Genomic DNA, 55,619 nt, shown 5'->3' on the forward strand with positions numbered 1-55,619 from the left:
GAAGTCCAGCCGTACGTGGGTGGTTCCCTCCGGCAGGGCCGGCAGGTCCTTGCACCGCCCGTCCGCGTCGGTCACGGAGCCGCCGAGTGCCGTCCAGTCCGTGTCCCGGCCCGGGCGGGCGGAGAGACGGACGGCGACGCCCTCGGCGGGGCGGCCGGCGCTGGTGTCCAGGATGTGCGTGGACACGGAGGCGGTGGTGTCGGTGCTCATGTGCGTCAGTCCTCTTCGGCGTCGACGAGACGGGCCAGACGGATGCGGTTGATCTTCCCCAGTTCGGTGCGGACGATCTCGCGCTCCCGCTCCGGCGCGTTGCCGAGGCGTTCCCTGACCGCGTCGCGCATCTGCTCGGCGGTCCGGCCAGTGGCGCAGATGAGGAACACATGGCCGAACTTCTCCTGGTAGGCCAGGTTCAGTTCGAGCATCTCGGCCTTGAGTCCGTCCGGGGCGCCGGCCATGCCGCGCTGCTCCCGGGCCGAGGCCGGGTCGCCCGGCCTGGGGCGGCCGATCGGGGGGTGCCCGGCCATCGCCTCCTCCAGGTCGGCCGTGGTCAGCTCCGCCATGGCGGCGTCGCCGGCGGCGTACAGGTCGTCGGCGGTGGCGTAGGGCCGGGCGGCGAGCAGCCGCCGTGCCCAGGCGGTGGAGGCGCAGGCCTCGAGGAGCCGGGCGAGCGCCGCGTGCTCCTCCAGGGCGTTGAACCGGGCCAGGCCCGGGGGCGTGGAAGTCGACGTCACGGGAGCCTCCGTGGCCGCGAGCGGCCGTGTGCTGCGAACGGGCGTGCCGACAGTGAACGCCGTCACGCACCTCACGTCAACAGTTTGTTGAAAACTCGGGTGGAGGAAAGGGGAGCACCCACCCGGGCGACGGACCGGGCGAGGGTCAGGTGCCCTTCTCGCGGTTGAGGTAGTTGTAGACCGTGAAGCGGCTGACTCCGAGCGCGCTCGCGACGGTCTCCACGCCGTGCCGTACGGCGAAGGCGCCGCGCGCCTCCAGGCTGCGTACGATCTCCTGCTTCGCCCTGCGGTCCAGATCCGCGAGCGGCATGCCCTTGCGGCGCTCCAGGGCCGCGAGGATGTGGTCGAGGGAGTCCGCGAGCTGCGGCAGGCGTACGGCGACGGCGGCGGAGCCCGCCCAGGAGAGCACCACGTCGTCGGTCCCGGCCTCGTCTGGCGGTACCATCTCGCCGCCCATGGCGTCGACCAGCGGCTTCACCGCCGCGATGAAGGCATCCTCACCGGTACCGCTCACCGGTCGTCCTCCTCGACCACGTTGACCTGGAGCGAGACTCGGGTGGCGCCGGCGGCGAGACTGCGGCGCAGCAGCGCGTCGACGGCGGTGAGCACCGCGTCGGCGCCCCCCTCGGCGGTGTTGCCGAACGGTCCGACGTCCACGGCGTCCAGGTCCGCCCCCTCGACGACCTCCCGGGCCACCACGGCGTGCGCGGGTGCCTGGTCGAGGTCGAAGGGTTCGGTCGTGAACTCCACTCTCAATCGCACTGTGCCCCCATGGCATCGGCGCTGCCGGTGTGCCCCGGTCGCTGCGAGACGACCCTAACGGACTCCCCCGCCGCTTTCAGCAGGGATGCGGGGGGGGGACCGCGACGCCGGGGTCAGCCCCGGACCGGGTAGGGGATCCGGCGCGCGTCGGCCAGGTGGGCGGCGAGCTGTTCGCGGGTCTGGTGGGCGTGGGCCCGCCAGGCGGGCTGGCCCGGGCCACTGCGCCAGGACTCGCTCAGGGGACTGTTGTCGACGGTGTCGAACCCGAACGTGTCGTACAGGCGCGTGACGAGCTCCACCGCCTCGGGGTGGTCGCTGGAGACGGACAGGGCGTGCCGGCCGGGGGTGCCGGGAGGGCTCGCGGAGAGGAACAGGCGCGGGGCCTGGATGTGGGTGAACGCCTTGGCGATCTTCGCGTCGGGCAGCTGTTCCTGCCGCAGCTCGTGCACGGTCTTCTCGCCCGAGTCGACGGCCGGGAAGTGACCGTCGCGCCAGGGCATGTAGTTGTTGGTGTCGAGCACGATCTTGCCGGCGAGCTGCTCGGCGGGCATGTCGTTGACCGGTCTCAGGGGGACGGCGATGATCACGAAGTCGCCCGCCGCGGCGGCCTCGGCGGCGGTCGCGGCACGGGCCGCGGGGCCCAGTTCGGTGACGAGGTGCTTCAGCGTCTCCGGTCCGCGGGAGTTGGCGATGACGACGTGGTGGTTGTGGGCGACGGCCGCGCGGGCCAGCTGACTGCCCACCTCGCCCGCTCCGATGATGCCGATGGTGGTCACGGCCGGCTCCTGGGGGTCGCGATGATGCCGGCGGCCGCGAGCTTCGCCTCGTCCTCGCTGCCGGGGACGGCCGTGTAGGCGACGACCTTCAGGTCGGTGTCACCGTCGGTCAGGACGTCGCAGTCCACGTGCACCTCCCCGATGTCGGGGTGCCGGATGGTCTTGCGGTCCTCGGCGTGCCGGCCCACGGCCCCGTCGGCCCAGAACGCGGCGAACCGGGGATTGCCGGCGACCCGGGCGGCCACCAGCTCCGTGACGCGCGGGTCGTCGGGGAAGCGGGCCGCGGCCCGGCGCAGGTCGGCCACGAGGGCCCGGTCGGCGGCCTCGGCGTTGACCGGGATCACCGGCCAGCTCGTCAGCCGCCCGCGGTCGGTGGCGACGGGGAAGCGCAACCGCACCAGGTTGCGCTCCTCGACGCCGATCCGCGTGGGGTCGCCGAACAGCGCCGCCCATCTGGTGTTCCACCAGACCAGCTGCCAGTCGGCGGCGAAGACCGCGACCGGAGTCGCGTCCAGCAGGGTCAGCAGCCTGCCCATGCTCGGCGGGATGTCGTGGACGACCTGTTGATCCCGTGGCGGGTGGAACCCGGCGAGCCGGTGCAGGTGGTCCTCCTCGTCCTGGGAGAGGCGCAGTGCGCGGGCCAGCGAGGCGACGACCTGCTCGGAGGGCCGGACGGCCCGCCCCTGTTCGAGGCGCACGAGGTAGTCGACGGAGACGCCGGCCAGTTCGGCCAGCTCCTCCCGCCGCAGCCCCGGCGACCGGCGCGCCCGGTCCGCCGGCAGCCCGACGGTCTCCGGCGCGAGCCGGTCCCGCCAGGCCCGCAGCGTGGTGCCCAGCTGGTTGTCGACGCCATGTCCCTTGTTCACACCTGCATCGTAGGCAGCCCCGCGCTCGCCGCGGGGTCCGCCGGGTGGTACTGCTGGTCCTACCGAAATCCGTTCCCTGGCTGGTCACGGCGGACTCGGCGAGGGTGTGGGGCATGTCCAAGACCACGTTCATCACCGGCGCCAACAAGGGCCTCGGTTTCGAGACCGCCCGCCGCCTCACCGAGCTCGGCCACACCGTCCTCCTCGGAGCCCGCGACGAGGGCCGCGGCCGTCGCGCGGCGGCCGGGATCGGTGCGCGCTTCGTGCGGATCGACGTCACCGACGACGCCTCGGTCGCGGCCGCGGCCGCCGATGTCGCGGGCGTCGAGGGCCGGATCGACGTCCTGATCAACAACGCCGGCATCGCCGGGAACGTCGGGCCCGTGGAGGAACTGACCGGGGCGGAGACCGCGCGGGTGCTCGACACCAACGTCGCGGGCATCGTCCGGGTCACCGCGGCCTTCCTCCCGCTGCTGCGCGCCTCCGACGCCCCGGCCGTCGTCAACGTCACCAGCGGCCTGGGCTCCGTCGCCCTCACCCACGACCCCGAGCGGGTCGAGTCGCAGGTGATCGTGCCCGCCTACGCCGCCTCCAAGGCCGCCGTCACGCTGCTGACCACGCAGTACGCGAAGGCGTTCGGCGGCATACGGTTCAACGCCGTCGACCCCGGTTACACCGCCACCGATCTCAACGGCGGCACCGGCACCCAGACCGTGACGGAGGGCACCGACGCCATCGTCACGCTGGCCACCGAGGACCCCGGCGCCGGGACCGCCCGGATCATCGACCGCTACGGCCCCCTCGCCTGGTAGGGGCGCGCGAACGACGGCCAGGAGGAGTCGGCGACCTGCTGGACGCCGCGTTCGCCGCCTTCTCCGCTCCCTCGGCCCGGTCGGCGGCCGGTCAGGGGCGGGGGCAGGTGGTCTCGCCCGGTTCCTGGTAGGTGCGGTACAGCGGGGATCTGTCGTGGCGTTCCTCCGGGAAGGTCACCACGGGGACCGGCTTGCAGACCGGCCACAGGCCCGTCGAGCGTTCCGTCCCAGTGGCCTCCCGGGCGCCGAGACTCTCGTCGGCGAAGGTGAAGACACCGCTCGCGCCCGGTACGCAGCCGGCGGCGCAGTGTTCGAGGGGGCTGCCGCGGCGCAGTTCGTCGTAGACGTCGTTGTGGGTCACGGCGTCGATGTCGCTGTCCCGGGCGGCCGCCACGGCGGTGCCGACGGCGGTGAGCGCGTCGTGGTACATCACCGCGTAGCCGTCGTTGAGGGCGTCGGGGTCCTCCTCGGTGAAGATGCCCTCGTAGGAGTCGGTGAAGCGGGCGAAGGCCTTCGGGACCTGTGCGTCGCCGTCGGCGGCGGCGCGCCAGCGCGGTGCGTCCACGGCCGTGGCGGCGACGATCTCGATGCTGTTGCGTTCGGCGATCAGGCGCATCCGGGCGGTCTCGGTGACGGGGTCGCGGCCGGTGCTGACGCGCAGGATGCGCAGCGGTTCGTCGTCCGGGCCGCGGTCGCAGGATCTGGTGGTGTCGATGGTCTCCAGGAAGGGCGGCAGGTCGGCGTCGCGGCCGGCCAGGAACACGGTGCGGGCGTCGACCGCGCACATCGCGGAGACCGCCCGCCGGAAGATCTGCGAGGTGCCGTGGGACGGGCCCTTGATGCCCTGGTAGGTCTCGGTCCGCCGGGCCACCTCGTCGGGGGTGATGCCGTAGCCCGCGCCGAACTCCTGGCGGAAGACGTGGCGCAGATTGGCGACGTAGTTGTCGTCCCGGTCGTCGGCGATCATGAACGTGTTCTTCCGGTCCACCTTGTTGGCGCTCACGTAGCGCTTCAGCGCGTCGACGAACTGGTTGGTGGAGGGCGAGACCTTGAACAGGTAGGGGTGCTCCATGTCGCGGGAGCTGAGCACGGCGCTGACGGCGGGGATCCGCGCGGGGCCGAGGCCCTCGCGTACGGCGGCGAGCGTGGCGTCGTCGCTGTTGGGGAAGCCGATGGCGGCGACGACCGGGGCGTTCCCGCCACGCCGCGCGGCCAGTGCGTCGGTCACGGGCTGCCAGTGGCTCAGGTCCTCGCCCACGTTGGCGAAGAGCAGCTGGACGGCGGTGTCGCCGGTGCCGGGGCCGTGGTTGTGGGCGTGCTGGGCGACGTAGGCGCCCTGGAGGGAGTGCCGGATCAGCTCCTTCGTCATGGCCGCGCCGGGGTCGCGCGCGGTGTACGGCATGACGACGGCGACGCTCACCACCGGTTTGCCGGAGTGGCGCGCGTCCCGGTTCTCGGACGCGATCCGGCCGAGCACGTCCTCGAGACCGGGCGCGAAGGGATATGCCTCCGCCGTGACGCCGACGCACTCCCGCCCCGGTCCGGTGCGCCGCAGTTGCCGGTCGTCGGTGCAGTAGTCGCGGTGCTGCCGGTAGCTGTCCAGGCCCCACCAGGTCCCGGCGGTGAGCAGGGCGGCGACGAGCGTCCACAGGGCCACCACGTCGATCAGGCCGAGCACCCGGAAGCGCAGCCGCCGCGGCAGCCAGCTCCAGGTCCGCCGGTCCGCGCGCCTCACCGTGCCGCTCCCGCGCCCGGCCGGTCGGCCCGCCAGCGCCGGTCCAGGGGCCAGTCCTCGCCGCTGCGGACCGAGCGGGGCCAGCGGACGGCGGCCTGGGCGAGCACCGCCCGGCCGGTGAGGTGCTGGGCGGACAGGAAGGACAGGTCCTGCCCGATCCGGTCGACCAGCGACCGGTCCGCCTCGGCCAGCTCGTCCGCCGCGTACCACAGGGCGTGCAGCAGCCGGTTGACGGCCTGCTTCTCCAGGCCCGCGCCCGGGTCGGCGCGCAGCTGGATCAGGTCCCGGCTGCCCCGGGCGATCTCCTGGCACTGCTCGAACCAGGCGTCCCCCGGCGGGCGGGGCGCGTGGGCGACGGTGCGCAGGATGTGCAGCCAGTCGAAGGCGTCGCCGTCCGGGCGGAGGAACTCCGCGTGCAGCCGGTCGACCACCTCCTGGGTCTCCCCCGCGGCCAGCCGGTGCCACAGGAAGCGGGAGTGTTCGTCGCGGGCGGCGCGGCCGGTACGCCCCTCGGCGCGCTGCCGGTGGTGCTCGGCGAGCAGGGCGTGCGCACCGGACCAGTCGACGCCCCGGCCGCCGCGTCCGCTGCGCATCTGGTGCACCAGCAGGGCACGCAGGAAGCGGTCGGTGATGAAGGGCCGGCTGCCCGGTCCGCGTGACCAGCGTTCGCGTTCCAGCAGGGCGGCGGCGCCGTCAGCCGCGGGCAGTCCGTCGATCCGGCGGGGCACCCACCGCTCGGCGAGCCGCTCGGCGGCCTCCCGGTCCCAGGCCAGGGAGAACAGGCACAGCTCGTCGTGGTTCTCGCTGCCGACGAGGGTGTCGAGCAGCCGCCAGACGACGGACTCGCCCGCGCCGCCGGGGTGGACCAGGTCGAGGAGTTCCTCGGCGGCCACCCACTCCTCGGTGCGGGCCCGGTCGACCACCGCCTCGCACAGCCGGCGGGCGCCCATGGGGTGGCCCCGGGTGAGGTCGTGCAGGGCGGTCGCGATGTAGGGGTCGAAGGAGGCGTGGTCGTCGCGCCGGAGCATCCGCTCCAGGTGCTCGCACTCCAGCGGCGGCAGCGGCAGGAACAGCACGCCGGCGGAGGGGGCGGCCGAGGCGCGGGTCCAGCCGGAGTCGGTGCCGATGTCGGGCAGGGAGCGCCGGGCCGCCTCCGGGTAGGGGGCGTCCTCGTCGTCGGGGCCGTCGCCGCGGGGGTCCTCCGGGGTGTCGTCGCCGTGCAGTTCGGTGGCGATGACCACCATCCGGTCGCGGGCCGTGCCGGTGGCGGCACGCTGGTCCAGGAGCAGTTCGAGGATGTCGCGTCCGGCGTCGGTGTGGGCGTTGTCGAGCAGCACCAGCGGGCGCGGGGTCCGGTTGGCGCGGCGGAGGGGCCCGTAGCGCACGTCCTCGAGGAAGGCGGCGGCGAGCATGCGTTCCACCCCGCGCCGGAAGCCGCGGCCCTGGTGGAACTCCTGGCACAGGCGGGCCACGAACGGTGCGCGCTCGGCCGCCGGCACCGGCCGGGGCTGCCCAGAGGCGCCCGGCGGCAGGCCGCGCAGCCGGTTGTCGGCCTCGCTGCGGTAGGTCTCGTACCAGGCGGTCACCCGCCGGGCGGCGAGCGGGCCGCGCAGTTGGCCGAGGAAGGAGCGCACGGCCGCCTCGGGGAAGCGGGCGGGGTCGGGCGAGCCGCCGTCGGGGGGCGCGGGCAGCGCGGTGCGGAAGAGCGCGTCCCACGTCGGGCGGGGGCGTGCGTCCTCCGGGACGCCCATCAGGGTGGCGGCGTGCCGGTCGGCCACCCTCAGTTCGCCGTCGTTGCCGGGGCGGCGGGCGGAGACCACGGCGAGGAGTCCGGCGGTGGTGCGCGGGAAGCGCAGCCGTCCGAAGCCGGCGACGGGGCGGGAGAGCTGGGCGACGAGTGCGACAAGCATCTCCACCGCGTGGGAGTTGTTGGCCGTCTCGGGTCCGACGCCGGCCCGCTCCTGGAGTGCGGCGCAGTTGATCCGGGCGAACGGCACCCGCGGTCCCGGCCAGGGGCCGGTGTCGGGGGCGTAGGCCTGGCGGAGGTCGTCCAGCATGGCGCTCTTGCCGGTGCCGTGGCGGCCGCTGAGCAGCACCACGGGCAGGTCGTCGGCGAACTCGTGGTGCGGGACCCGGCGGTGGTGGTCGCGGCTGAGGCCGACCAGCCGCGGCACCAGGCGGCGCAGCACGGGCTGGCGCGCGTACACCTCGGGGATCTGGTTCTCGCCCGTGGGGACGGGGGCGCGACGGCCGGTCATCCGAGCCTCAGCATGGAGGTGATGACGTCCGAGATGACGCCGGACGCCATGTCCCTGCCCAGGTTGCCCACGGACCGGGATCCGGCCTGGGCGAGGTCGCGGCTGTGCCGCAGGAAGCGCTCCACGGTACTCGCGTCGGGTGGGGCGCCGCCGCGCGAGGCCTCGGTGAGCGCGGCGGCGAGTTCGCGCACCTGCCGCACCTCGCTGTCGCCCTCCGGCAGGTCGGGGCGGGAGGCCTGCACCAGTGCGGCCAGCTGCTCGAAGGAGAGGAACACCCCGGCGCGTTCGCCCATGACGCCGACGTGCACGGGGGCGGGCAGGTCCAGGTGGTCCCTGGCGTACTCGAGGTCCTCCAGGGCGAGTTGGCGTCCGCAGTAGTAGGCCTCCCGGGCCCACAGGAAGTCCTCCGCGCCGAAGCCGGCGTCCTGGTGCTGCCCGGCCCGGTCCCACCAGGCGAACAGGGCGGCCTTGGCGTAGCGGCGCCGGGTCTCGCGGTCGGCGTACGCCTCGTCCCAGACGTGGGTCTCGGCGAGCCCGGTGGGAGTGGGGCTGACCAGGGGCGGCACGGCGCCGGAGTCGTTGTGGACGGCGATCCAGCCGAGCGCGGCGAGGCGGTCCACGACGTCCTCGACCAGTTCCAGGGTGCAGCGCTCGTGGTGGGCGTAGGCGGAGGCGGCCACCCGGCGCCCCTCGGTCCCGCCGGCCTCCTCGCGCAGCCACAGCAGGAACCTCGCCGACGCGGCACCGGTCTCGTCGTACACCGGCGAGAGCCCGTTCGTCGGCACCCCCCTGGATCTGATCATCGCTGTCCCCCAACTCCCGTGACCAGCCATGGGCGTTCGCCTTCCCAGATCGGCGATGTCAAACACGTCGGATATGAGGTCGGGTCGTACTCCTCTTGACAGCCGCTCCCCGCCACGGGCAATCTTCCAGTAAGCAGAAATCAACTTCCGATATACGAAACAATCGCCTCGTCAGCAGCAGCCAGCAGGAAGGAGCGCGACCCCGATGGGATTCGCAGAGCAGCGCTTCACCGTCAACCTGTCGATCCTCTTCACGGAACTCCCGCTCCTGGAGCGCCCCGCGGCCGCCGCCGCGGCCGGCTTCACCGCCGTCGAGCTGTGGTGGCCCTGGACCGGCTCCCCCGCCCCCGAGCGCTCCGAGCTGGACGCGCTGGGCAAGGCGGTCCGGAACGCGGGCGTGCGGCTCACGGGGCTCAACTTCTACGCCGGACGGCTGCCCGGCCCCGACCGCGGCGCCCTGTCCGTCCCCGGCGAGGAGTCGGAGCGGTTCCGCGCCAACGTCGACGTGGCCGCCGCCTTTGCCGAGTCCCTCGGCTGCACGGCCCTCAACGCGCTGTACGGCAACCGGGCCGAGGGCGTGGATCCGGCCGAGCAGGACGCGCTCGCGCTGGACAACCTCGCCCTCGCGGCCCGCGCCGCCGACCGGATCGGCGCGGTCCTGCTGATCGAGGCGCTCAACAAGCCGGAGTCGCCGCTGTACCCGCTGGTGTCGGCGCCGGCCGCGGTGGGCGTCGTGGACAAGGTGAACGCGGCCACCGGGCTGGACAACGCCCGGTTCCTGATGGACCTGTACCACCTGGCGATGAACGGCGAGGACCTGCCCGCGGTGATCGACCGGTACGCCGGGAGGACCGGCCACGTACAGATCGCCGACAGCCCCGGCCGCGGCGCGCCCGGCACCGGCGCGCTGCCCCTGGAGGACCTGCTGGACCGGCTGCGCAAGGCCGGTTACGAGGGCAGGGTCGGCCTGGAGTACAAGCCCGGCGACCGTCCGAGCGCCGAGGCCTTCGCCTGGCTGCCCCGCGAGGCCCGCTGACCCCACCCCCTTCTCTGAGCGAGAGGCACCCTCATGAGCACCCTTCCCCCCTCTTCCCGCCCGGCCCGCCCGGCGGTCGCCTGGATCGGCCTCGGCATCATGGGCTCCCCCATGTCCGAGAACCTGATCAAGGCGGGCTACGAGGTCACCGGCTTCACCCTGGAGCAGGAGAAGCTGGACCGGCTGACCGCCGCCGGCGGCACCGCGGCCGGTTCGGTCGCCGAGGCGGTGCGGGACGCCGATGTGATCATCACGATGGTTCCCGCCTCTCCGCAGGTCGAGGCGATCGCCTACGGCCCGGAGGGCATCCTGGAGAACGCGCGCTCCGGCGCCCTGCTGATCGACATGTCCTCGATCACCCCGCAGACCTCCGTCGACCTGGCCGCGGCGGCGAAGGACAAGGGCATCCGGGTCCTCGACGCCCCGGTGTCCGGCGGCGAGGCCGGCGCCGTCGAGGCGGTGCTGTCCATCATGGTCGGCGGCGAGCGCACCGACTTCGACGCCGCCAGGCCCCTGTTCGAGGCGCTGGGCACGACGATCGTGCTGTGCGGGCCGCACGGCTCCGGGCAGACCGTGAAGGCCGCCAACCAGCTGATCGTCGCCGTGAACATCCAGGCGTGCGCCGAGGCCGTGGTCTTCCTGGAGAAGTCGGGCGTGGACCTGACGGCGGCGCTCGAGGTCCTGGGCGGCGGGCTGGCCGGCTCGACCGTGCTGAACCGCAAGAAGGACAACTTCCTGAACCGGGACTTCGAGCCGGGCTTCCGCATCGACCTGCACCACAAGGACATGGGCATCGTCACGGACGCCGCCCGCTCGGTCGGCGCGGTGCTGCCCGTCGGCGCCGTGGTCGCCCAGCTGGTGGCCGGCCTGCGCGCCCAGGGCGACGGCGGCCTGGACCACTCCGCGCTGCTGCGGGCGGTCGAGCGGCTGTCCGGCGCCCGGGTCTGATCCGCCCCCTTCGGTCCTCCGGACGGCGCCGTCGCCGACACCTGTTCTGTCGCGCCCAGGGCGACGGCGCCGCCCGGAACTCCTCGCGCCCCGCGCGAGGACCGAGCACGACGACTCGCGCGCGGCCCCCGACGGGAGGTCGGGGCCGTGCGCGCAGCCCGCGGCGTCGCCGTACGGCCCGATGAGGGGTGGCCGTGCGGGCGCGGCGGGCGGGGCGAGGGCGCCGCGGCGGCCTGCGAGCCAGTGCGGTGGTGAAGGCGGCGGGACTCCTTCTTCGACCTGAGGGGAGGGGCTCCGCCACCGTCGTGGCCGCCGCGGTCCCCCGGCCGGAAGGCCGGGCCCCTCCCTCTCCGGCGCCCGGATGCGGACGGTCCCGCATCCGGGCGCTCTCCCGTGCGCGGGGTGCGGATCGGCCCGGCGCGCAGCAGCCTGGGGGCATGGCATCCCACGGAGCATCCGCACATCGTGGGTCCACTCCCCCGCCCATGGGGTCCCCCACGCCCTTCAGGCAGCGGGGGAGGCTCCCGGCGGGTCACCTCGGACGACGAGACGCTGGGCCTCGCCACGCACGTCGACGACGTGAGCGAGATCCTGCGGCCGTGGGCGCGGCCGCTACGGCAACGTCCGTAGGCGGGCTACGGCACCCTCAAATGAACCTCTGAACCTCGCCTCCCGGGGCTTCGGCGGGCCCCGCGCGCGGAACCATCCCCGCACACGGGGCCCGCCGGCACGGGGGCGGCGGGCCCCCTGTCCGAGGGGGTCCTGTCATGACCGACACCGCGCGTGTCCGGGAAGCGCCGCACGAGCTCGCCCTGCTGGCCGGGGGGCCGCGCGCCGCCGTCATCGTGGCCGTCGTCGCCCTGCACCTGCGCGGCGCCGTCGAACCCGGCGCCTCGCACACGGTGGTGGCGGTCGGCAACGCGGCGGGGCGCGCGCTGCCGCCGCTGCCGGATCAGGAGGACGACGTCCCGGCGGAGCTGAGGGTGCCGTACCTGGAGAGCGCGGTGTACCGGAGACTGCACAAGCCTTGCCACGTACGGGAGTTGCTGCGCGACCCGGACGTCCGGTGGGCGGTCGAGACGCTGCTGAACGGGCTGGCGGAGACGGGCATGGTGAGTCCGCCGGCACTGGGTACGACGCGGGCGGCGCGCCGTCGGCTCCAGGTGCTGAGCACCGCGTATCCCGTCCCGGCGCGCGGGGACGGCCTCTCCGAGGAGGAGAAGCTGCTGGCCGTCGCCCTGCACGGCCAGGCGGCCCTCCGCGTCGTCGTCCCCCGCTTCGCCCTCCGCGCGGGCTTCACGGAACGCGTCCGCCTCCGCCGCAAGCGCGCCCTGCGCCGCTTCTCCGGCACCTCCTACGCCTCCGGCAGCTCCGGCGGCTCCGGCGGCGTCTACACGGGCCCCCAGTACTGCGGCGGCGCGTTCGGCTGCGCGGGCGGCGACGGGTCCGGGGGTGGCGGTGGCTGCGGCGGCGGCTCGAACTGAGCGAACGGCGTGAGGGGCGGGCCGTCGTCCGGACGGGCCGCCCCTCCGAGGTGTGCGGGGTGGGTCAGGCCTTCAGGGGCCGCACCGCGGTGGGGGCGTGGGCCGGTTCGGTGGCGAGGGGTTCGAACTCGGCCACGTCGCTTATGTCGTTGGTGGTCGACATGGCGATGTCGGTGACGCGTTCCAGGATCGCCTCCACGATCACCGGGACGCGGTGCTCCGCCGCGAGTTTCTTCGCCTGCTCGAAGGCCGTGCCCAGTTCGTTCGGATCGGTGACGCGGATCGCCTTGCAGCCCAGGCCCTCGGCGACCTTGACGTGGTCGACGCCGTAGACGCCCAGTTCGGGCGTGTTGATGTTCTCGAACTCCAGGTTGACCTGGAAGTCGATGTCGAAGGCGCGCTGCGCCTGGCGGATCAGGCCCAGGTAGGCGTTGTTGACCAGGACGTGGACGTACGGGATGCGGTGCTGTGCGCCCACGGCCAGTTCCTCGATCATGAACTGGAAGTCGTAGTCGCCGGAGAGGGCGACGACCTGCGCCTCGGGGTCGGCCTTGGCCACACCCAGCGCGGCGGGGACGGTCCAGCCCAGCGGGCCCGCCTGGCCGCAGTTGATCCAGTGCCGCGGCCGGTACACGTGCAGCATCTGCGCGCCGGCGATCTGGGAGAGGCCGATGGTGGAGACGTACCGGGTCTCGGGTCCGAAGGCCTTGTTCATCTCCTCGTACACCCGCTGCGGCTTGATGGGGATGTCGTCGAAGTGCGTACGGCGCTGGAGCGTGGCGCGCTTGTCCTGCGCGGCGGCGGCCCACGCGGAGCGGTCCGGCAGCCGGTCCGCCGCCCGCATCTCCTCGGCGACCTCGACGAACAGCTCCAGCGCGGCGCGCGCGTCGGAGGCGATGCCGTAGTCGGGGGCGAAGATCCTGCCGATCTGGGTGGGCTCGATGTCGACGTGCACGAAGGTGCGGCCGGCCGTGTAGACGTCGAGCCTGCCGGTGTGGCGGTTGGCCCAGCGGTTGCCGATGCCGAGGACGAAGTCGGACTCCAGGAAGGTCGCGTTGCCGTAGCGGTGCGAGGTCTGCAGGCCGACCATGCCGGCGTTGAGCTCGTGGTCGTCCGGGATGACGCCCCAGCCCATGAGGGTCGGCACGACCGGGGTGCCGGTCAGCTCGGCGAACCGGACGAGCAGGTCGGACGCGTCCGCGTTGATGACACCGCCGCCGGCGACGATCAGGGGGCGCTGCGCGGCGTTGAGCAGCGACAGCGCCTTCTCGATCTGGGCGCGGGAGGCGGCGGGCCGGTGGACCGGGAGCGGCTCGTAGGTGTCCGGGTCGAACTCGATCTCCGTCAGCTGCACGTCGATCGGCAGGTCGATCAGGACCGGTCCGGGACGGCCGGAGCGCATGAGGTGGAAGGCCTTCTGGAAGACGCCGGGGACCTGCGCGGCCTCCAGGACGGTCACCGCCATCTTGGTGACCGGCTTGGCGATGGAGGCGATGTCGACGGCCTGGAAGTCCTCCTTGTGGATCACCGCGGTCGGCGCCTGGCCGGTGATGCACAGGATCGGGATCGAGTCGCCGATGGCGGAGTACAGGCCGGTGATCATGTCGGTGCCGGCCGGTCCCGATGTGCCGACGCAGACGCCGATGTTGCCGGGGTGGGTGCGGGTGCAGCCCTCGGCCATGTGCGAGGCACCCTCGACATGGCGGGCGAGGGTGTGGGTGATCCCGCCGGATGCCTTCAGGGCCGCGTAGAAGGGGTTGATCGCCGCGCCGGGGACGCCGAACGCGTCGGTGACGCCCTCACGCTTGAGGATCTCAACTGCCGCGCGGGCAGCGGTCATTCGAGCCATCGAGTACTCCTGCTCCGACTGTCGGATCCGCACTCCCGTCGCGCCCCGCGGTGAGCTTCTCCGGTTTGATTCCGCATAATGGAATTGAACTTCTACTAAGTGGAATGAATGTAGGCCGGGTCGCCGAACCGCGTCAAGAGACGTCAAGAGAAGGGCAAGTGCCGGACACGGGCGCACCGGTGGTGGACGATGGTCGGCGCCTCGAGAACCCGGGAGAGGGGCCATGACCCAGAGCGTGCCGGTGCGCTGTCCCGCCTGTCGGCGCTCGCACCGCTTCACGGCACCGTCGTACCCCTGCGCCTGCGGCGCGCCCGTCTCCCCGCCGCTGGACCTGGACGGGGTGCCCGGCACCGTCGACCACCGTGCCTGGCGGGAGGAGTGGGTGACGCTGCGCTGCCGCGGCTGCGGCTCGCACGGGGAGTGGCCCCGGCCCGAACTGGGCTGCCCGTGCGGGACGGTGCTGCGCATCCCGGTCGCCGGGCAGGAGGCCGCCGTCCCGGCCGGCCGGCCCGCGCGCCCCGCCTTCCGCCCGGTACCCATCCGCACCGCGCGGGACGTGGTCACGGCGGCCGTGCTCCATCTGCGCCGGCTCGGCCACGCGGACATCCGGCGCGCCGACCAGCGGCCGCCGTCCGGCATCGGGCTGGCCGGGCGGGGCGTACTGGCGCACGTCGACCCGTCGGCGGGGCCGGTCACCGCGCGGGACGTGGAGTGCCTGTGGCTGACGGCGATGACCGAGTCCGCAAACTGTCTGTACTTCTCGCTGGGCGGATTCACCGAGGAGGCCCGGCTGCGCGCCGACACCCTGGGCGTGCCGCTGTTCCTGCTCGACCTCACCGGGACCCCGCAGCCCCTGAACGGCCCCGCGGACGGGCTGGACGCCGACGGGTCCTGAAATCCCGGAGACGCGCGCACCGGGGACGTCCGATACTTCTCGGATGCGCATCCGTCCCGCCGCCCCCGGCGACCTGCCCGTCCTCCAGGACATCGAACGGGCGGCCGGCACTTTGTTCCGCGACATCGGCATGCCGGACATCGCCGACGACGAACCGCCCGCCCTGGACGAGCTGGAGCGCTACCGGCGGGCGGGCCGCTGCTGGGTCGCGGCCGGTGCGGGGGACGCCGAGCGGCCCGTCGCGTACCTGATCGCCGAGCCGGTGGACGGCGCGCTCCACGTGGAGCAGATATCCGTCCACCCGGACGCGGCCCGCCGCGGCGTGGGCCGGGCGCTGCTCGCGTACGCCGCGGACCGGGCCCGCGCGGCGGGACTGACCGCGCTGACCCTGACCACCTTCGCCGGCGTCCCGTGGAACGCCCCGTACTACACCCGCCTCGGCTTCCGGGCGCTGACCGAGCCCGAACTCACCCCGGGCCTGCGCCGGATCCGCGCCGAGGAGTCCGCGCACGGCCTCGACCGGTGGCCGCGCGTGTGCATGCGCGCGGAGCTGCCGCTCGCCGGCGGGGCGACCGCCCGGCCGTCCGCGTGACGGTCCTGCGGGCCGGACCTCCCCGGCGGGACCGGGGTGGTCACCTCCGGGACCGCCCGCCTTCCGGCTGCCCCTCTACCCCGTCGCGTACCGCTCCCGCAGTTCCACCTTGCGTACCTTCCCGGAGACCGTCATCGGGAAGGTGTCGAGGAGCTGGAGGCGGCTGGGGATCTTGTAGTGGGCCAGCCGGCCGTCGCAGTAGGCGCGCAGTTCCTCCAAGGTGAGCGGGTCGGCCGGGTCGCGCGGGATGACACACGCGAGCACCTCCTCGCCGTAGCGCTCGTGCGCACCCCGACGACCTGGACGTCCGCGATCTTCGGGTGGGCGTAGAGGAACTCCTCGATCTCGCACGGGTAGATGTTCTCCCCGCCCCTGATGATCATGTCCTTGATGCGGCCGACGATCTCCACGTATCCGTCGTCCCGCATGACCGCGAGGTCCCCGGTGTGCATCCAGCGCGCCGCGTCGACGGCCTCCGCGGTCTTCCCGGGCTCGTTCCAGTAGCCGAGCATCACGCTGTAGCCCCGGGTGCACAGTTCGCCGGAGGTGCCGCGCGGCACGGTGACTCCGGTGGCCGGGACGGCGCCGATGCGGGCGGTGGCGTACTGCACGAGGACCCTCCCCCACTGCCTTGAAGGCGTGGGAGGTACCCCCAGGGGCAGTTGACCGCCCAGATGCCCACCCGGTCGCCCCTCGCGATGCCCTTCGCCAGCAGTCCGCGCGCCACCTCCTCGACGGCGGCGCCGAACTCGGCGCAGGTCCAGCGCCGTCCGGAGGGCACGTCCACCAGCGCCTCACGTCCGGGCCAGGCGGCGATCGCGCGGTCCAGGTTGGCGCCGATGGTGTCGCCCAGCAGGGGCGTCGCGGAGGTGCCGTGCGTGTACGACGGGGCCGCGGTCACCGGAAGTCCTCCTCGCGGTACTCGGCGGCTGAGCCGGCCGCTGTGGCCTCGCGCAGCTCGATGCGGCGGATCTTGCCGGACACGGTCTTGGGCAGCTCGCCGAACTCCAGCCGGCGGATCCGCTTGTACGGAGCGAGCGCCTCGCGGGCGTACTCGAAGAGCACCTTCGCGGTCTCCGGGTTGCCGAGCATCACCAGCACCCGGTCCTCGGCGGCCACCCCGTGCCGCCGCAGCCAGGCGGCCACCCGGTCGGAGCGGCGGGCCAGTTCGGCGAAGGACATCCGGGTCTCCCGGCCGTCCTCCTCGACCAGGTGCAGGGCGGTGCGGTCGTTGTCGTCGGCGATCACGTCGAACCAGTCGAGCGCCCAGTTGAACCGCTCGGGCCGGGGCCAGTCGAAGTCCCGGTGGGCGGTGGCGTAGTCCTCGCGGTGTTCCAGCAGGAAGTCCCGGGCCCTGCGGAACTGCTCCGTCCCCGTCGTCATGCGTCCTCCTCGGTGCCGGACCTTGCCGGGCGGCTCCACGTCATCGTGTAATCCGTGATGCAGGTCTCACTACCCCCCAACGGGGGTGTGCGGCCGCACGGGAGCCTTGGCGGAGGGGCGAACAGGTGACAGCTGACCCGATGAGGGCGAACGAGACGGCGGAGATCGGCGGGGCCCTGGTCCGGCTGCGGCGCGCGACCGGCCTGCCCGTCGCCTTCGGCGGGCTGGTGGAGCCCGGCCGCCGGCAGGTGCGCATCACCGAGCTGAGCGGCACCGCGACGCCCGCGCTGAGCGCGCTCGCGGTGACGCCGGGCAACGGCCTGGGCGGCAAGGCGGTGGCGCTCGCCCGGCCGTGCGCGGTGACGGACTACTCCCTCTCGCGGCAGATCAGCCACGAGTACGACGTCCAGGTCGCCGCCGAGGGCCTGCGCTCCGTGGTCGCCGTCCCCGTGGTCGTACGGCGACGGGTGCGGGCGGTGCTCTACGGCGCCCTGCGCGCCGCCCAGCCCCTGGGCGAGCGCACGCTCGACGAGGCGGTGCGGACCGCGCGGGACGTGGAGCAGGCCCTGGTGGTCCGGGAGGAGGCGGCGGACCTGCTGGCGGCGGCCCGTCCGCGGCCGGAGCCGGAGCGGGGCCACGGGGCGGCCCGGGAGCAGGTGCGCGAGGCGCACGCGGCGCTGCGGGCGCTCGCCCCGCGCATCGCGGACCCCGCGCTGCGGGCCGAGCTGCTCGCGGCGTGCGCGCCGCTCACCGGGGAGAACGCCGCGTCCCGGGCGGTACAGCTCGCTCCGCGCGAGGTGGACGTGCTCGCCTGTGTGGCGGCCGGGGCGACCAACGGCGCGGCCGCCATGGGGGTCCTCCCACGCCTTTCGGGCAGTGGGGGAGGCTGGGGGTGACGGCGGAGACGGTCAAGGCGTATTTGCGGTCGGCGATGCGCAAGCTGGGGGTGCGGACGCGGGCAGGCGGTCGTCGAGGCCCGCCGGGCGGGGTGGTTGCCGTAGTTTTGTGAGGGTTTTCCCACGCCGGGCATTACCACCAGTACAGTTTGGATTTACCGTTGCTCCGCCCGCTGTAATTTGCCTCACTACACCGTCCGCCCGGGATTAAGGAGCCTGTTGCCTAATATTGGCCGGGACACGCCTCACGGAGGGGAGCGGTGACCGTGCGACGGGACTTCAAGGAGCCTGCCAGGTACCGCCCCGACCTGGTCATTGGCCGGGAGGAGCTGTTCTCCGACACCCGGGAGCAGCTCGCCCGAGGGGGCAGCGTGCTGCTCCACGGGCCCGCCGGAATAGGAAAATCGACCGTGCTGCGGGCACTTGCGGCGGAAAACGCCGGTGCCGCGCGGACGGTGTTGCGCTGCTCGGCCACGGAGTCCGAATCGCATCTTCCGTTCCTGGCGCTGGCGGACCTGTTCGGTCTGGTCGTCGACGAGGTGGCCGACCGGCTGCCCGCCGCCCAGCGCACCGCGCTGGAGTCGGCGCTCACCGGGCGCGGCGAGTCCACGCTCCAGCGGGACGGGCTGGCGCTGCGCCTGGCGGTGTTGTCCACGCTGCGCGCGCTGGCCGCCGAGGGCCCGGTCCTCGTCGTCGCCGACGACCTGCAGTGGCTGGACCCGGCCAGCGCGGAACTCCTCGGCTTCGCCGCCCGGCGGCTCGGCGACAGCCCGGTGCGGATGCTGTGCGCGGTGCGCACGGACGGCGAGGAGTACGACCACGACCGTCATCTGCGCGCCTGCCCGCCGGACACGCTCGCGGTGCGCCTGGGCCCGTTCACCCGCACCGAGGTGTCGGCGCTGCTCGACCACCGGGGCTACACGGGTCTGTCCCGCTCCACGGTCCGTGACATCCACCGCACCAGCGCCGGCAACCCGCTGTTCGCGCTGGAGCTGGGCCGCGCCCTCGCGGAGAGCCCCGCCCGGCCCCGTCCCGGCGAGCCGCTGCCGGTGCCGACGTCGCTGCGGGCCCTGGTGCTCAGCCGGCTGGAGATGCTGTCGGACGAGGCGCGCCGCACGCTGCTGGTGGCCAGCGCGGGCGCCCGCCCCACCCTGGCGCTGCTGCACGCGGCCGGCCGGGACAACGCCGAGGCGGAGACGGCCCAGGCCGCCGCGCTCGGCCTGCTGACGACGGACCCGGAGGAGCCCGCCCTGCGCTTCGCGCACCCGCTGATCTCGGCCGCCCTCTACGCGGAGGCGCCCGCGGCCGAGCGCCGGGCCGTGCACACGGCGCTGTCGACGGCGGCCTCCGACCCCATCGAGCGGGCCCGGCATCTGGCGCTGGCCGCCACCGGCACCGACCCGGAGGTGGCGGCCCGGCTCGCCGAGGCCGCGGCGCTGGCCCGGGACCGCGGGGCGCCCTCGGTCGCCGCCTCGCTCGGGCTGCTCGCCGCCCGGCACACCCCCGCCGACGGCGATCCTGCACCGGACGAGCGGCGGCTCCAGGCCGCCGAGGACGCCATCACGGCGGGCGAGGTCGATCTGGCCCGGGACATAGCCCGGGAGGTGCTGACGCGGGCGACGGTGCCGGCGGAGCGGGTGCGGGCGTGGATGGTGGTCATCGAGGCGGCCGGGCAGGCGCTCGGCGAGGTCGACGCGGTCTTCCCGCAGGTGCTGGCCGACGCCGGTGACGACCCCCGGCTGCTCGCGCTGGTCCACTACCAGCTCGCCTGGCGCGAGGTGGTAGTGGATGGCGACTTCGCCAAGTCCCGCCAGGAGGCCGCCCACGCGGCGGAGCTCGCCGCGCGCGGCGGGGACCGGCGCACCGAACTGATGGCGCTCGCCTTCCAGTCGTCCACCGAGACCCTGATGGGCCACCCGGACGCGCCCACCACGATCCAGCGGGCCCTCCAGGAGCCGCAGGACCCAGATGTGGCCAGCCACCACAACGGCGCCGCGATGGCGCGCTTCCGGTGGCTGCTCATGAGCGACCAGCTGCCGGAGGCCCGCACGGCCATCACCGCGCTGCTGCGGGAGGCGCGGCGGCGCGGCATGGTCGAGAGCGAGGTGCACTTCTCGCGGCTGCTCGCCGACACCGAACTGCGCTTCGGACACTGCGGCCGGGCCCTGGACCTGTCAGGCGAGAGCCTGCGGCTGGCGCGGGACTCCGGCATCGGCGAGAGCGCCTCGGCCATGCTCGCCTCGCTCGCGGAGGCGTCGGGCGGGGACGTGGAGCGGGCGCTGGCACTGGCCCGTGAGTCCGCGGACCACGCGGAGGTGGACGGCGACCAGTTGTACCTGTCCCTGGCCCTGGCGGCCCTGGGCTACGCCCAGTTGGTGGCCGGGGACGCGCAGGCCGCGGTCCGTTCGCTGCGCCGGGTGCGGGAGCTGGAGCACGGCATGGGCATCAGCGACCCCGCGCGGGGCCGCTGGCAGGGCGACCTGGCCGAGGCGCTGGTGCGCATCGGTGAGCCCGGTGAGGCGCAGGAGCTCATCAACGTCACCCGGGTGCACGCGCTGCGGCTGAACCGGGCGAGTGTGCTGGCGGTCCTCGACCGCGCGGAGGCGCTGGTGCGCGCGGCTCGCGGCGAACACCAGGCCGCGCAGGCGCAGTTGGTGTCCGCTCAGGAGCGGCTCGGCAAGCTCGGCTTCGGACTGGAGGAGGCGCGGGCGGCCTTCGCGCTGGCCCGGCTGCGCGCCCGGGAGCGGGGGCCGGGCGGGTACGACGAGGCCGCCCGGCTGTTCCGGCGCTGCCGTGCGCTGCCGTGGCTGCGGCAGGTGGAGCAGGCGGTGGCCGCGGGGCCGGCGGAGCCGGTGCCGGCGGCGCCTCCGGCGGTGCTGGACGGGCTGGCGTCGATGGAGCGTCAGGTCGCGGCGCTGGTCATGGAGGGGGCGACGAACCGGGAGATCGCCGGGCGGCTGTTCATCAGCGTCAAGACGGTCGAGGCGACGCTGACCCGCGTCTACCGCAAGCTTGGCATCCGCTCCCGCGTCGACATAGTCCGCCTCGCGGCGGGCCGCCGCACGCCGTAACGGGGCCGCGCGTCAACGTTCTTCGCCCCCGCCGCCCCTTCCCGTCCCGACCCCTGGGGCTGCGCCCCCCAGACCCCCCTTTCGGCCCTTCGGGCCTCGTCCTCAAACGCCGGACGGGCTGAATTTGCCCGTCCGGCACCATCCAGCCCCTCCGGCGTTTGAGGAGCGGGGGTCCGGGGGCAGCGCCCCCGGGGTCGGGACGGGAAGGGGCGGCGGGGGCGAGAAAAGGTGGGCGAGGCGCACCCCGCCCCCGGGGGACCGAGGGTTATCCCTGTCCCAACTCCCGTAGGGGGTTCCCTCATTGGGGACGCCACCGCCGCGGCCCTAGCGTGAACGCCGTGCCGCTCGCCGGACACACGGAGACCGCAGCCCGACAGGGCCCGGCCCCCGCCAGCCCGCGCGACCCCCCACCGGCAATCCCTAGGAGACCGATGTCCGGGCTCACCCGCGCAAGACAGGCCGCCGCCGCCCTCGCGGCCACCGCGGCAGCCGCCGCGACCGCACTCGTCGCCGCCCCCTCCGCCGTCGCCGCCCCCCAGCCCATCGTCGGCGGCACCACGACCACGACGTCCGCGTACCCGTTCATGATGCAGATCACCGACGCCTCGCAGGACCAGTTCTGCGGCGGGACGCTGGTCTCCCCCACCAAGGTCGTCACCGCCGCGCACTGCATGGTCGGCGAGACCACGAGCAGCGTGCGCGTGGTCGGCGGGCGCACCTACCTCAACGGCACCGACGGCACCGTCGCCAGGGTGAGCCGGATCTGGATCCACCCGGACTACCGGCGCGTCACGAGCGGCGACGACGTGGCCGTCCTGGCCCTGTCGGCACCCATGCCGTACGCCACCGCGTCGTACGTCTCCGCCTCCGACACCGGCGTGTACGCGGCCGGGACCACCGCCCGCGTCCTCGGCTGGGGCACCACGTCGTCCGGCGGCAGCTCCTCCAGCCAGCTGCGCACCGCCACCGTCCCGACCGTGTCCGACACCAGTTGCACCGACTCGTACCGCAGCCGGTACGTGCGCAGCGACATGGTGTGCGCCGGGTACGCCGCCGGCGGGGTGGACACCTGTCAGGGCGACAGCGGCGGGCCGCTGCTGATCGGCGGCCGGCTCGCGGGCATCACCTCCTGGGGCGACGGCTGCGCGGCGCCCCGCTCCCCGGGCGTCTACACCCGGCTGACCACGTTCTCCGACGAGGTGACGGCCCAGGTGGGCGGACAGACCACGCCATGACGTAGAACACCCCATGAACCAGGGGGCGTTGCGAGCTTCCACGAGCAGCCCGCAGCGCCCCCTCTCCATGCGCGCGGTCAGCCGCGCACGGTCCCGAAGCGGATGTCGTACGACGTCTCCGGGTGCATGACCCGCAGCATCCGCTCCCCCTCCGCGGCGACCTCCTCGCGCTGCCTGCCGCCGAGCCGCCCGAACGGCTCGACGACGAGGGCGTCCGCGTCCAGCCGCCACACGCCGGCCAGGAATCCGTCGACGAGGAAGGTGCGGTAGGCGGTGTTGCCCTGCCAGCTGCGGCCCCGGAACTCGGGCGGGACGACGCGGGTGCGGTCGGCGTGGGAGAGGAGCAGGTTGTCGAACTCGGGCAGGAAGCGGGGCGGCGCCGGGGTGCCGGGGTCGGGGCGGGGTGCGTCCGGGAGGTCGAAGAGCTCGGTGCCGGACTCGTCCCGGAAGGTGAGGAGCCGGGGGCGCAGCCGCTCGAAGGCCTCCCGCAGCCGGGTCAGTCCGGCCCACGTCTGCATGTCCTTCACCGAGGCCGGGCCGAAGGCGGCGAGGTAGCGCAGGACGGTGGCGTCGGGTGTCGCGGGGGCCGGCTCGGCGGGGCGTCCCAGCCAGTGCTCGGCGGTGGTGAGCGCGACCTGTCCGCTGCGTCCCCACAGTCCGCGCGGGGTGACCTGCACCAGGGGCAGCCTGCACCGGGCGGCGACGGCGAGGGCCCCCGGGTCGGCGTCCGGCCACTCCTTGCGCAGCTCCTCGCGCAGCTGCTTCATGGTGCGCGGCTCGGCCTCCACCAGCTCGCGGGCGAGGACGGCGAGCCGGTCCAGGTCGACGCCGGTGAGCCCCTTGCGGAACTGGGTCAGCTCCCGGTCCCGGGCGGGCTGCACCAGGGGCCGCAGGGTGAGGCAGTCGTCGGCGGTGTGGGTGTGGATGGTCGAGCGCATGGTGACGATGCGGACGACGTCCCGGTCGGCCATCGCCCGGGACAGCGCCTCGGGCGCGAAGCCGTCGAGGCGGGCGGTGAGCGCGTAGTACGGCGGCTTGACGTTCTGCGCCTGGAGACCGAGCAGGTGCGCGACCGCGTCCCGCGCGGACATCGGCGAGCGGCGCAGCAGCAGCTGCCGTTCGAGCGTGGCCCGGTTCAGTGCCCGGGTGCCGAGCACGGCGGCGGGCTGTGTCGTCGGCCTGGTGGCGCTCCGCTTCGTCGTCGTCATACCCGCACGCTAACGGCCCTTGCGGTCAGTTTCCGTCCGCAAGGCACGGCCCGCGATCACCGACGTGTAACACCGCGGCGACCGGAGAACGCTGAGTCATTGGGGCCGCCCGTCCGCGGCCCGTACGACCGACCGACCAAGGAGAACCCCCCATGACGTCCCCTCCCTCGTCCCCTCCCCCGTCCTCCTCCCCCGCCGGTGATCATCTGCCGGTCTACGACGGTCTGGTGCGCGAGCGCGGCGACGTCGTGGCCGAGGCGCGCGAGGTGTCCGAGCGCACGCACCACCAGGTACGACAGGCCCTGGCCGGGCACCCCGGTGGCCGCCGGGAGCCCCCCGCGAGGCCCCGTTCCCGCTGACCCGCTCCGGGCCGATTGCCTTCCGCCGGAGCGGGGCACTCGGTGGCACTGTGTACGAGCGAGAGAACTCACGACCGCGCCGGGTCCTGCTGACCGGATGGTTCAGCTTCCGCGACGGTGAGGCGACCGCCGGCGACGTGCTGGCGGTGCGCCGCGTGGAGGAGGTGCTGCGGGCGTCCGGGACGCCGTACGACGTCGCGTGGAGCCCCGCCTTCCTGCCGGACGCGCTGCACCTCGACAGCGTACGGCCCGGCGACTACTCCCATCTGGTGTTCGTGTCCGGGCCGCTGCACGGGCCGCAGGTCGAGGAGCTGCACCGGCGCTTCGCGCACTGTGTGCGGATCGCCGTGGGCACGTCGGTGATCGACCCCGACGACCCGGCGGCGAGGGGTTTCCACCGCGTCCTGCCACGGGACGCACCGGGCAGCGAGCCCAGCGAGGACCTGGCGGCCCGCGCGCCCGCGGTGCCCGCACGGCCCGTGGTCGGGGTGATCCTCACCAACGGGCAGGAGGAGTACGGGGAGCAGCGGCGGCACGCCCAGGTCGCGGACCGGGTGACGCGCTGGCTGGCCGGCAAGGACTGTGCCCGGCTGGAGCTGGAGACCCGGCTGGACACCCACGACTGGCATCTGAGCGCGACACCCGCGCAGGTGCAGTCGGTACTGGCCCGCCTCGACCTCCTCGTCACCGACCGGCTGCACGGGCTGGTGCTCGCCCTGCGGGTGGGAACGCCGGTGCTGGCGGTGGACCCGGTGGCGGGCGGCGCCAAGGTGAGCGCGCAGGCCCGCGCCGTCGGCTGGCCCGCGCTGCTGTCCGCCGAGCAGCTGGACGAGCGCCGTCTCGACCGGTGGTGGGACTGGTGTCTGACCTCGGGCCGGGTCGCCGCGCGTCAGGTCCGTGACGCGTTCCGGGACGGCAGGGTGCCGGACGGCGCGGACCGGCTGATGGAGGTGCTCGCACCGCGCGCCACCGCCGGTTAGCCCGGCGGCCGGCCGGGCACCCGGGAGTCCCGCGGTCGTCCTTGGAGGAGACAGGTGTCCATCGGTCGGCTCCCCGAACACGAACAGCACATCCTCGACGAGATCGAGCGGACGCTGCGCCGCGACCGCCGGCTGGACCGGCGGCTGCGCACGCTGAAGGTGCGCCGGGGCCTCGACGTCACGCGCCCGCTGACGCGTGTCGCGGCCTACCGCCCGCGCGGGTGGACGGTGGCGGCGCTGCTCACGGTGGCTGTCGCGCTCATGGTCACCGGCATCATGACCTCGGCCCCGTGGGCGATCTGGGCGTTCGCCGGGGTGTGGCCGGTCGCGCTGTTCGCGGCGTTCCGGCTGCTGTGCCGGTGGTCCGGCGGCTGAGCCCCCCGTATCGGCCCTGAACGGGCCTCGTCCTCAAAACGACGGGGCGGACGCGCGCGGGATCGGCGTTGTAGGGGACGTCGTGGACCAGTGTGCCGTCGCGGTCGAACAGCACCGCCCGCACCGGGCTCACCGGGCCGCCTCCTGCCACGCGGGGGCGTTGCGGTGGCGCCAGGCGCCGGCCAGCCGGTGCCAGGTGGCGAGGGGCGGGATGACCACGCTGGTGGCCAGCATGGTGGTGACCTCCTCGGGGGTGCGTGGCCCGGGGACGATGCGGGACCGGGCGAACTCGGCGGTCCCGGCGGCCCAGCCGAGCGCGCAGACGCCGGCCGCCCGGCGGTGCCCGGTGGCCCCGAGGACGCAGGCGGCGGCCCCGGCGGCGGTGATCGCGGCGTGCCGGCGGATCCGGCCGCGCGGTGCGACGGCCTTGTCCCACCAGTCGGGGCCGTGCAGCCGCCGCATCAGGGCGTCGTCGGCGTGCCCGCGCTGCCGGCCCAGGGACGCCCAGCGGGACGCGGGCCGCACGGGGTGCAGGGTGGAGCGGTGGCCCCGGCGGATGCGCCACCCGGCGTCGAGGAGGCGCAGCGCGAGGTCGGCGTCCTCGCGGTACGGGCGGCGGAAGCGTTCGTCGAAGCCGCCGGCCTGTTTCAGCGCCTCGGTGCGGTAGGCCATGTCGGCGGCGATCCAGCGGCCCAGGGAGAGCCCGGCGGTGCGGCGTTCCCAGTCGTTGGGGCGGCGCTTCTCGGGCAGCGGCACGGTGATGACGCCCTGGACGCCGGCGGTGTCGGGGGACGCCTCCGCGAGGTCCCGCACGAGCTCCGCGCACCAGTGCGGGCCCACTTGGACGTCGTCGTCGAGGAAGACCACCCAGGGCGCGGTGACCGCGCGTACGCCGGTGTTGCGCGCGGCGGCGGGTCCGTGGCCGCCGCCTGCCCTGACGGTGGTGCGTTCGCGCAGGTCGCCGAGGACGCCCAGGGCGTGGCCCAGCGCGTCGGGGGCGGGCGGGACCTCGGGCCGGTCGTCGACGAGGACGATCTCGTCGGGGCGCGGCCCGCGCGACGCGGCGAGGGCGGCGAGGCAGTCGGCGAGGGTGTCCCGCACCAGGGTGGGGATCACGACGGCGTACGACGTCATCCGGACGCCCTCCGACGGACTCCGGTACCGGGGGTGCGCATCGGGGCTGTACTCCGTCCCTGTGAGGCGTGCGGGGGCTACCGGGGCGCGGGTGCCGCATCCGCGGTTGCCTCAAACACTTGGACACAGCTTGTCCCGAACCACGGCTTCGGGCACGTTCGCACCGGAATCCGCGCGGTGGACGGCCGACGAGGGGTGCCCGGCGCTGGGCCGTCCGGGTGAGGGGGACCCGGGCGTGCCGTCGGGCGGACGGGGTTTCCTAGGATCTCCCCGTGGCCACCTTCCAGCTCCAGCGCACGGCTCCGCTCCCCCTCGACGAGGCCTGGCGACGGCTCACCACGTGGCCGCGCCACGGCAAGGCGGTCCCCCTCACCCGGATCAGGGTGACCACTGGCCCGCCCACCGGCACGGGCACCCGGGTCGTCGCCCGCACGGGCCTCGGCCCGCTCTCCTTCGACGACCCGATGGAGGTGACGGTGTGGCAGCCGCCCGCGGAGGACTCCCCGGGGCGGTGCCGGCTGGAGAAGCGCGGCCGCGTCGTCAGGGGGTGGGCGGAGATCGAGGTGCGCCCGGGACCGGGCGGCCGGGCGCGGGTGATCTGGCGCGAGGACATCCGGGTCCGCTTCCTGCCCGCCGCAGCCGACGCCCTGCTGGCGCGGGCCGGGCGCCAGGTGTTCGGGCGGGCGGTGAACCGTCTGCTCAGGTGGGACTGAGGCACCTCCCGGGACCGGCGCTCAGGCCACGGTGCCGATCCGGTCCGCCGGCGCGCCCGTGCCGTCGTGGTGGATGGGGGTGTGAGCGCCGGTGAGGGACGCCCCGCTGCCGCCGCGCCGGTTCGCGACGATCTCCGCCGCGATGGACAGCGCCGTCTCCTGTGGCGTACGGGCGCCCAGGTCCAGGCCGATGGGGGACCTGAGCCGGGCCAGTTCCAGGTCGGTCACGCCGGCTGCGCGCAGCCGGGCGTAGCGGTCCAGGTGGGTGCGGCGGGAGCCCATCGCGCCGACGTAGGCCACCGGCAGGCGCAGCGCGCGCTCCAGCAGCGGTACGTCGAACTTCGGGTCGTGGGTCAGGACGCACAGGACCGTACGGGCGTCCACGGAGGTGCGTTCCAGGTAGGTGTGGGGCCACTCGACGACGATCTCGTCGGCCTCGGGGAAGCGGGCCCTCGTCGCGAACACCGGGCGGGCGTCGCACACCGTGACGTGGTGGCCGAGGAACTTGCCGACCCGTACCAGCGCCGCCGCGAAGTCGATCGCGCCGAAGACGATCATCCGGGGCGGCGGGACCGAGGACTCGACCAGCAGGGTGAGCGGTGCCCCGCACCGCGAGCCCTGCTCGCCGATCTCCAGCGTGCCCGTGCGGCCGGCGTCCAGGAAGGCGCCCGCCTCGGCGACGACCGTGCGGTCCAGTTCCGGGTGGCCGCCGAAGCCCCCCTCGTACGACCCGTCGGGGCGGACGGTCAGCGCCCGGCCCAGCAGCTCCGCCGGACCGCTCACGATCCGCGCCACCGCCGCCGCCTCCCCTCGCGCGGCGGCGGCGAGCGCGGACGCGAGCACCGGGCGGGCGGGGTCCGCCGCCCGCACCGGTGTGACCAGGATGTCGATGATGCCGCCGCAGGTCAGACCGACCGCGAAGGCGTCCTCGTCGCTGTAGCCGAAACGCTGGAGTACGGTCTCGCCGTCCGCCAGCGCCTGCTCGCACAGCTCGTACACCGCGCCCTCCACGCACCCGCCGGAGACCGATCCGACCGCCGTGCCGTCGGCGTCCACGGCCAGCGCGGCCCCGGGCTGCCGGGGCGCGCTGCCGCCGACCGCCACCACGGTGGCGACCGCGAAGTCACGGCCCTGCTCGACCCACCGGCTCAGGTCCTCGGCGATGTCCAGCATCTCGGTCTCCTCGACTGCGGTTGCGCGGAAGGTGCGGCGGGGCGGGCGGCTAGTGGACGCCCAGCCAGCTCTCGATGGGGGCGAGGGCGAAGTAGACGACGAAGACCAGCGTCAGGCCCCACATGAAGGCACCGATCTCCCGGGCCTTGCCCTCGGCGGTCCTGATGGCGACGTAGGAGATGACCCCGGCGGCCACGCCCGCGGTGATGGAGTAGGTGAACGGCATGATCACCACGGTCAGGAACACCGGGATCGCGGTGGCCCGGTCGGCCCAGTCGACATGGCGGGCGTTCATCATCATCATCGCACCGATGACCACCAGGGCGGCGGCCGCGACCTCGCCCGGCACGATCGCCGTGAGCGGGGTGAAGAAGAGGCAGGCGGCGAAGAAGACTCCGGTGACGACGGAGGACAGGCCGGTCCGGGCGCCTTCGCCGACCCCGGTCGCCGACTCGACGAACACGGTCTGGCCGGAGGCCCCGGAGACGCCGCCGATCGCGCCGCCCGCGCCGTCGATGAACAGGGCCCTGGACAGGCCCGGCATCCGGCCCTTGTCGTCGGCGAGCTTCGCCTCCGTGCCGACACCGATGATCGTCGCCATGGCGTCGAAGAAGCCCGCGAGCACGAGCGTGAAGACGATCATGGCGACCGTCATCGCGCCGACCTCGCCCCAGCCGCCGAACTCGACGTCCCCGAAGACGGAGAAGTCGGGCATCGACACCGCGCTGCCGTGCAGTTCGGGGGCGCCGCTCGCCCACTGCTTCGGGTCGATGACCCCGAACGCGTTCAGACCGACCGCGAGCACGGTGCCGCCGAGGATGCCGATGAGGATCGCGCCGGGGACGCGGCGCGCCTGGAGCATGAAGATGGCGAGCAGGGTGACGGCGAACAGCAGCACCGGCCAGCCGGCCAGCTCGCCCGCCGGGCCCAGGGTGACGGGGGTGGCCTCGCCCTGGTGCACGAAGCCGGCCTTGTAGAAGCCGATCAGGGCGACGAACAGGCCGATGCCCATGGTGATCGCGTGTTTGAGCGCGAGCGGGATCGCGTTCATGATCATCTCGCGCAGGCCGGTGACGACCAGCAGCATGATCACCACGCCGTACATCACGCACATGCCCATGGCCTGCGGCCAGGTCATCACCGGCGCGACCTGCGAGGCGAGGACGCCGGAGACGGACAGGCCGGCGGCGAGGGCGAGCGGGACCTTGCCGAAGAAGCCCATCAGCAGGGTGCTGAGGGCCGCGGCGAAGGCGGTGGCCGTGATCAGGGCGGTGCGGCCGAGGGTGTTCCCCGCGGCGTCCTCGCCGGACAGGATCAGGGGGTTGAGCAGGAGGATGTACGCCATCGCCATGAAGGTGGTGACGCCGCCGCGCACTTCGCGTGCGACGGTGGACCGGCGAGGGGAGATGTGGAAGTACCGGTCGAGCCAGGACCGGCCGGCCGGGACGCGGGTTCCCGCGCCCGCGTCGTCGGCGGTGGTCGCCGGCTTGAGGGACTGCTGGGTCATGTGGGCCTACTCCCAAGGTTCATAGGGGCCCCCGACGCTGCCGCTGCGGGCGGGGCCGGGATTTGGGAGGTGCCAGACCCGGGGGACGGCCCGGTACTGCACCTTGAGGTGGGGACATGCGCCGGGGGGGGTGACCGTGGGGGTGTTGGTCGCCTGCCCGGCGCGGGTGCCGCACGCTGCTCGCAGGGTGCGGCGAGGTGGGTCAGAGAGTCCCGGTGAGGTGTTCCGGGCGGACCGGGGTTTTGGTGAGGGGGAGGCCCGTGGCGTCGCGGATGGCTGCCAGGACCGCCGGGGTGGAGGACAGGGTGGGAGCCTCGCCGATGCCGCGCAGACCGTAGGGCGCGTGGTCGTCGGCGAGTTCGAGCACGTCGAGGGGGATGGTCGGCGTGTCGAGGATCGTGGGGATGAGGTAGTCCGTGAAGGACGGGTTGCGCACCTTCGCGGTCTTCGGGTCGACGACGATCTCCTCCATGACCGCCACGCCCAGGCCCTGCGTGGTGCCGCCCTGGATCTGGCCGGCCACGGACAGCGGGTTGAGCGCCTTGCCGACGTCCTGCGCGCAGGCCAGTTCGATGACCTTCACCAGGCCGAGTTCGGTGTCGACCTCGACGACGGCGCGGTGCGCGGCGAAGGAGTACTGGACGTGGCCGTTGCCCTGGCCGGTGCACAGGTCGAAGGGCTCGGTCGGCCGGTGCCGCCACTCCTCCTCGACCTCCACGGCCTCCTCGCCGAGCACGTCCACCAGGTCGGCGAGGACTTCGCCGCCGTCGGTGACGACCTTGCCGCCCTCCAGCAGGAGCTCGGCGGTGGCCCAGGCCGGGTGGTGGGAGCCGAACCGGCGCCGGCCGAGTTCCAGCACCTTCTCGCGGACGAGCTCGCAGGCGTTCTTGACCGCGCCGCCGGTGACATACGTCTGCCGGGAGGCTGAGGTGGACCCCGCGGAGCCGACCCGGGTGTCGGCCGGGTGGATGGTCACCTGGGTGACGCCCAGCTCGGTGCGGGCGATCTGGGCGTGGACGGTGACACCGCCCTGGCCCACCTCCGCCATCGCGGTGTGCACGGTGGCGACCGGCTCTCCGCCGACGACCTCCATGCGGACGCGGGCGGTGGAGTAGTCGTCGAAGCCCTCCGAGAAGCCGACGTTCTTGATGCCGACCGCGTAGCCGACGCCCCGGACGACGCCCTCGCCGTGCGTGGTGTTGGACAGGCCGCCGGGGAGCTGGCGCACGTCGGCGCCCTCGCTGGACTCCCACTGGCGCTCCGGCGGCATCGGCATGGCCTTGACGCGGCGCAGGAGTTCGGCGACCGGCGCCGGGGAGTCGACGGCCTGCCCGGTGGGCAGCAGCGTGCCCTGCTCCATGGCGTTGCGCCGGCGCAGCTCCACCGGGTCCATGCCGAGCTTCTCGGCCAGCCGGTCCATCTGCGCCTCGTAGGCGAAGCACGCCTGGACCGCGCCGAAGCCGCGCATGGCGCCGCAGGGCGGGTTGTTGGTGTAGAGGGCGACGGCCTCGATGTCGACGTCGTCCACGGCGTACGGCCCGACGCCGAGGGAGGAGGCGTTGCCGACCACGGCCGGGGAGGCGGAGGCGTACGCGCCGCCGTCGAGGACGATGCGGCACTTGACGTGGGTCAGCCTGCCGTCCGCGGTGGCGCCGTGCTCGTAGAAGAGCTTGGCCGGGTGGCGGTGGACATGGCCGAAGAAGGACTCGAAGCGGTTGTAGACGATCTTGACGGGTTTGCCGGTACGCAGGGCGAGCAGACAGGCGTGGATCTGCATCGACAGGTCCTCGCGGCCGCCGAACGCGCCGCCGACGCCGGCCAGGGTCATCCGTACCTTGTCCTCGGGCAGTCCGAGGACGGGCGCGATCTGGCGCAGGTCGGAGTGGAGCCACTGGGTGGCGACGTAGAGGTGGACGCCGCCGTCCTCCTCGGGCACCGCGAGGCCGGACTCGGGGCCCAGGAAGGCCTGGTCCTGCATGCCGAAGGTGTACTCGCCCTCGACGATCACATCGGCCCGCTCGCGGGCGGCCGCGACGTCGCCGCGCACGATGGGCTGGCGGTGGACGACGTTGGGGTGGGGGACGTGGCCTGCGTGGTGGTCGTCGCGGTTCTCGTGGACGAGGACCGCGTCCGGGGCGAGCGCGGAGGCCTCGTCGGTGATGACGGGCAGCTCGCGGTACTCGACCTTGATCTTGGCGGCCGCGCGGCGGGCGGTCTCCGGGTGGTCGGCGGCGACGACGGCGACGGGCTCGCCGTGGTGGCGGACCTTGCCGTGGGCGAGGACCGGGGTGTCCTGGATCTCCAGGCCGTAGTGCTTCACCTCGGCCGGCAGGTCGTCGTAGGTCATCACGGCGTACACGCCCGGGACGGCGAGGGCCTCGCCGGTGTCGATGGAGACGATCTCGGCGTGCGCGACCGTGGAGCGCAGGATCTGCCCCCAGAGCATGTCCTCGTGCCACATGTCGGAGGAGTACGCGAACTCGCCGGTGACCTTGAGGGTGCCGTCGGGGCGGAGCGTGGACTCGCCGATGCCGCCCCTGGTCCCGGAGCCCTGGGTGATCTTGGTGGGAACGCCGTTCGTGGGCATGCTCAGACCCCCTCGGACTGGCGGGCGGCCGCCAGGCGGACCGCGTCCATGATCTTCTCGTAGCCGGTGCAGCGGCACAGGTTGCCCGACAGGGCCTCGCGGATGTCCGCGTCGCTGGGGCTGGGGTTGCGTTCGAGCATCTCGTCGGCCGCGACCAGCAGGCCGGGGGTGCAGAATCCGCACTGGACGGCGCCGGCGTCGATGAACGCCTGCTGGATCGGGGAGAGCTCGGTGCCCTCGCCGGTCTGCGAGTCGGCGCCCTGTGGCTGCCACGCCTTGGCCTCGTCCAGGGAGGTGCCGCGGGCGCCGGTGGAGCAGGCCCGTTGCCGGGCGTGGTCCGCGAGGCCCTCCACGGTGACGACCTCGCGGCCCTGGGCCTGGCCGGCCGCGACCAGGCAGGAGCACACGGGCACGCCGTCCAGGCGGACCGTGCACGAGCCGCACTCGCCCTGCTCGCAGGCGTTCTTGGAGCCGGGCAGGCCCAGCCGCTCGCGCAGCACGTACAGCAGGGACTCGCCCTCCCAGACGTCGTCGGCCTCCTGGGGGCGTCCGTTGACGGTGAAGTCGATACGCATTACGCGGCTCCCTGCGTGGTGCGGCGGGCGCCGCGGTACGACTCCCAGGTCCAGGTCAGTGTGCGGCGGGCCATGACCCCGACCGCGTGCCGGCGGTAGCTCGCGGTGCCGCGCACGTCGTCGATCGGGTTGCAGGCGCCGGCGCACAGGTCGGCGAACCGCTTGGCGACGGAGGGGGTGATGATCTTCCCGTTGTCCCAGAAGCCGCCCTCCTCCAGCGCCGCGTTGAGGAATTCCTCCGCGGCCTGCGCCCGGACGGGTGTCGGGGCGGCCGAGCCGATGCCGGTGCGCACCGTGCGGGTCCGCGGGTGCAGGGCGATCCCGAAGGCGCACACGGCGATGACCATGGCGTTGCGGGTGCCGACCTTGGAGAACTGCTGGGGACCGTCGGCCTTCTTGATGTGGACGGCGCGGATCAGCTCGTCGGGCTCCAGCGCGTTGCGCTTCACGCCGGTGTAGAAGGCGTCGATCGGGATGCGCCGGGTGCCGCGCACCGATTCGGCCTCGACCTCGGCGCCGGCGGCGAGCAGCGCCGGGTGGGCGTCGCCGGCCGGGGAGGCGGTGCCGAGGTTGCCGCCGACGCCGCCGCGGTTGCGGATCTGCGGGGAGGCGACCGTGTGGGAGGCGAGGGCGAGGCCCGGCAGCTCGGCGCGCAGGTGCTCCATGATCTTCGAGTACGGGACCGAGGCGCCGAGCCGTACGCTCTCCTCGCCGACCTCCCATTCCTCGAGGTCGCCGATGCGGCCCAGATCCATGAGGTACTCGGGCCGGCGGTGGTCGAAGTTGATCTCGACCATCACGTCGGTGCCACCCGCAATCGGCACAGCGGCGGGGTGCTCTGCCTTCGCGGCGAGCGCCTCCTCCCAGCTGGCGGGGCGAAGGAAGTCCATGACCGGCTCTCTTCTTCGTCTCGTGGGGCGTACAGATTGAGCCAATCCGTGTGCGGCGGGCCCGGCTCGTTCATGTGGTGTTCACTCGCAGTGGGCCCAGTACACCGCCGTGCGATCCACCGGGGTCAGTCACGGAAACCATGAAGGAGTCGGCTGGCCAACAAGGGCATCTTGTAGATTCGTATGAAAGCAGGTCGGCAGGAACCTCCCCACTTCCTCCGGTCACAGGGGACCCGAGATATCGAGACAGAGAACGGCGGCGACGAGAATGCGGCTGCGCGCACTGCTGGACACCGACGCGCTGGGCCTGAAGCTGCTCGGCGGCGAGGACGAGCTGGACCGCGGTGTGCGGGGCGTGATGACCACCGATCTGCGGGACCCCAGCCGCTATCTCTCCGGCGGGGAACTGGTGCTCACGGGGCTGGCCTGGCGCCGGGACGCCGCCGACTCCGAACCGTTCGTACGCATCCTGGCGCAGGCCGGGGTGGCCGCCCTGGCCGCCGGTGAGGCGGAACTGGGGGATGTGCCGGACGACTTGATCGTGGCCTGTGCGCGGCACCGGCTGCCGCTGTTCGCCGTGCACGAGTCGGTGGCGTTCGCGACCATCACCGAGCACGTCGTGCGGCAGGTCTCGGGCGAGCGCGCCGGGGACCTCGCCGCGGTGGTGGACCGGCACCGGCGGATGATGACGTCGGGCCCGGCGGGCGGCGGACCGGACGTGGTCCTGGACCTGCTCGGCTCCGACCTGGACCTGCGGGCCTGGGTGCTGTCGCCGACCGGCCGGCTGATCGCGGGCCCGAAGACCGCGGAGACGCACGGGGCGGAGCCGACGCTGCCCGCCGACGTGTGCGCCCGGCTCGCCGCGGAGCAGCTGGCGGCCGCCCGCACGGGCCGGCTCGGACCGCACCGGGTCACGTTGGGCCGGACGACGTACAGCCTCTTCCCGGTGCGCGGCGGCGGGCGCGCCGCGCCCACGGCCGGGGACGTGCGCGAGACGGTGCTGTCGGACTGGCTGCTGGCCGTCGAGGCCGACGCCGGGGACTGGGCCCCGGAGCGGCTGGACCTGCTCCAGGGCGTGACGCAGCTGATCTCCGTCGAGCGGGACCGCCGGGACGCGGCGCGCACGGTGCGGCGCCGGCTCGCCCAGGAGGTCCTCGAACTGCTCCAGACGGGCGCCGCGCCCGCCGAGACGGCGGCCAGGCTGCGGGTGGCCGCGCCCGTGCTGCTGCCCGGGCTGGGGACGGCGCCGCACTGGCAGGTGGTCGTGGCCCGGGTCGAGTGGGACGGCGGGGAGGTGGACGGCGGTCCGGTGGCCCAGGCGCTGCTCGAGGAGATCCTGGTCGACCCGGCGTCGACCGGTCCCGAGCACTCCGACCGCATCGCGGTGGCGCACACCGGCGACGAGGCGGTCGCCCTCGTCCCGCTGCCCGCGGTGACCGGCGACGACGCCGCCGCTGCCGGGGTCGCCGCCGATGCGCTGCTCGAGACCGTGCGCGAGCCGCTCTCGGCCGGTCTGGACGGCGACGGACGGCTCACCCTGGGCGTCTCCGCCGCCGTGCACTCGGCGGAGGGGCTGCGCGGCGCGCTGGAGGAGGCACGGCACGCCCGGCGCGTCGCCGCGGCCCGCCGGGGCCGGGTCTGCGCGGCCGGCCACCAGGAACTCGCCTCGCACGTCCTGCTGCTGCCCTTCGTCCCCGACGACGTGCGCCGCGCGTTCACCGCCCGCCTCCTGGACCCGCTGCGGGAGTACGACCGCAGGCACCGCGCGGAGCTGATTCCCACGCTGGAGGCGTTCCTCGACTGCGACGGCTCCTGGACCCGGTGCGCCTCCCGCCTCCACCTGCACGTCAACACGCTGCGCTACCGCGTCGGCCGCATCGAGCAGCTGACGGGCCGTGATCTCTCCCGGCTCGAGGACAAGCTGGACTTTTTCCTGGCACTGCGCATGAGTTGATCCGAAAAGGACCCGTCCGGCCAGTTCGGGTCCGCAGCCCATGACTTTGTGAAATCCTTCACCCACCCTCTTGGCCGGGCCCCTTGGTTCGTGCTGAGATGCGGCCACCACTCAACAGCTCGATGGCGTGCTCGGGGAGGGCAACGTGGCGCATACCGCCATGTCGGGTGACGGAACGACCGCCGGTGACGATCCGCTCCAGACGGCGGTGTGGCGCCTGCGCTCCCGCGCCTGCTGGGCGGACGCCGCCGCACTGCTCGCCCCCGACACCCCGGAGGCTGCCCTGCAACGGGCGTCGCTGCTGGTGGAGCGGTGTCTCTACACCGAGGTGGGGTGGGAGGACGCCGAGGACGCGCTGCGGACGGCCGAGGCGATGGCGCACAGCGACGACGAGCGGGGCGCGGCCGCTTGTGAACGCGGGTACTTGGCCTACGCGGCCACCCTGTTCCGGGTGCGCGACCGGGCGGACGAGGCGCGGGCCGCGCTCGGCCGGGCGGCGGCGCTGATCGCCCCGGGGGCGCCGGGCCGGGCGCTGCTGGACTTCCGGCGCGGGCTGATCGCGGAGAACCTCACCCGGTCGCCTCAGGCGGCCCGGGCGGCCTACCGCCGCGCCCACGCGGGGGCCACCGCCCACCCCGATCCGCTGCTGCTCTCCGGCACCTGGCGCCACCTCGCCGGACTGGCCCTGCGCGAGGGCGAGTTGACCGAGGCCCGGCACGGCTTCGCCGAGTCCCTGCGCATCAGGGAGGAACTGGGCTACCTGGTCGGCACGGCCCCGGCCCTGGTCTCCCTGGCCCAAACGGAAACGGGCCCGGAAGCCGCCCGCCTGAAAGAAGAGGCCCGCCGCCTCCACCGCCTCCTGGGCGGAATCCCCACGTGGCTGGCACCCCAGCTGTCCCCTCCGGACGCGGCGACGGCCTAACAGCCCGTCCGGCGTTTGAGGACGAGGCCCGAAGGGCCGATGGGGGTCTGGGGGCGCAGCGCAGCCCCCAGGGACGGGACGGGACGGGAAGGGGCGGCGGGGGCGAAAAAACTCAGGGCACCCCCCTCAGCCCCCAACCCCACCCCCGCCGAAGTGCTCCCCCACCAGCACCCGCACCACACCCACATCCCCCGCGACCAACGCATCCAGCAACGCCATGTGCTCATGCGCGTCGGCGACCAGCGACGCCCCACCGACCACCGCCCCCTGCGCCCGCCGGTGCAACTCCCCCGCGACCTCGACCAGCTGCTCGTTCCCCCCGAGCCCCAGCACCGCCCCGTGGAAGGCCCGGTCCGCCTCCGCGTACGTCGCCCGGCACCCGGAGGACGCCGCCCGGACGGTCGCCTCGGCGAGCGGCCGCAACGCGGCCCACCGCTCCGCCGGCACGCTGTGCGCCAGCCGCAGGATGACCGGCACCTCGAGCAGCGCCCGGACCTCGGCCAGCTCCGCCAGCTCCCGCGCACCCCGCTCGACGACCCGGAACCCCCGGTTGGGCACGACCTCGACCGCGCCCTCCAGGGTGAGCTGCTGCATGGCCTCACGGACGGGCGTCGCGGAGACGCCGAACCGCTCCCCGAGCGCGGGCGCGGAGTACACCTCGCCGGGCCGCAGGTCACCCGTGATCAGCGCGGTCCGCAGGGCGGCGAGCACCTGACCGCGCACGGACGACCGCTGGACCACGGCCCGGGGAGCAGGAGCCGGCCCGACCGCGGGCTCACTGTGCGTGTGCTCCCCCCGCACCGCGCTGTCCGCCACGTCCGACGCCCCCGGCTGGGCGGGCACCCGGCGCCGCCCCGAACCGGCGGCGGCCTGCGCGGCCCCCGCCGCCTCGACCGCCGCCTCATAGGTCCCGGCGGAGCCCCGCGTGCCCTGCTTCACAAGCGCCTCCTGCGGACGTATCGGTACTTGGGGTCATTGAGGCGGGTTGCCACCCGTACGTCAAGCACCATAGGCGCACCGGACACCAGTTCACATCTCGCCGATCTTCGGTAAGGTGAGGCTTACCTTTACTGTCCGGCTCCACGAGACGTGAATGGGTGGTCCCATGCCTGTGCCCGGTTCGGCCGTCGCGGACGCGTACGCCCGTCTGGCGGAGGCCTTCCCCGCGCTCGCCGTCACCGAGCTCGGCCCCGGCGAGGAGGCGCCGCGTGGCGGCAACTGGGTCACGGCGTCGGAGCTCGCGGAGGCCGGGCCGGGCCTGGACGCGTTCCTCGTCTGGGACGACACACAGGTGCGGCGGGACTACGGGCAGCAGGCCCGCCCGGACGTGATCGCCAGTTTCGGCCTGCACCGCTACGCCTGGCCCGCCTGTCTGCTGATCACCGTGCCCTGGTTTTTGCACCGCCGGGTGCCGCGCTACCCCGTGACGCGTGTCTCGTTCGACCGCACCGCCCCGGGCCTCGCCGTGGGCCGCATGGCCGTACGGCCGGACGGCTTCGCCTGCCTGCCCGGTGACCCGGCCGCCGCGCTGCCCGGCGCCCGGGTGGTGCCCGACGAGGAGGCGCTGCGGGCGGAGGTGCGCGCGGCGGTGGCCCAGCACCTCGAACCCGTGCTGGCCGGATTCGGCCCCCGGATGCGGCGGAGGGGCCGCGCCCTGTGGGGCATGGCGACCGACGAGATCGTCGAGAGCCTGTGGTACGTCGCCCAGCTGCTCGGCGAGGACGAGCGGGCGATGCGCGAGCTGGAGCTGCTGCTGCCGGGCGCGACCAAGCCGTACGTCGGCGCGGCGGCGTTCCGCCGGCCGTCCGGGCCCGGCGCGGAGCGGGAGCAGGCGACCCGGGACCGGGTGAGCTGCTGCATGTTCTACACCCTGCGCCCGGCGGACATCTGCGCCACCTGCCCGCGCACCTGCGCCAAGGACACGACGCCCGCCGCGCGAGCCACCGCTGCCGCCACTGCCGTCGCGGCGCACGCGAGCTGACACGACGTCACATCGCGAACCCGGGCCCCCGCGACAGCCCTTCGCGGGGGCCGTGGCATCATCCGCTCAGCACGCCGCTCAGGTCACAGCTGATTCACAATTCCCTCACCTGTCGCGGGAACTATCCGCAGAACCCCCCGTACGGGTAGTCTTATTCGAACTCAACTCCCGCCCCTCATGCGGCAGTTCGAGCAGAACGTCGCCTCGACACCCCCCTCGCACTCCCTTGGCGGCCTCTTGCCCCGAAACCCCCTGAGGGCAGCCGGGATTGGGCCACTATGGCGGGCGTTACGCCCTATCCCAATGCAAGGGACCCCTAGATGAGACTGACCGACATATCGCTGAACTGGCTGCTTCCGGGCGCCGTGCTGCTCCTGGGCATGCTGACGGCGGTGGCGGTGCTGGCGCGCGGGAAGCGCTCCTCGGTCAAGGACACGAGCGCGGACGACTCGTGGGAGCGCAGCGAGGAGCGCCGTCGGCGCAAGGAAGCCGTCTACGGCACCGTCTCCTACGTACTGCTGTTCTGCTGCGCGGCGGTGGCCGCCGCGCTCTCCTTCCACGGCCTGGTCGGCTTCGGCGAACAGAACCTCGGCCTCTCCGGCGGCTGGCAGTACCTCGTCCCCTTCGGCCTGGACGGCGCGGCGATGTTCTGCTCGGTGCTCGCCGTGCGCGAGGCCAGCCACGGTGACGCGGCCCTCGGCTCGCGGATACTCGTGTGGACGTTCGCCTTCGCCGCGGCCTGGTTCAACTGGGTCCACGCGCCCCGGGGCATCGGGCACGCGGGCGCCCCCCACTTCTTCGCGGGCATGTCCCTGTCCGCGGCGGTGCTGTTCGACCGCGCGCTGAAGCAGACCCGCCGGGCCGCCCTGCGCGAGCAGGGGCTGGTCCCGCGTCCGCTCCCCCAGATCCGTATCGTGCGCTGGCTGCGCGCCCCCCGGGAGACCTACCGCGCCTGGTCGCTGATGCTGCTGGAGGGTGTGCGCAGCCTCGACGAGGCGGTGGAGGAAGTGCGCGAGGACAAGGCCCGCAAGGACGAGGCCAAGCAGCGCCGCCGCGACCAGCAGCGGGTGGAGCGGGCCCGGCTGAAGGCGATCAGCCGCGGCCACCGGGGGTTCGTGGGCCGGGGCGGCGGGCGCGAGCTGGAGACCGCGACGGTGGAGCGCGAGCCCGAGATGGTCTCCGCGGAGCCTGCCATATCGGCGCCGGAGGCCTTGCCCCTGCGCGCGCGTCCCTCCCTTCAGCCGGTGCGTACCGGCGGAACTGACGCGGTGACCGTCGACCTCACCGCCGAGGACGACACCCAGGCGCTGCCGCGCCTGGACTCCCTGGAGCGCAAGCTCAAGGAGATCGAGCAGCAGTTCGGCTGAGACCGCCGGACGGTCGAGGGGGTGCGGCCCGCACGGGCCGCACCCGCGGCATGCTCCTGCCTCCGGTGCGCCTTCTGGTGTCTCCTGGTGCCTCAGGCGGCGTCCGTGCCGAGTTCGAACCAGACGGACTTGCCCACCTCGTGCCGTCGCACGCCCCACTTGTCCGCGAGCGACTCGACCAGCACCAGGCCCCTGCCGTGCGTCCCGTCGCCGCTGCGCGGCGGTCGGGGGCGGGGCTCACGGGACACGAAGTCCCGTACCTCCACCCGGAGTCTGCGCGGCCCGACGGTGGCCGTCAGCACCGCCTCGTGGTCGGTGTGGACGAGTGCGTTGGTGACGAGTTCGCTGGTGAGCAGTTCCGCGACCTCCGACCGCTCCGGAGTCCCCCAGTGTGTGAGCAGTTCGCGCACCGCCCGGCGTGACTCCCGTACCGCTCTGAGATCCGCCCGCCCCAGTGTGCGCCTCAGCCGATCTGCCGAAGCCTGACTTTTCATGGCCCCCGCCCGCGTGCAGATGTCGATTCCCCGTGGCTCGAACGCGTACACGGGAATCTTTGCCCGTGTCGCGCGGGCGCCAGTCATGCCGCATCGTCACGCATCGGTAGTTGGCCGAAGTGCACAGGCCACGCATGCCCGCGGGGCCGTCCTCCCGACCCCCGTGGCGAGAGGACGACCCCGGCTTTCGCGGTGGTCGTGGCGGGCCGTGGCTCAATAGAGCTTGTTGACGGCCCTCTTCGTCGTCTTCTTGAAGGCGCCGACCGGGGCGTCACCGAAGTCGCCCATCTGGCCCCAGTCGACGACGGTCACGGTCCTGCCGTCGCGTCCCACGGACAGCAGGTGGATGTCCGTCGCGCCCCAGGAGGTCTCCGTGTGCAGCCCGCGCACCGTCGCGCCCTCCTCGACCGGCAGCTTGCCGTAGTACCGGCCCTCGGCCTCGATGTCCGGGTACGTCCGCTCGAGCCGGTCGGCGCAGGTACGGAGCTGCCGGTCGAGCTCGGCGGCCAGCGCCTTGCCCTTGGCCGCGGAGCCGGTCACGACGGTGACCTGTACGGCGCCTGTGTCCAGGTCGGTGTGGAAGAGGCGGTGCCGGTAGTCGTAGGCGGGTACGCCCTCGCCCAGACAGTACGCGAGCTGCTCCGGGAAGCCGTCCGTGACCGGTCCTGCGGTCCAGTCGGACGACGGGTGCGGAGGCAGCTCGGACGCGGAGAGGAAAGCGGGCTCGGCGCTCTTGTGCACGGCGGCGGCTGCCGGTGCGGTGAGCGTCGTGCCGGCCGCGAGGGCGGCGACGGTGAGCGTGGCGAGCGCGGCGGCCCGGGTGCGCATGGCCATGGGTGTCCCCCGTGAGGTGTGCGTGATGGAATGGCGGTGCGGTATGCCGGGACGACGACCGGGTCGGTCCGTCCGGTGGCCGTCGGGGCGGTGCGTGCCACGAGCATCGGGCGCCTCGGGGGGCGGGCGCAAGCGTCGTCGCCGGATCCACCGGCATGGAACCATCCCAGCCCGTCCGACGTGCAGGTATATGGGGTGCCTGGGATGCCCTCCCAGGGGCCGTCCGGGTCGGAGCGAGTGCGGGGAGACGTGTCGGTGTCGGCACAGGACGACGTGGCTGAGTTCGCGGCGCTGCTGCGGGAGCTGAAGGAACGGACGGACCGCAGCTACGGCTCGCTGGCCCGCCGCCTGAACATGAACACGTCGACGCTGCACCGCTATTGCGCGGGGGAGGCGGTGCCGGTCGACTTCGCGCCCGTGGAACGCTTCGCCGCGCTCTGCGGCGCGAGCCGCGAGGAGCGCCTCGCCCTCCACGCCCACTGGCTCCAGGCAGCCGCCACCCGCCAACACCCCCGCGCCCCGGCTCCCGCCGCCGGCCCGAAGCCGCCGGGGGCCTCCGCCCCCACCCCCGCCGGGGCCACCGGCCCAACAACCCGGCCCAACCCGACAACCACCCCCGTCAGGAGCACCCAGCCCAACCCGACAACCACCCCGGACAGAAGCACCCGCCCAGGCGACGACGCCACCCCCGGCACGACAACCACCCCCGGCAAGGGAACCCACCCCGACCCGACAACCACCCCAGGCAGAAGCACCCGCCCAGGCGACGACGCCACCCCCGGCACGACAACCACCCCCGGCAAGGGAACCCGCCCCGGCAAGGACAGCGCGCCCGGTCGGGGCACCGGCACGAGTACCCGTCCCGGCGCCGGATCCGATCCCGGCACGGACAGCCCGCCGGCTCCCGGCACCGGGTCCCGCACCGGCCACACGGCCGACGCAGGCGGCGACTCCATCAAGGCCTCCACATCGGCCACAGTCTCCGGCCCCGGCACGGACACGCGGCCCGGCGCGGGCAACTCCCCCGACCCCCGTCCCGGCGCCCCGTCCGGCGCGGATGCCGGGGGTGTCACCGAGGGGCGGAGCGGCAGGGGTGTCGTATCCGGCGTGGCGGGCGGGCCTCGTGAATCCGCTGCGCGAGGCGGCACCGTGAGTGGGCCCCTGCCCGGCGGGGGCGGGAAGAAGCGGCCGTGGTCGCAACGGCGTAAGCGGGGTGCCGTCGGTGTGGCCGCCGCGTGTGTCGTGCTGGCGGCCGTGGGGAGTCTGGCCGCGTTGCCGACCGACGACGGGCGGCGGCCGTCCGCCGGGAGGGAAGGAACCGGCGTGGTGCCGTCGAGCGCCACGGCGACCGGGGTCGGCGGCGCAACGCCGCGCGGTGGTACCGCCTCGCCCACGCCTTCCGTCACGGGCACCGGAACCGGTTCCGCCACCGCCGCCCCCTCGCCGAAGGCGCGGCCGGGCGCGCCGGGCGCGCGGCGCGACTCCGCCGAGCCGTCCGGGTCGAAGGGGCCCGCCGCGCCGCTGCCGCTCACCTGGTCCGCCGACTCCCACGTCTGGTCGGCCGGGTGCGGGCACGACTACGTCATCGCGCGCCCGCCCAAGCAGGTGCCGCCCCCTCCGGCCCCGCAGGACGCCCGGACGTGGGCGGAGGCGCAGTCGGCCGTGCACGGGGGCGAGACGATGGTGGAACTGTCGGTCCAGGGCACCTCCGGCACCGCCGTCGTCCTCACGGCGCTCCGGGTCCGTGTGGTCGGCCGTGCCGGGCCCGCCCCGGGCAACGCCTACGGCATGGACCAGGGCTGCGGCGGCGCCCTCACCCCGCGCTACTTCGACGTGGACCTGGACAAGGACCGGCCCATCGCCCGCGCGGTCGCCGGGAACGACTCGGGCACGCCGATCCCGGCCGTGAAGCTGCCCTACACGGTCTCCGCGACCGACCCGGAGGTGCTGCTCGTCACCGCCCGGACCCACGGCTGCGACTGCCGCTGGTACCTGGAGCTGGACTGGTCCTCACAGGGCCGCACCGGCACGGTCCGCGTCGACGACGACGGCCGCCCCTTCCGCACCAGCGGCGTCGCGGACCGGCCCCGCTACGAGTACGACACGTCCACCCGCGAGTGGCGTCCGCGCGAGCGGTGACGACTCACCAAGGTGCCTACGGCCGGGGCACGTTGCGCAGGTTGGAGCGGGCCATTTGCAGCATCCGGCCCACGCCGCCGTCCAGTACGACCTTGGACGCGGACAGCGCGAACCCGGTCACCATCTCCTTGCTGATCTTCGGCGGGATGGAGAGCGCGTTGGGATCGGTGACGACGTCGACGAGGGCCGGGCCCTTGTGCCGGAACGCCGATTTCAGCGCCCCGGCCAGGTCCTTCGGCTTCTCCACCCGCACCCCGTACGCGCCGCACGCGCGGGCGACCTCGGCGAAGTCGGGGTTCTTCATCGCCGTGCCGTACGAGGGCAGACCGGCGACCAGCATCTCCAACTCGACCATGCTGAGAGAGGAGTTGTTGAACAGGACGACCTTCACCGGCAGGTCGTACTGCACGAGCGTGAGGAAGTCGCCCATCAGCATGGTGAATCCGCCGTCGCCGGCCATCGACACGACCTGCCGGCCCCGGTCGGTGAACTGCGCCCCGATCGCCATCGGCAGCGCGTTGGCCATCGAGCCGTGGGAGAAGGAACCGATCACCCGGCGGCGGCCGTTGGGCGTGATGTAGCGCGCCGCCCAGACGTTGCACATGCCGGTGTCGACGGTGAACACCGCGTCGTCGTCGGCCATCTCGTCCAGGACGGACGCCACGTACTCGGGGTGGATCGGCACATGCTTCTCCACCTTCCGCGTGTACGCCTTCACCACGCCCTCGAGCGCGTCGGCGTGCTTCTTCAGCATCCGGTCGAGGAACTTCCGGTCGTCCTTGGTCCGGACCCGGGGCGTCAGGCAGCGCAGGGTCTCCTTCACGTCGCCCCACACCGCGAGGTCCAGCTTGGAGCGCCGTCCGAGGATCTCGGGCCGCACATCGACCTGGACGATCTTCACGTCGTCGGGGAGGAAGGCGTTGTACGGGAAGTCCGTGCCGAGCAGGATCAGCAGATCGCACTCGTGCGTGGCCTCGTAGGCGGCGCCGTAGCCGAGCAGTCCGCTCATCCCGACGTCGTACGGATTGTCGTACTGGATCCATTCCTTGCCGCGCAGGGCGTGTCCGACCGGGGACTTGATCTTCCCGGCGAACTCCATCACCTCGGCGTGCGCGCCCTTCGTGCCGGCGCCGCAGAACAGGGTGACCTTCTCGGCCCGGTCGATCAGGTCGACGAGGCGGTCGATCTCCGCGTCGCCGGGGCGGACCGTGGGCCGGGAGGTGACGAGGGCGGTCTCGGGGGCCTGGTCCGGTGCGGGCTCGTCGGCGAGGTCGCCGGGCAGGGAGACGACGCTGACCCCGGAGCGGCCGACGGCGTGCTGGATGGCGGTGTCGAGCAGCCGGGGCATCTGCCGGGGGCTGGAGATCAGCTCGGAGTAGTGGCTGCACTCACGGAACAGCTGGTCGGGGTGGGTCTCCTGGAAGTAGCCGAGGCCGATCTCGCTGGACGGGATGTGCGAGGCGAGGGCGAGGACCGGGGCCATGGAGCGGTGGGCGTCGTAGAGGCCGTTGATGAGGTGCAGGTTGCCCGGCCCGCAGGAGCCCGCGCAGGCGGCGAGCCGGCCGGTGACCTGCGCCTCGGCGCCGGCGGCGAACGCGGCGGTCTCCTCGTGCCGGACGTGGATCCAGTCGATGGCGGCATTGCGGCGCACGGCGTCGACGACCGGGTTGAGGCTGTCGCCGACCACGCCGTAGAGGCGTTTGACCCCCGCGCGGGTGAGAAGGTCGACGAACTGTTCGGCGATGTTCTGTTTGGCCATGGGTTCCGTCTGCCCCTCCGGTGTCGAAGATGCCTGACGAGTCCCATGAATTCACACCGTGAGCGCTCACGCCTCCCAAACGGCGACAGCCGTACGGTCGTCCGCGTATCCCTTGACCCGTACCTGGGTGTCGGCCAGGAACGCGGCGAGGCCGGGCGGTTCGGGGCCGGACCACCGGCCGGACAGGTGGGCGCGGAGTTCCTCCTCGCCGCGCAGCGGCTGGGCGAGACCGGTGCCGCACATCAGCAGGGTGTCACCCGGGCGGGCTACGGAGGTACGGAAGCGGAAGGGTTCGCGCGGGGGCGCGGGGGCGGGCTCGTACGGGCTCGGGGGCGTGGGGATGCCGAGGTCCATGGTGAGCCGGTCGCCCTCGGGGGTCTCGGAGGGCGGCGAGCCGAAGCCGACCACCGGTTCGCCCGTGACGTCGGCGACCTCCGGCTCGATGTCCTGCCACATGCCCTCCCGCAGCCGGAACAGACCGCCGGGGCCGACGCCGAAGAAGACCCGGGTGCGGCAGTCGGGGTCGGCGGGCAGGAGCAGGCAGCGCAGGGTGGCCGCGTAGTCGTCGGGGTCGAGGCCCTGTTCGACCGCGCCGGCGCGGAGCCGGCCGAGGCTGCGGTCGGTGAGGCGGTGCAGGCCCGACTTGAGGTCGCCGCGCCGGGCGGCCCTGATGTCGTCGACGAGGCGCTCGTGGCTGCGCCCCACGGCACGGCCGATCCAGCGGCAGGCCTCGGCGGCGGCCAGGTGCGAGCGGGGCGCGGTGCGCGTGCCGGTCGCGAGGGCGACGAGGAGCAGCGCCCGCTCCCCCGTCCCGAACCGCGCGGTGAGCAGCGCGTCACGGCGCGGCTCGCCCCGGTACCGCGCGGAGTCGCCGCGCACGGACGCGGCCCGCAGGGTGCAGGCACCGCACCGGGCGCCGTCGAGGACGGTGTCCGGCGTCAGCTCGTCCAGTCCGTCGGGGTCGGCGGCGGGCAGGGCGGTGGGCTCGGCGTCGTAGGTGGGCGGCCGGGATCCGACGTGGCCGCGGGAGGGTGGCGGCGGGGGTGCCTCCAGGCGGGAGGGGCGGGGGTCGGCGGGGGGCGGTGCGTCCTCGGGCTCCGGGGCGGCGGGCGGCACAGGCGCCGAGTCCGGGAACGGCGTCCAGGTCCCGAAGGTCATGGGCGGCAGGGACTCCGGCTCCCGCGCGTCACCCGGCTCACCGGCCGCGTGCCTCCGCCGCGGATCCCGCCGGCGCCGCGGGTCCGCGTCCTCGCGGGCCGCGGGCGCGTCCCGGGGACCGCTCCCGTCCGTTTCCTCCTCATCGGCGGGCACGGCGTGCCGAGGAGGTCTCGGCGGGAAGGTCACCGGGCCCGGGGGCGCGGCGGGCGGTGGTTCCCAGGGCGCCCGGTCCCGGGTGGGGGTGGCACGGGGTGCGGGGACCCGCGTCGTGGGGGCCGGGTCCGGCACCGGCCCGGTGTTCAGCGTGCCGGAGGCCGAGGCGAAACGGTCGTCCAGGGAATCGGGCGCCGGTGCGGGGCCCGTGTCACCGGCGGCCTCGTCGTACAGCTGCCCCCACCAGTCGTCCTCAGGACCGGTAGGCCTTCCCCCCTGCTGAGTCATGCCCCCAATTGTCGCCCGCGCGGGCCGGTTGAAAACGGGGCATCCGGAAAATCCCCGCCCGGCGGCGCACACGGCACGGCCTCCCGGGTGAACCCCGGGACGGCTGTGCGAGGCGGGACGGGGGTCGTCCCGTTCTGCGCCGTGGCCGGGGCTCCGGCACCCTGGACAGATGGGAGCCTGGGACCTCCTGCTCACCGGACTTGTGCTCCTGCTCGGCCTGTGCGGAGTGCTCATCCCAGGGGTGCCCGGGTCGTGGCTGGTGTGGGCCGGGGTTGTGTGGTGGGCGCTGAAGGATCCGCAGGCCGTCGCGTGGTGGGTGTGCGTGGGGGCGACCGTGGTGCTGTTCCTGTCCCAGGTGGTGCGCTGGTCGCTGCCGCCCCGGAGACTGCGGATGGGCGGGGCCGACGCGCGCGTGCTCGCGTACGCGGGCGGCGGCTCGCTCCTCGGTTTCGTGCTGGTGCCCGTGGTGGGCGCGGTCCCGGGTTTCCTCGGCGGGCTGTACGTCCGCGAGCGGCTCCGTCTGGGCCGGCGCAGGCAGGCGTTCGCGGCGACCCGTACGGCGATGCGCTCATGGGGCTGGAGCGTGCTGACGGAGCTGTTCACCTGCCAGCTGATCACGGCGGCGTGGCTGGGCGCGGTGTTCTGGGCCTGAGCGCCGTGCTCAGGCCCGCAGCGTACTCAGGCCCCCAGCGCCCCCTCGTGGGTCAGCAGCCGTACCTTGCGCTCGAGGCCGCCCGCGTACCCGGTCAGCGAGCCGTCGGAGCCGATCACCCGGTGGCAGGGGCGGACGATGAGCAGCGGGTTCGCCCCGATCGCGCCGCCGACCGCCCGTACGGCGGGCCGGGAGGCGCCGATCCGGGCCGCGATCTCCCCGTAGGAGACGGTCGCGCCGTACGGGACGTCGTCGAGGGCCGCCCACACCTTCTCCCGGAACGGTGTGCCGACGGCGCGCAGGGGCAGCCGGAACTCCTTGAGCTCGCCGGCGAAGTACGCGGCGAGCTGCCGCCCGGCCTCTCGGAACGGCCCCGGGTCGTGCCGCCAGTCGTCCCGTACGGTGCGTCCGCCCTTCTGACCGGGCACGGAGAGCGAGGTCAGCTCACCCGTCGGGGCGGCGGTGAGCAGCAGCGTCCCGACGGGGCTGTCCACCCGCGTCCAGTACGTCGTGGTCGGCGTGGCCGTCGTCGTGGTCGTCATGATTACTCCAGCTCTCCTGCGGCACGCAGGTGGTTCAGGGCGTACGAGCGCCAGGGGCGCCAGCTGTCGGGGGTGTCCCCGTCCCCTGCGGGCGGGGGTACGTCCGGGTCGCCGAGGGCGCGGGTGCGGATCGTGGCGATCGTGCGCGCGTCCAGGCCGGGGACGGCGGCGAGGGCGTCCCGGGCCGCGTCGCGGTCGGCGCCGGGGCCGAGGCGTACCGTGCCGTCGGCGAGGGCGGCGGTGAGCGCGCCCAGGGTGCCCTCGGGCTCGGCCTCGGCGAGGACCTCCGGTTCGGGGAACAGGTGGGTGAGGGCGCCGCACGGGGCGTCGAGCCGCTTGCCGTGGCGCCGGACCAGGTCGGCCGCCGCGTCACGGCCGGTGAGCGCGCGCACCGCCAGTTCGTCGGGGTCGGCGGCCCCCGGTGAGCGCAGTCCGGGCCGGGCGGCGACCAGCGGGGCGAGCCGGGCGTCGGCGCCGAGGCGGGCGTCGACGGCGTACGGGTCGGCGTCCAGGTCGAACAGCCGCCGCAGCCGCTGGACGGCGGTGGTGAGGTCGCGCGGGTCGGTGAGGTGGACGCGGGCGTCGAGCCAGCCGCCGGGGTGGGCGCCGGTCCCGGTGTGCGGGCGTTCGCCTACGGCGGCGATGCCGGTGCCGTACGGCAGGCGCAGGGTGCGCCGGTAGGTGCGGTCGCCGGGGGCGCCGGTCACCTCCTCGACGCCCGGGACCGCCTCGCGTTCCAGCAGGTCGAAGACGTATCCCGCCTGGTAGGGGCCGCGGTGGGCGAGCCGCAGGGGGATCCCGGCGGATGGTGTGGCGGCGCGTGCGACGGTCCGGCCGGCGCGGGGCGCGGACGCGCGCAGTGCGCTGGGTGTGCTGGCGTACACGGACCGCACGGTGTCGTTGAACTGGCGCACGCTGGCGAACCCGGACGCGAAGGCGATCTCGGTGACGGGCAGCCCGGTGGTCTGGAGCAGCACGCGCGCGGCGTGGGCCCGCTGGGCCCGGGCGAGGGCGACGGGCCCGGCGCCGAGCTCGCCGGTGAGCTGCCGCTGCACCTGGCGGGCGCTGTAGCCGAGCCGCGTGGCGAGTCCGGCGACGCCCTCGCGGTCGACGACACCGTCGGCGATGAGCCGCATGGCCCGGCCCACGACGTCCGCCCGCACGTTCCACTCGGCGGAGCCGGGCACGGCGTCCGGGCGGCACCGCCGGCAGGCCCGGAACCCGGAGCGCTGCGCGGCGGCGGCGGTCGCGAAGAACCGCACGTTGTGCCGTTTGGGCGTGACGGCGGGGCAGCTGGGCCGGCAGTAGATGCCGGTCGACTCCACGGCGAAGAAGAACACCCCGTCGAACCGGGCGTCCCGGCTGCGCACCGCCTCGTACCTGCTGTCCTCATCCATCACGCCGTCCAGTCTCCGCCATCCGGACACCCCCGGCTGGCGGAAATCGGACATCAGGGTCTTCGCCCTGGCGTGTGCGGTACGGCCCGAGATCGCGCGGTGTCTCGAATCCGCTGGACGGGCGCCGGATGTCGTCGGTGTGGACGGTGTGGGGACAGTCCTACTCCGCTGCCGGTGGCGAGGACGGCGCCTCGGCCGGCTTCGCGGTTGGCGTGAGCGGATGCACCGCGTCCATGCTCGTGCCGAGCAGCGTGCCGAGGCTTCTGCGTTCCTCCGGCGCGAGCCATTGCTCCTGCGCCGTATGGAGGCAGGTGATCGCCGAGGCGGCCAGTGCTCGTGCGCGAAGCGAGGCGTCGTGGCTGCCGTCGGCCGACAGGCGGGGCTCGAGAGCCGCGGCGATCTCGGCCTGCCAGGCGGCGTCCTTCCCTTGCTGGAGGCTGGGCCGCTCAAGCATGAGCCGGGCAAGGGCCGCAGAGTTCGGGTTCGCGCCGGCCTGTTCGAGCAGTGGTTCGAAGGCGTGGCGCAGGGCGTCCCAGGGCGATTCGTCCGGCGGGCGCTGGGCGAGCGCCTGGGCGGTCGTTCGGCCGATGGAGGCGAGGGCTTCGGCAAGCGCCTCGTCCTTGTTGGCGAAGTAGCGGAAGTAGCTGCGCCGGGAGATGCCGGCGGCCTGGGCGATCTGCTCGACCGTCGTCGCCTCGAATCCCTGGCTCAGGAACAGGCTCATCGCCGCCCCGACGATCTCCGCGCGCACGGCGCGACGGGTCCGCTCCCGAAGTGTCAGATCTCCACTCACCCCTCCATGGTACCTTCGTGAGACACGACTGACACCACAGTGCCACAATTGACACTTACGTGACTGCAAGCGGAAAGCAGGAGCCATGACTGGGCGGACAATCGTCATCACGGGCGCGTCGGACGGGATCGGAGCCGAGGCAGCGCGGCAGATATCGCGCGCGCAGCCCGAGAGCCGGCTGATCCTCGTCGGCCGGTCCGCCCGGAAGACCGAAGCTGTGGCCCGGGAAATCGGAGCGGATGCCCACTTCGTCGCGGACTACGCACGTCTGGACGACGTACGGCGGCTGGCATCCGAGATCCGCGGCTCGGTCGACCGTATCGACGCCCTGGCGAACAACGCCGGCGGTGTCTTCGGAGAACGGACCGCGACCGTGGACGGCAACGAGAAAACCTTCCAGGTCAACCTTCTCGCGCCGTTCCTGCTCACGCACCTGCTCCTGGACCGGCTGCGGGCTGGGGACGGCGTCGTGGTCAACACCTCGAGCGCCTCGGCGAGGATCCTGGGAAAGATCGACGTCGATGACCTCAACCACGAGAAGACCTACGGACCGATGCGGGCCTATTCCGACGCGAAGCTCGCGAACATCCTGTTCGCCCACGGCCTGCACACACGCTACGGGTCCAGCGGTATCAACGCGGTCGCGTTCGATCCCGGCAACGTGCGCACCAACTTCGGGGCGGACAACAACGGCTTCCTCACCCGGCTGCTGTATCGGACCCCTCTGTCACGGTTTGCATTGATCTCACCCGCGAAGGGGGGCGCGAACCTCGCGTACTTCCTCACTGGCGCTCCGGGCGTCGACTGGCAACCGGGTCACTTCTATGCCCAGCAGAAGCTCGCCACGCCGCGGCAGACCAACAAGCAAGTCCGCGACGAAGCCCTCATCGACCGGTTCTTGCGCGCAGCCGCCCAACTCGCCGACGTGAAGCCGTGAGCCTCCCATGAAGATCGCGCTGCGCGTTCTTGAAGGTCGCAGACCGCTCATGAAAGCAGGAACCGGCGCGCCCTCGCATGCTGTCGATCTCAGCCACATGACGAGACGACGGTGAACCACCCACCCCGGTGCCACGGGTCACCGCGGCTCAGCCGAGACGTCATTCGCGGACACCGTGCGGGCCCGGTCCCTAACAGGATCAGCCGCTGATCCGACATCAAGATGATCTCGGTACCAGGCGGGCCGGGCAGCCCGCGCGGGAGGCCGGCTCCCGCAGCGGACGGCCCTCGTCATCCGGCTCCGCGCACGATCGGCCGGACAGGTCCTACCGCAGGCGGCCCCGTTTGGCCTCCATCGCCGCCTTGCCCATGGCGTCCTGGCGCTTCCAGCGCTTGCGCATCTCCGCGCGGAGGCGGGCATCGGTCTTGGCGACGATGTACTGGTTCTCGCGGAGCAGTTTGCGGTAGCTGTCCAGGCGGCGCTGCGGCAGGTCGCCGGTCTCCAGGGCCTCGAGGACCGCGCAGCCCGGTTCGCTCTCGTGGGCGCAGTCGTGGAAACGGCAGCGCTCGGCGAGCTGCTCGATCTCGGAGAACACCTGGCCGACCCCGGTCCCGGCGTCCCACAGGCCGACACCCCGCAGTCCCGGTGTGTCGATGAGGACTCCCCCGCCGGGCAGCGCCAGCAGGTTGCGGGTGGTCGTGGTGTGGCGGCCCTTGCCGTCGACGTCCCGGGTGGCCCGGACGTCCATCACGTCCTCGCCGAGGAGCGCGTTGGCCAGGGTGGACTTGCCGGCGCCGGACTGCCCGAGCAGGACCGTCGTACCGCCCGCCGCGATGGCGGCGAGCACGTCCAGTCCGTCCCCGTCCAGCGCGCTGACCGTGAGCACCGGCACCCCGGGGGCGCTGGTCTCCACGTCCTGGACGAGGTACGAGCGGGTGACCGCGTCCGGCACGAGGTCGGCCTTGGTGAGCACGACCACGGGCTGGGCCCCGGACTCCCAGGCGAGCGCGAGGAAGCGCTCGATCCGGCCCAGGTCGAGTTCGGCGGCGAGCGAGACGGCGATCACGGCGTGGTCGACGTTGGCGGCGAGGATCTGCCCCTCGGACCGCTTGGAGGAGGTGGAGCGCACGAAGGCCGTGCGGCGCGGCAGATACGCGCGGACGTAGCGGGGGTTCCCTCCGGGTTCGACGGCGACCCAGTCGCCGGTGCACACGACCTTCAGCGGGTCGTGCGGGGTGACGAAGGCGGTGTCGGCGCGCAGAAGCCCGCCGGCGGTGACGACGTCGCACTGGCCGCGGTCGACGCGGACCACGCGTCCGGGCAGCAGCCCTTCCGCGTCGTAGGGGGTGAAGTGCTCCGCCCACGCGTCGTCCCAGCCGTACTGGGTGAGCGCGGAGGAGGCGGAGGAAGGAGAGAGGGAGCTCAAGGGGTGACCCTTCGGGCGGGTGGCCCCGGCGGCCGCGTGTACGCGGTCACGTACGGACGGGAAGGAAAGGGTGAGGTCAGCCGGTGGCCACGGAGGTGGATATGACGGATTCCTGAAGGCGGGCAGCGCCCAGCGCAATGACAGTCATCGGTCGACACCTCCTCACTTCGAACTCACTTCGGACTCGCTTCGAGCTCACCGTAGCCCGCGGTGGGCCCGGCCCGTCAACTTGTTTTTGTCAGGCCGGCGCGCAGGTCCGGTCGTTGAGGGTGAAGCCGGCCGGCGGGCGGTTGGTGCCGTTCCGGGAGGCGACGAAGCCGAAGGCGAGCTTGCCGCCGGCGGCGACCGTGCGGCGGTAGACGGGCGCGGAGGCGGTGACGTGGGAGCCGTCCTGGCGCACGGAGGCGTCCCACATCTGGGTGATCCGCTGCCCGTCCTCGAAGGTGAAGCCGACGCGCCAGGAGTCGAGCGCGTCCCGCGTGGTGACGGTGACGGTGGCCTGGAAGCCGTCGGGCCACTGATTGACCAGGTCGTAGTCGACGCGGCAGGCGGCGGGCGCCCCGCGGCCGACGGACCCGGGCGCGGTGGTGGCGGTCGCCGTGGCGGTGGCCGTCGACGTGCCCTGGGGTTCGGGGTCGGGGTCCGGGTCGCGGTCGGCGTCGTTCCGGTCCGGCGCGTCGGACGGCGTCGGTGCGGCCTGCTGCCGCGTCGGGGCCGAGGGGCTCGGGGAGGTGTCGTCGGTGGCGGGGAGCGTGGCGGGCAGCGTGGCGGCGGACGGCGGGGAGGGCACGGGGTCGGCGACGGGGCGGCCGGCGTCGCTTGCCGCCGCGTGGTCGTCGGCCAGGTCACCGAAGGGCATCAGCGAGGCACCGAGGGCGAGCAGGGAGACGAGGACGGCGGCGATGAGCAGGGCGTGCCGGGCGACGAAGGGCCGGCCGGACGCGTCGGCCGGGTCGCCGGTGTCCGCGTCGGAGCGGTCCGTCCCTCCGGTGCCCAGGCGCGCCTCGGCGGCGCGGCGGCGGCGCTCCAGGTAGGCGAGTCCGCCCCAGCCGATCACCCCGCCGGCCAGCGCCCCGGGCAGACCTTGGCCGTCGAGGCGCAGACAGGCGGCGGCCTCGGCGCACGGCTGGCAGGTGGCGAGGTGCCGGGTGAGGTCGTCGGGGGCGTCCGCGGCGGGCGAGCGGGTGACGGCGTCGAGGAGCCGGGCGTAGCTGCGGCACTCGGCGTCCATCGGGGAGTCGAGGTGGTTGCGGTGGCAGCGGTCCCGGAACAGGCGGCGCACCTGGGCGAGTTCGTCGGCGACGGTGGCGGGGTCGAGGCCGAGCCGGCGGGCCACCAGGGGCAGCGGCAGGGCCTCCGCCTCGGCCAGCCACAGCAGTTCGGCGTCCGCCTGCTGGAGGTCGCGCAGTCCGCGCACCGCGACCGGGCGGTGCAGGGGCGGGCCGGTGTACCGGGGAACCTGGTCGGAGTGGAGCCACAGCCGCAGGTCCGGGTCGAGTTTGTGTCCCTGGCCCGCGGTCTCCCAGGCGGCCGCGGTGGTGCGCACGGCGGTCAGCAGCAGGGGGATCCGGGGCAGTCTCGACGAGCGGCGTCCGGTGCCGCGTACGGTGCCGTGCTCGGCGGCGCGCAGTTCCGCTATGCCCTCGGCGAAGGCCTCGCGGGCCAGTTCGGCCGCGGCGGCGGATCCCGCCGTGCACAGGTCGGCGTAGGAGAGCACCGCGTCCCAGCACTCGGTGAACAGTGCCGCCTCGCTGGCGTCCTTCGGGTCCGGCAGGTCGGGCATGACACTCCTGCATCACGTACGAGGTCAACTCGCCACATTCGGCGTGCAGTTATGGGGAGAACTCGCGGCAGTGGCCGAGCTTTTCACGTGGTCGGCACAACTGACAAGCGCCGTCTTCACATTCCGTGGCGGCGGCGCGACCCCTCGCAGTGACCATACGCAAGGAAGGCCGGAACGTCTCACGTTCCGGCCTTCCGACGCGGTGGGCGGCCGGCGGCTCAGACGGCCCCGGCGGGCTCCTGCGCGGGGAGGCTGTCCATGAACGAGCTGACGGAGAACACCGCGTTGCCGGGTCCGGGCGGGCCGTACCCGGGGGGCGAGGACAGGCCGAAGTCCTCCATGGTCTGCCGGTACGCCTGGAGCAGCCGGATGTGGTACTCCAGCGGGGCGCCCTGCGGGTTGGCCTTGCCGAGCGGAGTGGTCGGCTCCGGGCACCAGGTGGTGAAGCGGGGCGTGATGCCGTGCGACATGAAGAAGCGCAGGCCCTCGGTGGTGGAATCGATGGCCTCGTCGACGGTCTTGAAGCCGAAGGGCTCGGCCATCTCCACGCCCGCGACGAAGTTGGGGATCACGTTGCGCGCGCCGAAGATCTCGGCGGAGTCGAGGATGCGCCGGTGCCACTCGTCCCGGCCGACGTAGCGCTCCTTGCCGGGGCAGTACATCTTGAACAGGTACTCGTCCCACACCTCGTAGTTGGGGTGGTAGATCTGCACGCCGTAGTCCTTGAAGCGCTGCACGTCGTCCTTGGGCAGCGCCTGGGCGACGACCTTGCCGATCCAGCGGCCGGGGAAGCGCTCCTCGATGGCCTTGGCGTAGTGGCCGTAGAAGTCGGCCTCGTCACGGCCGGAGACGGTCTTGGTGATGGCGCCGCCGGTGAGGGTGTAGGCGGTGGACGCCTTCTGCGTGTCGTACCGGTCGATGATCTCCAGGGCCTCGAGGACCTCCTCGACGTCCTTCACCCCGGTGTAGGGCCGGCCGGCCGCCTTGTGCTGGCGCCAGTTGTGATTGATGTCGCAGTACTGGCACTCCTCCTTGGCGCCGAAGTACTGGCAGACCCGGAAGACGGTCAGATAGATCAGGTAGCCCCACTGGATGGTGGGCGCCACCTCCATGACCGACTTGCCGTTGGACAGCTTGTGCCGGTAGTACTCCGGCATCGGCGGCACGCCGACGTCGGAGATCCGCTTGCCGTCCAGGTACAGGCCGAGCATCCCGTGCTCGTCGGCGGCGACGCGGTAGGGGGAGGTGGGGTTCACCCGCACGGACACCACCGTGCGGCGCAGGTCGTAGGGGCCGCCCGTGAGGATGATCTCCTCCGGCGGCCGCCGCAGCGCGGCCTCGCCAAGCTCGGGCAGGGTGCCGTGGTCGAAGGAGAAGATGAAGTACGACTTCGGTTTGACCTCTCCG

General features: G+C 73.7%; 48 protein-coding genes and 3 pseudogenes (2 of these 51 only partly in view). 20 read left to right on the top strand and 31 right to left on the bottom strand.

What is annotated here, in order from left to right:
- The 6 genes from uraH to AC5L3C_RS06975 all read right to left on the bottom strand — a co-directional run.
- Positions 1-210 carry the 5' portion of a hydroxyisourate hydrolase gene (gene uraH / locus AC5L3C_RS06950; RefSeq protein ID WP_493647661.1) on the bottom strand. It extends 198 nt beyond the left edge of the window, so the window shows 210 of its 408 coding nt (coding positions 1-210); the start codon lies at positions 208-210; its stop codon lies beyond the left edge, outside the window.
- Positions 211-215: 5 nt separating this feature from the next.
- Complete coding sequence (gene uraD, locus AC5L3C_RS06955) at positions 216-731, bottom strand: 2-oxo-4-hydroxy-4-carboxy-5-ureidoimidazoline decarboxylase (RefSeq protein WP_493647663.1); 516 nt, start codon at positions 729-731, stop codon at positions 216-218.
- Between the two features lie 145 nt (positions 732-876).
- Positions 877-1,245 carry a helix-turn-helix domain-containing protein gene (locus tag AC5L3C_RS06960; protein ID WP_125503339.1) on the bottom strand — a complete coding sequence of 123 codons (369 nt, stop codon included), beginning with the start codon at positions 1,243-1,245 and terminating at the stop codon, positions 877-879.
- Positions 1,242-1,493 (bottom strand): YkoF family thiamine-binding protein, encoded by a 252-nt coding sequence (locus tag AC5L3C_RS06965; RefSeq protein ID WP_493647665.1) that lies wholly within the window; start codon positions 1,491-1,493, stop codon positions 1,242-1,244. Before AC5L3C_RS06965 ends, AC5L3C_RS06960 begins: the two co-directional genes overlap by 4 nt.
- Before the next feature lie 113 nt (positions 1,494-1,606).
- Positions 1,607-2,269, bottom strand: a complete 663-nt coding sequence (locus tag AC5L3C_RS06970) for an NADPH-dependent F420 reductase (protein WP_125503341.1) — start codon at positions 2,267-2,269, stop codon at positions 1,607-1,609.
- Positions 2,266-3,135: a helix-turn-helix transcriptional regulator gene (locus tag AC5L3C_RS06975; RefSeq protein ID WP_493647667.1), complete on the bottom strand. Its 870-nt coding sequence runs from the start codon at positions 3,133-3,135 to the stop codon at positions 2,266-2,268. The genes AC5L3C_RS06970 and AC5L3C_RS06975 overlap by 4 nt, the downstream gene beginning before the upstream one ends.
- 113 nt (positions 3,136-3,248) lie before the next feature.
- On the opposite strand from AC5L3C_RS06975, the gene AC5L3C_RS06980 reads away from it, so the two are divergent.
- The gene (locus tag AC5L3C_RS06980) at positions 3,249-3,947 is read left to right on the top strand and encodes an SDR family NAD(P)-dependent oxidoreductase (protein WP_493647668.1); all 699 of its coding nucleotides are present in this window, start codon (positions 3,249-3,251) and stop codon (positions 3,945-3,947) included.
- A gap of 91 nt (positions 3,948-4,038) precedes the next feature.
- On the opposite strand, the gene AC5L3C_RS06985 is transcribed toward AC5L3C_RS06980, so the two are convergent.
- Genes AC5L3C_RS06985 through AC5L3C_RS06995 form a run of 3 tightly spaced genes read right to left on the bottom strand, consistent with a single transcriptional unit; the run spans position 4,039 to position 8,743 of the window.
- On the bottom strand, positions 4,039-5,682 hold the full coding sequence (locus AC5L3C_RS06985) for a type 1 periplasmic-binding domain-containing protein (RefSeq protein WP_493647669.1): 1,644 nt from the start codon (positions 5,680-5,682) through the stop codon (positions 4,039-4,041).
- Positions 5,679-7,940 (bottom strand): hypothetical protein, encoded by a 2,262-nt coding sequence (locus AC5L3C_RS06990; protein WP_493647670.1) that lies wholly within the window; start codon positions 7,938-7,940, stop codon positions 5,679-5,681. The genes AC5L3C_RS06985 and AC5L3C_RS06990 overlap by 4 nt, the downstream gene beginning before the upstream one ends.
- Complete coding sequence (locus tag AC5L3C_RS06995) at positions 7,937-8,743, bottom strand: hypothetical protein (RefSeq protein WP_493647672.1); 807 nt, start codon at positions 8,741-8,743, stop codon at positions 7,937-7,939. Before AC5L3C_RS06995 ends, AC5L3C_RS06990 begins: the two co-directional genes overlap by 4 nt.
- A gap of 205 nt (positions 8,744-8,948) precedes the next feature.
- Between AC5L3C_RS06995 and AC5L3C_RS07000 the strand changes: the two genes are divergently transcribed.
- From AC5L3C_RS07000 to AC5L3C_RS07010, 3 genes are all read left to right on the top strand, one after another.
- On the top strand, positions 8,949-9,779 hold the full coding sequence (locus tag AC5L3C_RS07000; protein WP_493647674.1) for a TIM barrel protein: 831 nt from the start codon (positions 8,949-8,951) through the stop codon (positions 9,777-9,779).
- A 33-nt stretch (positions 9,780-9,812) separates the two neighbouring features.
- Positions 9,813-10,727 carry a 2-hydroxy-3-oxopropionate reductase gene (locus AC5L3C_RS07005; protein WP_493647676.1) on the top strand — a complete coding sequence of 305 codons (915 nt, stop codon included), beginning with the start codon at positions 9,813-9,815 and terminating at the stop codon, positions 10,725-10,727.
- A gap of 767 nt (positions 10,728-11,494) precedes the next feature.
- Positions 11,495-12,211, top strand: coding sequence for a TIGR04222 domain-containing membrane protein (locus AC5L3C_RS07010; protein WP_493647678.1), 717 nt, complete (start codon positions 11,495-11,497; stop codon positions 12,209-12,211).
- Positions 12,212-12,275: 64 nt separating this feature from the next.
- Here the strand turns inward: AC5L3C_RS07010 and gcl are convergent, their stop codons facing one another.
- On the bottom strand, positions 12,276-14,060 hold the full coding sequence (gcl, locus tag AC5L3C_RS07015; protein WP_493647680.1) for a glyoxylate carboligase: 1,785 nt from the start codon (positions 14,058-14,060) through the stop codon (positions 12,276-12,278).
- A gap of 223 nt (positions 14,061-14,283) precedes the next feature.
- On the opposite strand from gcl, the gene AC5L3C_RS07020 reads away from it, so the two are divergent.
- Together AC5L3C_RS07020 and AC5L3C_RS07025 are read left to right on the top strand one after the other, a co-directional pair.
- Positions 14,284-14,955, top strand: a complete 672-nt coding sequence (locus AC5L3C_RS07020) for a hypothetical protein (protein ID WP_493647682.1) — start codon at positions 14,284-14,286, stop codon at positions 14,953-14,955.
- Positions 14,956-14,998: 43 nt separating this feature from the next.
- Entirely contained in the window at positions 14,999-15,547 is a 549-nt protein-coding gene (locus tag AC5L3C_RS07025; protein ID WP_493647684.1) for a GNAT family N-acetyltransferase, read from the top strand.
- Positions 15,548-15,622: 75 nt separating this feature from the next.
- On the opposite strand, the pseudogene AC5L3C_RS07030 reads toward AC5L3C_RS07025, so the two are convergent.
- From AC5L3C_RS07030 to AC5L3C_RS07040, 3 genes and pseudogenes are all read right to left on the bottom strand, one after another.
- Positions 15,623-16,125: pseudogene (locus AC5L3C_RS07030) on the bottom strand (AMP-binding enzyme); the annotation flags it as partial.
- On the bottom strand, positions 16,059-16,448 hold the full coding sequence (locus AC5L3C_RS07035) for an AMP-binding protein (RefSeq protein WP_493647685.1): 390 nt from the start codon (positions 16,446-16,448) through the stop codon (positions 16,059-16,061). The pseudogene AC5L3C_RS07030 and the gene AC5L3C_RS07035, both read right to left, overlap by 67 nt.
- Before the next feature lie 179 nt (positions 16,449-16,627).
- A pseudogene (locus AC5L3C_RS07040) lies at positions 16,628-16,930 on the bottom strand (AMP-binding protein); the annotation flags it as partial.
- A 140-nt stretch (positions 16,931-17,070) separates the two neighbouring features.
- Between AC5L3C_RS07040 and AC5L3C_RS07045 the strand changes: the two are divergent.
- From AC5L3C_RS07045 to AC5L3C_RS07055, 3 genes and pseudogenes are all read left to right on the top strand, one after another.
- Positions 17,071-17,931 (top strand): annotated as a pseudogene (locus tag AC5L3C_RS07045) (helix-turn-helix transcriptional regulator).
- Between the two features lie 155 nt (positions 17,932-18,086).
- Positions 18,087-20,897 carry an ATP-binding protein gene (locus tag AC5L3C_RS07050; protein ID WP_493647686.1) on the top strand — a complete coding sequence of 937 codons (2,811 nt, stop codon included), beginning with the start codon at positions 18,087-18,089 and terminating at the stop codon, positions 20,895-20,897.
- Between the two features lie 431 nt (positions 20,898-21,328).
- Positions 21,329-22,132 carry a S1 family peptidase gene (locus tag AC5L3C_RS07055; protein WP_493647688.1) on the top strand — a complete coding sequence of 268 codons (804 nt, stop codon included), beginning with the start codon at positions 21,329-21,331 and terminating at the stop codon, positions 22,130-22,132.
- Positions 22,133-22,209: 77 nt separating this feature from the next.
- Here AC5L3C_RS07055 and AC5L3C_RS07060 read toward each other — a convergent pair whose 3' ends face one another.
- Positions 22,210-23,340 carry a winged helix DNA-binding domain-containing protein gene (locus tag AC5L3C_RS07060; RefSeq protein ID WP_493647690.1) on the bottom strand — a complete coding sequence of 377 codons (1,131 nt, stop codon included), beginning with the start codon at positions 23,338-23,340 and terminating at the stop codon, positions 22,210-22,212.
- Positions 23,341-23,492: 152 nt separating this feature from the next.
- Between AC5L3C_RS07060 and AC5L3C_RS07065 the strand changes: the two genes are divergently transcribed.
- From AC5L3C_RS07065 to AC5L3C_RS07075, 3 genes are read left to right on the top strand one after another with little or no spacing between them, the layout of a single operon-like run.
- Positions 23,493-23,699 carry a hypothetical protein gene (locus AC5L3C_RS07065; protein ID WP_493647692.1) on the top strand — a complete coding sequence of 69 codons (207 nt, stop codon included), beginning with the start codon at positions 23,493-23,495 and terminating at the stop codon, positions 23,697-23,699.
- Between the two features lie 50 nt (positions 23,700-23,749).
- Positions 23,750-24,679 carry a polysaccharide pyruvyl transferase family protein gene (locus tag AC5L3C_RS07070; protein WP_493647694.1) on the top strand — a complete coding sequence of 310 codons (930 nt, stop codon included), beginning with the start codon at positions 23,750-23,752 and terminating at the stop codon, positions 24,677-24,679.
- A 54-nt stretch (positions 24,680-24,733) separates the two neighbouring features.
- Positions 24,734-25,054 (top strand): DUF3040 domain-containing protein, encoded by a 321-nt coding sequence (locus AC5L3C_RS07075; protein WP_493647696.1) that lies wholly within the window; start codon positions 24,734-24,736, stop codon positions 25,052-25,054.
- A 129-nt stretch (positions 25,055-25,183) separates the two neighbouring features.
- On the opposite strand, the gene AC5L3C_RS07080 is transcribed toward AC5L3C_RS07075, so the two are convergent.
- Positions 25,184-26,188, bottom strand: coding sequence for a glycosyltransferase family 2 protein (locus tag AC5L3C_RS07080; RefSeq protein ID WP_493647697.1), 1,005 nt, complete (start codon positions 26,186-26,188; stop codon positions 25,184-25,186).
- A gap of 272 nt (positions 26,189-26,460) precedes the next feature.
- Between AC5L3C_RS07080 and AC5L3C_RS07085 the strand changes: the two genes are divergently transcribed.
- Positions 26,461-26,901, top strand: a complete 441-nt coding sequence (locus AC5L3C_RS07085) for an SRPBCC family protein (protein ID WP_493647699.1) — start codon at positions 26,461-26,463, stop codon at positions 26,899-26,901.
- Between the two features lie 21 nt (positions 26,902-26,922).
- On the opposite strand, the gene AC5L3C_RS07090 is transcribed toward AC5L3C_RS07085, so the two are convergent.
- From AC5L3C_RS07090 to AC5L3C_RS07110, 5 genes are all read right to left on the bottom strand, one after another.
- On the bottom strand, positions 26,923-28,074 hold the full coding sequence (locus AC5L3C_RS07090) for an XdhC family protein (RefSeq protein WP_493647700.1): 1,152 nt from the start codon (positions 28,072-28,074) through the stop codon (positions 26,923-26,925).
- A 49-nt stretch (positions 28,075-28,123) separates the two neighbouring features.
- A complete protein-coding gene (locus AC5L3C_RS07095; protein WP_493647701.1) occupies positions 28,124-29,581 on the bottom strand; it encodes an NCS2 family permease in 1,458 nt (485 codons plus the stop codon).
- Positions 29,582-29,783: 202 nt separating this feature from the next.
- Positions 29,784-32,168: a xanthine dehydrogenase subunit D gene (gene pucD / locus AC5L3C_RS07100; protein ID WP_493647703.1), complete on the bottom strand. Its 2,385-nt coding sequence runs from the start codon at positions 32,166-32,168 to the stop codon at positions 29,784-29,786.
- A 2-nt stretch (positions 32,169-32,170) separates the two neighbouring features.
- On the bottom strand, positions 32,171-32,743 hold the full coding sequence (locus AC5L3C_RS07105; RefSeq protein ID WP_125503370.1) for a (2Fe-2S)-binding protein: 573 nt from the start codon (positions 32,741-32,743) through the stop codon (positions 32,171-32,173).
- On the bottom strand, positions 32,743-33,633 hold the full coding sequence (locus tag AC5L3C_RS07110) for an FAD binding domain-containing protein (protein WP_125503371.1): 891 nt from the start codon (positions 33,631-33,633) through the stop codon (positions 32,743-32,745). Before AC5L3C_RS07110 ends, AC5L3C_RS07105 begins: the two co-directional genes overlap by 1 nt.
- A gap of 268 nt (positions 33,634-33,901) precedes the next feature.
- Between AC5L3C_RS07110 and AC5L3C_RS07115 the strand changes: the two genes are divergently transcribed.
- Complete coding sequence (locus AC5L3C_RS07115) at positions 33,902-35,587, top strand: PucR family transcriptional regulator (RefSeq protein WP_125503372.1); 1,686 nt, start codon at positions 33,902-33,904, stop codon at positions 35,585-35,587.
- Positions 35,588-35,747: 160 nt separating this feature from the next.
- Positions 35,748-36,509, top strand: coding sequence for a hypothetical protein (locus tag AC5L3C_RS07120; protein WP_493653760.1), 762 nt, complete (start codon positions 35,748-35,750; stop codon positions 36,507-36,509).
- Between the two features lie 126 nt (positions 36,510-36,635).
- Here the strand turns inward: AC5L3C_RS07120 and AC5L3C_RS07125 are convergent, their stop codons facing one another.
- Entirely contained in the window at positions 36,636-37,448 is an 813-nt protein-coding gene (locus tag AC5L3C_RS07125; RefSeq protein ID WP_493647706.1) for a GntR family transcriptional regulator, read from the bottom strand.
- A 166-nt stretch (positions 37,449-37,614) separates the two neighbouring features.
- On the opposite strand from AC5L3C_RS07125, the gene AC5L3C_RS07130 reads away from it, so the two are divergent.
- Both AC5L3C_RS07130 and AC5L3C_RS07135 read left to right on the top strand, forming a co-directional pair.
- Entirely contained in the window at positions 37,615-38,490 is an 876-nt protein-coding gene (locus AC5L3C_RS07130; protein WP_493647708.1) for a (2Fe-2S)-binding protein, read from the top strand.
- A 320-nt stretch (positions 38,491-38,810) separates the two neighbouring features.
- Complete coding sequence (locus tag AC5L3C_RS07135; RefSeq protein WP_493647710.1) at positions 38,811-39,857, top strand: DUF2637 domain-containing protein; 1,047 nt, start codon at positions 38,811-38,813, stop codon at positions 39,855-39,857.
- Between the two features lie 92 nt (positions 39,858-39,949).
- Here AC5L3C_RS07135 and AC5L3C_RS07140 read toward each other — a convergent pair whose 3' ends face one another.
- On the bottom strand, positions 39,950-40,351 hold the full coding sequence (locus tag AC5L3C_RS07140; protein ID WP_125503375.1) for an ATP-binding protein: 402 nt from the start codon (positions 40,349-40,351) through the stop codon (positions 39,950-39,952).
- Between the two features lie 213 nt (positions 40,352-40,564).
- On the bottom strand, positions 40,565-41,185 hold the full coding sequence (locus AC5L3C_RS07145) for a hypothetical protein (protein WP_493647713.1): 621 nt from the start codon (positions 41,183-41,185) through the stop codon (positions 40,565-40,567).
- A 255-nt stretch (positions 41,186-41,440) separates the two neighbouring features.
- Here AC5L3C_RS07145 and AC5L3C_RS07150 point away from each other — a divergent pair, with 255 nt between their 5' ends.
- Positions 41,441-43,324, top strand: coding sequence for a helix-turn-helix domain-containing protein (locus AC5L3C_RS07150; protein ID WP_493647715.1), 1,884 nt, complete (start codon positions 41,441-41,443; stop codon positions 43,322-43,324).
- Between the two features lie 16 nt (positions 43,325-43,340).
- Here AC5L3C_RS07150 and AC5L3C_RS07155 read toward each other — a convergent pair whose 3' ends face one another.
- Positions 43,341-45,083 (bottom strand): pyruvate dehydrogenase, encoded by a 1,743-nt coding sequence (locus AC5L3C_RS07155; protein WP_493647718.1) that lies wholly within the window; start codon positions 45,081-45,083, stop codon positions 43,341-43,343.
- Positions 45,084-45,149: 66 nt separating this feature from the next.
- Positions 45,150-46,682, bottom strand: coding sequence for a protein phosphatase 2C domain-containing protein (locus AC5L3C_RS07160; protein WP_493647719.1), 1,533 nt, complete (start codon positions 46,680-46,682; stop codon positions 45,150-45,152).
- A 169-nt stretch (positions 46,683-46,851) separates the two neighbouring features.
- Here AC5L3C_RS07160 and AC5L3C_RS07165 point away from each other — a divergent pair, with 169 nt between their 5' ends.
- Positions 46,852-47,334, top strand: a complete 483-nt coding sequence (locus AC5L3C_RS07165; protein ID WP_493647721.1) for a DUF456 domain-containing protein — start codon at positions 46,852-46,854, stop codon at positions 47,332-47,334.
- Between the two features lie 26 nt (positions 47,335-47,360).
- On the opposite strand, the gene AC5L3C_RS07170 is transcribed toward AC5L3C_RS07165, so the two are convergent.
- The 3 genes from AC5L3C_RS07170 to AC5L3C_RS07180 form a co-directional block, all read right to left on the bottom strand.
- Positions 47,361-47,876, bottom strand: coding sequence for a methylated-DNA--[protein]-cysteine S-methyltransferase (locus AC5L3C_RS07170; RefSeq protein ID WP_493647723.1), 516 nt, complete (start codon positions 47,874-47,876; stop codon positions 47,361-47,363).
- A 2-nt stretch (positions 47,877-47,878) separates the two neighbouring features.
- Positions 47,879-49,273 carry a bifunctional transcriptional activator/DNA repair enzyme AdaA gene (locus AC5L3C_RS07175; RefSeq protein ID WP_493653762.1) on the bottom strand — a complete coding sequence of 465 codons (1,395 nt, stop codon included), beginning with the start codon at positions 49,271-49,273 and terminating at the stop codon, positions 47,879-47,881.
- Between the two features lie 160 nt (positions 49,274-49,433).
- A complete protein-coding gene (locus AC5L3C_RS07180) occupies positions 49,434-50,066 on the bottom strand; it encodes a TetR/AcrR family transcriptional regulator (protein WP_493647725.1) in 633 nt (210 codons plus the stop codon).
- An 85-nt stretch (positions 50,067-50,151) separates the two neighbouring features.
- On the opposite strand from AC5L3C_RS07180, the gene AC5L3C_RS07185 reads away from it, so the two are divergent.
- Positions 50,152-51,003, top strand: coding sequence for an SDR family NAD(P)-dependent oxidoreductase (locus tag AC5L3C_RS07185; protein ID WP_493647727.1), 852 nt, complete (start codon positions 50,152-50,154; stop codon positions 51,001-51,003).
- Positions 51,004-51,328: 325 nt separating this feature from the next.
- On the opposite strand, the gene rsgA is transcribed toward AC5L3C_RS07185, so the two are convergent.
- The 3 genes from rsgA to AC5L3C_RS07200 all read right to left on the bottom strand — a co-directional run.
- On the bottom strand, positions 51,329-52,429 hold the full coding sequence (gene rsgA / locus AC5L3C_RS07190; protein WP_493647729.1) for a ribosome small subunit-dependent GTPase A: 1,101 nt from the start codon (positions 52,427-52,429) through the stop codon (positions 51,329-51,331).
- A gap of 238 nt (positions 52,430-52,667) precedes the next feature.
- Positions 52,668-54,212, bottom strand: coding sequence for a cellulose binding domain-containing protein (locus AC5L3C_RS07195; RefSeq protein WP_493647731.1), 1,545 nt, complete (start codon positions 54,210-54,212; stop codon positions 52,668-52,670).
- A gap of 218 nt (positions 54,213-54,430) precedes the next feature.
- Positions 54,431-55,619: the 3' portion of a radical SAM protein gene (locus tag AC5L3C_RS07200; RefSeq protein ID WP_493647733.1), read on the bottom strand. 134 nt of this gene lie beyond the right edge of the window; 1,189 of the gene's 1,323 nt are visible here — the last part of the coding sequence; its start codon lies beyond the right edge, outside the window; it ends in the stop codon at positions 54,431-54,433.

Source organism: Streptomyces speibonae (genome assembly GCF_984686075.1).

Bases quoted from the DNA above. Each gene is read 5' to 3' on its own strand.
- AC5L3C_RS07010 (WP_493647678.1), top strand. From the start codon at position 11,495: ATGACCGACACCGCGCGTGTCCGGGAAGCGCCGCACGAGCTCGCCCTG.
- AC5L3C_RS07155 (WP_493647718.1), bottom strand. From the start codon at position 45,083: ATGGCCAAACAGAACATCGCCGAACAGTTCGTCGACCTTCTCACCCGC.
- AC5L3C_RS07090 (WP_493647700.1), bottom strand. From the start codon at position 28,074: ATGCTGGACATCGCCGAGGACCTGAGCCGGTGGGTCGAGCAGGGCCGT.
- AC5L3C_RS07185 (WP_493647727.1), top strand. From the start codon at position 50,152: ATGACTGGGCGGACAATCGTCATCACGGGCGCGTCGGACGGGATCGGA.
- AC5L3C_RS07140 (WP_125503375.1), bottom strand. From the start codon at position 40,351: ATGAAAAGTCAGGCTTCGGCAGATCGGCTGAGGCGCACACTGGGGCGG.
- AC5L3C_RS07170 (WP_493647723.1), bottom strand. From the start codon at position 47,876: ATGACGACCACGACGACGGCCACGCCGACCACGACGTACTGGACGCGG.
- AC5L3C_RS06980 (WP_493647668.1), top strand. From the start codon at position 3,249: ATGTCCAAGACCACGTTCATCACCGGCGCCAACAAGGGCCTCGGTTTC.
- AC5L3C_RS07055 (WP_493647688.1), top strand. From the start codon at position 21,329: ATGTCCGGGCTCACCCGCGCAAGACAGGCCGCCGCCGCCCTCGCGGCC.
- AC5L3C_RS06995 (WP_493647672.1), bottom strand. From the start codon at position 8,743: ATGATCAGATCCAGGGGGGTGCCGACGAACGGGCTCTCGCCGGTGTAC.
- pucD (WP_493647703.1), bottom strand. From the start codon at position 32,168: ATGCCCACGAACGGCGTTCCCACCAAGATCACCCAGGGCTCCGGGACC.
- AC5L3C_RS06990 (WP_493647670.1), bottom strand. From the start codon at position 7,940: ATGACCGGCCGTCGCGCCCCCGTCCCCACGGGCGAGAACCAGATCCCC.
- AC5L3C_RS07080 (WP_493647697.1), bottom strand. From the start codon at position 26,188: ATGACGTCGTACGCCGTCGTGATCCCCACCCTGGTGCGGGACACCCTC.
- AC5L3C_RS07145 (WP_493647713.1), bottom strand. From the start codon at position 41,185: ATGGCCATGCGCACCCGGGCCGCCGCGCTCGCCACGCTCACCGTCGCC.
- AC5L3C_RS07065 (WP_493647692.1), top strand. From the start codon at position 23,493: ATGACGTCCCCTCCCTCGTCCCCTCCCCCGTCCTCCTCCCCCGCCGGT.
- AC5L3C_RS07000 (WP_493647674.1), top strand. From the start codon at position 8,949: ATGGGATTCGCAGAGCAGCGCTTCACCGTCAACCTGTCGATCCTCTTC.
- AC5L3C_RS07195 (WP_493647731.1), bottom strand. From the start codon at position 54,212: ATGCCCGACCTGCCGGACCCGAAGGACGCCAGCGAGGCGGCACTGTTC.
- AC5L3C_RS07110 (WP_125503371.1), bottom strand. From the start codon at position 33,633: ATGGACTTCCTTCGCCCCGCCAGCTGGGAGGAGGCGCTCGCCGCGAAG.
- AC5L3C_RS07115 (WP_125503372.1), top strand. From the start codon at position 33,902: ATGCGGCTGCGCGCACTGCTGGACACCGACGCGCTGGGCCTGAAGCTG.
- AC5L3C_RS07120 (WP_493653760.1), top strand. From the start codon at position 35,748: ATGTCGGGTGACGGAACGACCGCCGGTGACGATCCGCTCCAGACGGCG.
- AC5L3C_RS07165 (WP_493647721.1), top strand. From the start codon at position 46,852: ATGGGAGCCTGGGACCTCCTGCTCACCGGACTTGTGCTCCTGCTCGGC.
- AC5L3C_RS07130 (WP_493647708.1), top strand. From the start codon at position 37,615: ATGCCTGTGCCCGGTTCGGCCGTCGCGGACGCGTACGCCCGTCTGGCG.
- AC5L3C_RS07025 (WP_493647684.1), top strand. From the start codon at position 14,999: ATGCGCATCCGTCCCGCCGCCCCCGGCGACCTGCCCGTCCTCCAGGAC.
- AC5L3C_RS07095 (WP_493647701.1), bottom strand. From the start codon at position 29,581: ATGACCCAGCAGTCCCTCAAGCCGGCGACCACCGCCGACGACGCGGGC.
- AC5L3C_RS07020 (WP_493647682.1), top strand. From the start codon at position 14,284: ATGACCCAGAGCGTGCCGGTGCGCTGTCCCGCCTGTCGGCGCTCGCAC.
- AC5L3C_RS07160 (WP_493647719.1), bottom strand. From the start codon at position 46,682: ATGACTCAGCAGGGGGGAAGGCCTACCGGTCCTGAGGACGACTGGTGG.
- AC5L3C_RS07060 (WP_493647690.1), bottom strand. From the start codon at position 23,340: ATGACGACGACGAAGCGGAGCGCCACCAGGCCGACGACACAGCCCGCC.
- gcl (WP_493647680.1), bottom strand. From the start codon at position 14,060: ATGGCTCGAATGACCGCTGCCCGCGCGGCAGTTGAGATCCTCAAGCGT.
- AC5L3C_RS07175 (WP_493653762.1), bottom strand. From the start codon at position 49,273: ATGGATGAGGACAGCAGGTACGAGGCGGTGCGCAGCCGGGACGCCCGG.
- AC5L3C_RS07135 (WP_493647710.1), top strand. From the start codon at position 38,811: ATGAGACTGACCGACATATCGCTGAACTGGCTGCTTCCGGGCGCCGTG.
- AC5L3C_RS07005 (WP_493647676.1), top strand. From the start codon at position 9,813: ATGAGCACCCTTCCCCCCTCTTCCCGCCCGGCCCGCCCGGCGGTCGCC.
- AC5L3C_RS07105 (WP_125503370.1), bottom strand. From the start codon at position 32,743: ATGCGTATCGACTTCACCGTCAACGGACGCCCCCAGGAGGCCGACGAC.